Consider the following 57671-nt stretch of genomic DNA (forward strand, 5'->3'; position numbering starts at 1 on the left):
ATCATATCGATGTGATCCGCGGCCCGGCGGCGGCGCGCTATGGTAATGGCGCGATGGGCGGGGTCGTCAACATCGTGACCAAACCGACCACGCCTGAATGGCATGGGTCGTGGAATACCTATATGAATGCTCCGCAGCATCGTAAAGAAGGGTCGACGAAACGTACCAACTTTAGCCTCAATGGTCCGCTGTCAGACAGTGTCAGCTTCAATCTCTGGGGTAATTTGAGTAAAACCCAGGCCGATGCTCAGGACATTAACGCCGGTCATGAAGCCGAGCGTACAGGCTCCTACGCGGGCTCTTATCCCGCCGGACGTGAAGGGGTGGTGAACAAAGATATTCACAGTAAGCTGCGCTGGGAGTTCGCCCCGATGCAGGCCCTGGAGTTTGAGGCCGGCTACAGCCGACAGGGCAACCTCTATGCCGGCGACACACAAAACACCAATACCAGTACGCTGGTGAAGAGTATGTACGGGAAAGAGACTAACCGTCTCTACCGGCAAACTTATGGCGTGACATGGACCGGCGGCTGGGATAATGGCGTGACCAGCAACAGCTATGCCCAGTACGAACACACCCGCAACTCGCGAATGAATGAAGGGCTGGCGGGGGGGACGGAAGGGATCTTCTCCAGTAGCGAGTTTTCAGATATCGATCTGGCCGATGTTCTGCTACATAGCGAAGTGAATATTCCGTTTACGCTGGGGGTCGATCAGAATCTGACGCTGGGGACAGAATGGAATCAGCAGCGGATGAAAGATGGCGTATCGACAACCCAGGCGCTCTCTTACGGAACTATCGATGGCGTATCGGCTACCGGTCGTAGCCCGTACTCCAGCGCCGAGATCTTCTCGCTGTTTACCGAAGATAATATGGCGCTAACGGACAGCACCATGCTGACACCCGCTCTGCGCTTCGACCACCACAGCATCGTCGGCAATAACTGGAGCCCCTCACTGAACCTGTCCCAGGAGCTGACGGACGACTGGACGCTGAAGCTGGGCATTGCCCGCGCTTACAAGGCGCCTAACCTCTACCAGTTGAACCCGAACTATATTCTCTACAGCAACGGTCAAGGCTGTTACGCCAGTAGTTCCGCCTGCTATCTGATGGGGAATAGCGACCTGAAAGCGGAGACCAGCGTTAATAAAGAGATTGGTCTTGAGTATAAGCATGAGGGCTATCAGGCGGGAATCACCTGGTTCCGTAACGACTATCACAACAAGATTGAGTCAGGGTACGCGGCGGTGGGCACTGCCAGCAACGGCACCACCAATATCTATCAGTGGGAAAACGTACCAAAGGCGTTAGTGGAAGGCCTGGAAGGAACGTTGAATCTTCCGATGGGGGAGACGGTTAACTGGAGCAATAACCTGACATGGATGCTGCAGAGCAAGAATAAGACGACAGGCGACCGACTGTCAGTGATCCCGCAGTTTACCCTGAACTCGACTTTGAGCTGGCAGGTCCGTGAAGATCTCTCTCTGCAGAGCACCTTTACCTGGTATGGCCGACAGAAACCAAAACGCTTTAATTATAAGGGCGAGGCGGTCAGCGGCAGCGAATTAAACGAAGTCAGCCCATACAGTATTGTCGGTCTCAGTGCGACCTGGGATGTGAACAAAAACCTGAGCTTCACCAGCGGGATAGATAACCTGTTTGATATCCGCCACTATCGGGCAGGGAATGCGCAAACGACCGGCAACGCGACGACGGGAGCTTATCTGTATGGCGCGGGTGCCGAGACCTATAACGAATCGGGGCGGACCTTCTTTGTGAGCGTAAATACTCACTTCTGATGGTGCTGATGAGAATGAAACCGGGTGCAGCGCGGCCCGGTTTTTTTATTTCAGATGAGAGCGGTGGAAACAATTATAAATGGTGACAAAATCTTCACGCCCTCTACATTATTAGCTCAAAATATCCTTTTATACTGATTTCCGTCGCGCAAGGTCGTTGATCCCGATCGGGCTCGATAATAGCACCCTGCTATTTCCCTTCTGCAATACCCCCTGTCCCCCTTCCATTCCCAACCGCAGCGATGCGGAGGAGGGGGACCTTCCTTATTTTTGCCGGGTGACCTGATGACGATATTGAGTGGGTGTGAGCGCATGATATTTTTTGAAGGTACGATTAAACGCACTGAGATCGTCATAACCAACCATAATACAAATATCGACAATACGGTAACCAGGCGTCGTCAGCAATAAACGGCGACAGAGCGACATGCGCTGCTGGCGGATATATTCCATCGGCGATCGATCAAAATAATGACGGAAGAGCCGAAACAAATGCCAGGAGGAATAACCAGAGATATCGCTCAGATCGTCGACGGTCAGTTTCTTATCCAGATTATTATCGATCCACAAGAGCAGGTCGCTTAATACCGATTGCTGGAGCGTTTTGCTATGCATGATTGAGGCCAATCCCAAAAACGAAGGGCTCCTCAATGAGGAGCCCTTGATTTATTGAACGGTGAGCTCGCCGTGGCGAACCTGATAATTTTTTTGGTTATCAGGGCCAATAAAGTCGCTGGCGGGTTTTGCCACCTGCAGATGACCAAACGCGGTTGATTGCTCTGCATGATAATTTTCGCCGTCATTCACGTTGCCGTGCCCGTTATAACGGGCAATGGCCGGGAAGGGATACACCGGACGCGTTGCGATAACGGCTGGAGCGGCGTCAGCGTAAGGCTGACTGACTTTCTGCACGCCGTGAAACTGCGTTTGGGCATCTGGTTTTTCTGTCATCGGCGGCAGCCTGGCGGCGGCTGGCGCCCGTTTGCCGGCCATAATCTCTTGCGGCGCGATGCCTTCCTCGGTCCAGCGCATCAGCGGGGTAAGGAGATCAATTTGATCGTAACCTTCGCCATTACCGCAATGTGCTACCCCAGGCAGCAGGAATAACCGCAGGAAGGAATCCGTTGCGGCATGGCCCATCTCTGCTTCTACGCCGCGGTAATAGGCGATAGAAAAGGCTGGGCTGACGGAGTCATCGGCCAGACCGTGCCAGAGGATAAGCTTGCCGCCGCGCTGCTGATAGGCATGAAGATTGGTATTTGCCGCATTATAGAGCGGTGCCAGTTGAGCGACGGCGTCAAAATTCTGCTGATTAAGTGGGAAATCCCGCATCGATTGGATCTTCTGTTTTCCTCCCGGCAGGAGCACGGATTGCAGAGCCGGTAGTACCATCATTTCCGACATTGAGTGGCCGGTCGGCGTCTCCGGCACCGGCCAGCGTAGCTCGGAGCCCAGCGGAAGACCGCCAGCGACGAACTGGGCGCCGTGGCTGTCGTAAGCGCCGCGGTAGAGCTTTTTCACTACCTCAATCTCTTCCTGTGTCAGGCAGGCGGAACGGTCCTGAGCGTTGGCAGGACAGCGGGGGAGCCAAGTCTCAGAGAACTGACAGGCATAGGGGTTTTGCAGGATGCCGTCCTGCACGCCGGAAAGCGTCGGACAGTGAGCCAGTATGGCCTGGTGAATCAAAGGTAAGCGATCTTTCAACAAGATAGCGGTACCGTCCGGACGCTGATTGGCGGCCACATTCCAGCCGTGGAAGAAGGAGTTCTGAAACTGGAAAAAGGCCGCTGGCGCGCCAGCGCTGATACCGTCAAAATCCTGCGGAAAGCGCTGCGCTTCCATCAATGCTTCGCGACCGCCGTCTGAGCAGCCCATAAAGTACGCGTACTTTGGCGGCTGGCGGTAAAGCGTCTGCATCACCGCTTTGGCCAGCACTGCGGTCAGGTGGTTGGCGCGCCAGGCAAAATCGATGCGCTTTTGCGGATCTTCTGCCCATGACGCATCCATCATACTGCCATGGTGCCCCATATCGGTTGCTGCCACCACAAACTCGCCGTTCATTGCCGGCAGGCAGCCGCTGGCATTCGACAGACTCAGGTTAATACTCCCGCACAGTCCGCCGCAGCCGACCTGCAAGAAACGTTGACTCCAGCGCTGGGTCGGCAGGGCAATCTGCACGCCAATCTGGGGGGCGATAGTGGCGCTCACCTTGCACCAGCTTCCCTGCGCGGAGGTCTGCATTTCAGTGTGGTTGATCGTGACCTTTGCGCCAACGGCGGCGCTGAAGTCGGTAGCGCTTAGCGCATCGCATGTTAGCGCGGGGAGAACAATCGGCAGACTGGAGGCCGCCTGCGTGGGTGAAGCGAACGATAACCCAACGAGGGTGCAGAGAATGATAGGTAACATCGTTTTAAGTAAGCGTGTCATACGCGATTCCCTGTGATTGATGATGGGAGGCGGCAGGATGGTGAAGCCTATGCCTCACCTTCCCTGGCGAGGCGCCACTGCTTGGCTATTGTAGATAACGATAGACTTTCCTTGATGCCTTGATAAGGCGTCCCTACTGTATTCTGCTATTTTGAGGAAAATATGGAGATGTTCGCCATCGGCGTCTGGTGGTGAATACAAGATAAAATGTTGTGATGTCGATTGCATAATTTATTCAATTTCTCTTCATTATATCTGCTGGCTTTAAGAATATGATTGTGCCTGTTCCTGGTGATTCCAGTGAACAACATTCCTAACGAGATCCTTCCCCCTTTCCATTAGCAAGAAAGGGGGCTTTTTCAATAAAGACCGTTCAGGTAAATCTAAATATAGCTCTGGTGTTGGCCATTAGAACCACGGCGTTCAGGAAAAGTTCCATCATTAAATATATTTTTAAACATGATTTAACATCCTTTTTTTCTCCATTTTGTCGCCATAATTGCATGTAATTCTGCGCCTCGCTCAGGTTATTTCTGTCGCATATCTTAGATACGCATCCTGAACAAATAAGCTCAACGCCAGCAGATAACTGCTATTGCTCATTATCTCGTAGACGACACATTCATGTTAAAAAAGACTCATATCATCAGCGGATTATTGATTACCCCTTTAACGCTGTACGCCGCAACCTCATATCAAGTTGATGATATCCGTTTTGAAGGGCTGCAGCGCGTGACCGTCGGGGCGGCGCTATTAAGTATGCCGTTGCACGCGGGAGAAGCGGTGACGGCAGAGGAAGTCAGCGAGGCAGTGCGCGCGCTGTATGCGAGCGGCAATTTCGAGAATGTGCAGATCCTGCGCGATGGGAAAACGCTGGTGGTGCAGGTTAAGGAGAGGCCCACTATTGCCAGCATCAGTTTTTCCGGGAATAAGTCGGTGAAGGATGATGCGTTAAAGGAAAATCTCACCGCGACAGGTATTTCAGCAGGTAGCGCACTGGATCGAAATTCGCTTAGCGAAATAGAAAAGGGGTTGCAGGATTTCTATTACAGCGCGGGGAAATACAGCGCGCAGGTTCACGCTGTGGTGACACCGTTACCGCGTAATCGCGTTGACTTAACGTTCGTCTTTCAGGAAGGCGTATCGGCGAAAATCGCACAAATAAACATTATCGGTAATCAGGCGTTTCGGGAAGAGACGCTCCTGGACCAGCTTCAGCTACGCGATAATGTGCCGTGGTGGAATGTGGTAGCGGATAAAAAATATCAGAAACAGAAGCTGGAAGCCGATCTGGAAACGCTGCGCAGTTTTTATCTCGATCGCGGCTATGCGCGCTTTGCGATCCAGTCCACGCAGGTCAGTATGACGCCAGATAAAAAATCCCTGTATATCACCATCACCCTCAATGAAGGCGAACGTTATCAGGTCGACCGAACTCAGGTGACAGGCGACCTGGCGCAGCATGGACCGGAGATCGAGGCCCTTGCCCAGCCGCTGGCGGGGGCATGGTATAGCGGGGCGCAAGTCACCACGGTTGAAAATGAGATCAAAAAGCGTTTTGGTAAGTATGGTTATGCCTGGCCGCAGGTGACGACCACGCCGGAAATCGATGACGCGCATCATCGTGTGACGCTGCATATTCAGGTCAACGCCGGCCGCCGTTACTCGGTACGCCAGATCCGCTTTTCCGGTAACGACACCTCCCGGGACGCGGTGTTACGTCGTGAAATGCGCCAAATGGAAGGGGCGTGGCTCAACAACGAAAAAGTCGAGCAAGGGAAAGTACGTCTTGATCGAACGGGTTTTTTTGAGAACGTTGAACAGCAGATCGTTCCGGTCAATGGAACGGCGGATCAGGTCGATGTGGTCTACAAGGTGAAGGAGCGCAACACCGGCTCATTCAACGTGGGCCTGGGATTTGGTACGGATAGCGGCGTGAGCTATCAGCTTGGCGTGACGCAGGATAACTGGCTGGGTACGGGCAATAGCGTGAGCTTCAATGGGACGCGCAACAGCTATCAGTCTTATCTTGAACTGGGGGCGACGAACCCGTGGTTTACCGTCGATGGCATCAGCCTGGGCGGAAAGATTTTTTATAACAGCTATGATGCTTCCGATGCGGATGCCGGGAGCTATAACCAGCAGAGCTATGGCTTAGGCAGTACGCTAGGGTTTCCCATTAGCGAAAATAACTCCCTGAACCTGGGGCTGGATTATGTCCATAATCGCCTGACCAATATGGATCCGGAGCTGACGACCTGGCGCTACCTCAGCTCTCGGGGAATCGAGCCCAGCGTGGTGACGAAAGATGGCGACAGTGGCGCAAAATATAGCGCCAACGATTATTTTGTGAGTCTTGGATGGGGCTACAACGATCTCGATCGCGGCTTCTTCCCGCGTGCGGGAAACAAGAGCAGCCTGAGCGGTAAAGTGACGCTCCCTGGTTCGGATAATAGCTACTACAAACTCTCTTTTGACACCGCCCAGTATCTGCCGCTGAGCGAAAACAAGCGCTGGGTCTGGATGGAACGCCTGCGCGCAGGCTATGCTGGCGGGTTAGACGGCAAAAGTGTGCCGTTCTACGATAACTTTTACGCTGGCGGTTCGTCGTCGGTGCGCGGCTTCTCTTCTAACACCATTGGGCCTAAAGCGGCTTATTACCGCTGCAATGGTAGCGAAAGCAGCTATAGCGCCTGCCCGCTGGACGCCTCGTCTGATGCGGTCGGCGGGAATGCCATGGCGGTGCTGAACAGCGAATTTATCATTCCAACCCCCTTTGTGAATGACAAATACGCCGATAGTCTGCGAACCTCGCTGTTTGTTGACGCGGGGACGGTCTGGAGCACCTCCTGGCACAACACCGCGCAGACGCTGGCGGCAGGTATCCCTGACTACGGCGATCCGAGTCATATTCGTCTCTCCGCGGGGATTGCCGTGCAGTGGATGTCTCCCCTTGGTCCACTGGTCTTCTCCTGGGCAGAGCCGTTTAAAAAGTACGATGGTGATAAAGCAGAACAGTTTCAGTTTAATATCGGCAAAACCTGGTAGGGCCTCAGCGGGGCTTGTTAGACCGGCGTGGCAATATTCTGTGGACTGTCTTCCGACATAGCGATTGAGCAGAATATGCTCAATCGCTATGTCGATATTATCGCTAAGGAATGCGATCTGGCGGGACACCCGCGACATTTACCCGAGCGCGGTCTGAGGGCCTCGCGGAGCTGGTGACGTACGACGAGGTAACCGCGCAATAAATAGCTGCCTGCTACGCTCCTCTTTTCTTGCCAACCGCGGGTAATGCTCAGTGCTGCATCATCTAATACCAATGACTGAGGCCTCATCCAGAGGGACTAAGACGTATTGTCAATTAAGTTTATATTATCTTATTTTTTATTATATTTTCTTTTTTAAGGTTAATTTGGCTGTTTTTTATCGGGCCTAATCATAAATTTCGAGAGGAAAATGAAACGTTACTAATAATGGGTTGTGTTGTTAGGAATTGTCTTAAGTCACATAATTGTCAGGGACGCTTGCGGTTTATAATAATGAATGCTATCACTATATACGGTAACAATTTGTAGCATCTGTATAAGGAAGGAATATGAAATGGACTATTCTTAATACTCTGATCTGCCCGCAATCCGGCATCGCCTTTTCGGCAATATCCAGTCTGCGTTTCTTAAAATTTATCATGTGGTACGAGGCCGATGTGATCCTGCTGCCCGGCGAGTCGATGAAGCTCTATTCCTCGAGAGTTTTAATTAATGACCAGTATCATTCATTAAAAATCTACAATATTACGGTGTACGATGAGGCGCAATGGGAAAAATTACGTGAGCGGCCATCTTGCCCATACCATGCCGGCGGCGAGCGGTCTGACTCCTGTTTTTACCAGTCCTTTTGCGCAATTAAGCGCTGTCCGAATAATATTCCCCGCAGCGAACCCTGGCGGTAGTCAGTCCACGCCGCCGGCCAGCCGCCGGCGGCGTGGCGTTATTTCGCCAGCAGGGCCGCCAGCCGCGGCTGGACGCTTGCGCAGCCCGCCAGCACGAGGTTGCCTCGCCGCAGACCCTCATTGGCGAGAAACGCATTGCACTTTCCACCCGCCTCCTCAATCAACAGCATGCCTGCCAGCGCGTCCCAGCTGTTCATATGCGCTTCATAATAGGCATGGAGCTGGCCGGCGGCGACATGCGCCAGCATCAGGGCCCCCGCGCCGAAGCGGCGATATTCCAGGCCGGCGTCGAGCAGGGTCGCGATGGCCTGGGCGTAGTCGCTGGCCGGGGCGCGGCTGGAACGGCCCATACCCACCACCACCGCATCCGGATCCGGTTCGCGTAGCGTCAGACGCTGGCCGTTGAGATACGCGCCTTCGCCGCGGCCGGCGAAGAAAAACTCATCGCGATCGGGAGCGTAGATAATGCCAAGCGTCAGCTCGCCCTGGCATACTCGCGCCAGCGAGATACACCAGTAATCCATACCGAGGATAAAGTTGGTGGTGCCATCGACAGGGTCGAGCACCCAGACGGTCTGTTCATCGCCAGCAAAACCGCTCTCCTCGCCGAGGAAACCCTCCTGGGGAAAATGGGCCTGCAGCCAGCCTTTAATCTGTTGTTCTACCGCGAGATCCGCCTGCGACACAAAGTCCTGGCGCGATTTTTTATCGACCTGTAATCCCGCATCGCGCAGCGCCTGGGCGTGGGCGCCAGCCTGGCGAATCAAGGCGCATAATGACTCTCGTTGTGCTTCCGTCATAGTCCTGCTCTCAGATAACAAAGGGCGACGTGCGCCGGTGAATTAATGTCACCTCCACCCAGGTGGTGCGTGAAGGTTGTAAAGGGTCGGCGGCGCGCTCCTGCAGCCGGGTAAGCGCCTGGCGGGAAATCGCCGCCACATCCTGATGTAGGGTGGTGAGCTGGTAGCTATATTGCGCGGTCGGCGGCGTGTTATCAAAACCAATCAGCTGGTAATCCTCAGGCGCCTGTTTGCCGCGCTGGCGCATTCCATCGAGAAAGCCACAGGCAAGCTGGGCATTGGCGCAAAAGATCCCCTCAGGCACCTCGCCAGCGAGCGCCGCGGCCTGCTCACCGCCGACGTAGCCCTCTTCCGGACAGGCGAGGTGCGCCAGGTCGCGTTCGATGTTCACTCCGCGCGTCTGTAGCGCCCGGCTGAACGCTTCCCCGCGCATGCGTCCGGCCCAGGTGGAAGGGTGAGTATTGAGCCAGCCGAAGCGCCGACAGCCGCTGCGCAACAGCTGGTCGGCGGCCAGCTCGGCGCCAGCGGCGTTATCAGAGCAGACATAATCCACCCCGGGGATCGTCGGTTGACGGTTAATGCCCACCACCGGAATATGCTGGTGAACGCACTCGTTCACCAGCGCTTCCGGCGGCTGGCCGGAGGTAACGATAACTCCGGAGACGCGAAACTGAGCGAAACGGCGCAGGGTGTGCGCCAGATCCTGCTCGCTATGGATCTCGCTCACCAGCGCCTGAAAGCCCTGGCGTTGGATCTCGTTGAGCAGGGCATCAAGCAGGGCGCTGCGAAAAGGATCGCTGATGCGCGAGACGATCACGCCGATTAAGTGGCTGCGCTGGCGGTTCAGCCCCTGGGCGAGGAAATTAACCTGATACCCCAGCTCTTCGGCGGCGCGCAACACCCGCGCCCGGGCATCGGGAGAGATGCTGCCGTTGCTGCTCAACGCCCGGGACACCACCGCCCGGGAGACGCCCGCTCGCCGGGCAACGTCCTGGGCAGTGACGCTGGGTTTACGGGGTGCAGGGCTCATAGGATATGCGCCTCGTCGTTAAACGTGGGACGCGGCAACGTTAAGGCGAGCCCATCCCGGGAAACGAATAAACCCGGCCACGGCTGGCAGGCCTGCTTCAGCGCCGGCAGGGAAGCATCCTCGCAGTGATAGAGCCCCAGCGCTGGGAGCTGCAGCGTTCTGAACAGCATCAGGCAAGAGGGGAAATCGCCATGAGAGGCGTCATCGTCCAGAGCCGCCACCGAGGCACACTCCTGAAACGCCAGCCCGGCGCCGGCCATCAGGGCCATCGAGTCGGCGGTCGGCCGGCCATCGCCGCTGTAAAACAGCGTCTGCCCGGCAATGGTGATACGGATGGCGCGATTACTCAGCTCATGCTGGGTGGGGGCAGTGCGGATCTGCCAGTCCTGCCACGTCCAGGCGTCGCGACACGCTTGCCAGTCGAGGGTGAAGCCAAGCTCCGCCTGCGGCCAGTTCGCCAGCGCGGCCAGCTGCTTGAGCACCGGCTGCTGCGCCGGCTGGCAGTAGATAATCAACGGCTTCTGGCGGGAGCCGCTTTTCCAGTAATTCAGCAGCGCCGTCAGACCGGTGCAGTGGTCCGGATGAACGTGGGTGAAGTAGATCGCGTCGATATCGTTGACCCCGCCGCCGCGCTGCCAGAGCGCGCGGGGAACGGTGGGGCCACAGTCGATTAACCACTGTTTGTTGTCCGCGTCGATTACCCGCAACGCGGAAGTATTTTGCGTGCAGGAAAAGGCGCTCCCGCAGCCAAGCACATCTATTTTCATTTACCCTCGCAAAAAATTTTTGTCGCTTAATTAAATTGTCATAAATACCCGACAAAGTAGGCTCACATCATGTCGAGTCAACGTTGCATTTTTTTTACAGCTAAATGAACACGTGTTCATACCAATAAAAAATGCCCGCAACAGCGCTTTCAGGTAGCGAATATGAGTTATTTAAAGATCTCTGGCCTTAAAATTAGTTATGGCGATAAAGTGGTTTTACATAATATCGATCTGGCGGTCGAGCAGGGGGAGATGATCGCCCTGCTCGGCCCTTCCGGATGTGGAAAAACCACCCTGCTGAATGCCCTCTGCGGTTTTATTCCGGTGGAAAGCGGGGAGATCGCCATCGCCAGCCGATCGATCACCCATCAGGTGCCGGAGCAGCGCAATATCACCATGGTGTTTCAAAGCTACGCCCTGTGGCCGCACCTGACGGTGGCGCGCAATATTGGCTATGGCCTGAAGCTGCGCAAATGGCGCGGGGCGGATATCACACGGCGAGTGGCGGAGCTGCTACGGATCGTCAATCTCGACGGGCTGGCTGACGTGAAGGTGACCGAACTCTCGGGCGGCCAGCGGCAGCGGGTGGCGCTGGCGAGGGCGCTGGCGATAGAGCCTCAGGTGCTGGTGCTGGATGAGCCGTTATCTAATCTGGATGCCAAAGTGCGGCTCAATGTGCGCCATGAAATTAAATCTCTGCAAAAGAAACTCGGCTTTACGTCATTAATTGTCACCCACGATCAGCAGGAGGCATTAGTGATGGCGGACCGAATTGCGGTATTAAACCAGGGGCGAATTGAGCAAACCGGCACGCCGGAACAAATATATCAGCGACCCGCGACACCCTTCGTCGCTGATTTTATGGGCGCCGATAATAAAATAACCTCTGATGAAATATCCGCTGCCGCAATATCCGGTTTATCCGCTGCTCAGCAGGGTGAAAAAGTCATTTATTTTCGCAGCGCCGATGCCACGCTCGCTGAATTAACGCAGCCCGCGCCGCAGGAAGGGCTCGCCCTGGAGGGGATGGTGGAGCAGAGCGCGTTTCTGGGCAATCTGTATCGCCACAGCGTGCGCTGTCATGACCGCCTGCTGCAGGCCGACTCCGCTCAGTGCTGGCCGACGAAAAGCCGCGTCAGGCTCCATGTGCCGATGCCGGCCCTCCATATTTTTCCTTTACCACTATCACAGTGATATCAGCGTGTTCATTCTGGGGACAATCCATGTTTACTAAGACGAAAGCAGCGATCTTAACGACCCTCTGCCTGAGCGTTAGCGCCCAGGCCGACACCTTTCTTAACGTCGCCACCGCGGGCGATCAGAATATGGTGGATTACGTGAAAACCTGGCTGGGGCCAAAATTTGAAGCCGCTCATCCCGGCGTCAAGGTGCGGGTGATCGGTACCGGCCCAGGCGACGCCGGGTCGAATAAAATTAGCGAGAAGCTGAGCGCCCAGCAGGAGAGCGGCGCGCAGCAATGGGATATCGACGTCGCCGTGGTGCATCAGAAGGCGGGCGGGGAGCAGGTGGAAAAGGGATTGCTGCAAAAATATCGCCAGGATATTCAGACCGGCGGCATGGTGAGCTCGCCGAGCGCCACCCAGGCGCTGGGCGTTAACGTCGACGGATACGTCATGCCGATGTTCTTAAGCCAGACCGCTATCGCCTGGAACAGCGATCTCGTCAATACGCCACCGGCGTCGTATGACGAGCTGGTGGCCTGGACGCAGAAACATCCTCAGGCTTTTGGCTATAACGGCATCAAGAACGGCATGTCCGGCGTTAGCTTTGTGGTGGGCTGGATCTACGCCTACGGGACCGACGCCGAGCGCCTCTCCTCCGCGCCTTATGATAAAAGCGTCGAAAAGGGCTGGCAGCAAGCCTATGAGAAACTGAAGGCGTTCAATAAAAATGTCACTTTCACTCCGGGCAACGCTGGTACGCTCGACATGCTAAGTCGGGGAGAGATTGCCATGGGCCCGGTATGGGTCGACATGTTCTATAGCTGGAAAGATCAGGGCAAGCTGCCGCCATCGATTAAGCTCGCTTTACTGGCCCCGGGCATGCCGGGTCAGCCGATGTATTACGTCATTCCGGCGAAAGCGGCGAATCCGCAGCTGGCGCGCGACTTTATCGCGCTGGCCACCAGCCCGGAAGTGCAGGCGCAGGGGATCGTTAAGCAGTTCAACTGGTATCCGGGCATCGACGCCGGGCAGGTGAAGCCGAAGCTGGATGCAGCGACCTGGCAAAAACTGTTTGCCGAAATCTCGCCAGAAGCGTTGGCGAAGTATGGCAAAAGCTTCCCGATCGCTCCCTACTTTGACGATATCAAAGAGGGTTACGAAAGCCAGGTGGCCAATTAACCCTTTTTCCAGCCCGGGTCGCCGACCCGGGCGCTTGCTTGTGCCAACGCCAGGTTCTTTATGTCCAGTTCATTAAAATATTTGCTGCTGGTTGCCCCGGCCGCGCTGATGGTCGCGATCTTGTTTTTGTATCCGCTGGGGTTTTCGCTGGTCTCGGCGTTTACCGCGCCGGGACAGCCGTTCACCCTCGATCATTTTCGCAAGGTCTACGCGCTTTACGCCAACGATGTGCTCTTTTCGCTGCTTATCGTGCTGATCTCGGTGGCGTTGTTAGCGCTGATCGCCATTACCCTGTCGGCAGTGATTGCGCTGTCGCCTTGCCGGCCCGTTGTTCGCCTGCTGGGTTTTTTGTATCGCCTGCCGCTGTTTATTCCTTTTATCGTCGTCGCTCAGATGATGCGCACTTTTCTCGCCAAAAATGGCCTGATGAACAATGCGCTGGTGGCGGCCGATCTGGTCAGGCCGCTGGAGACCCTCTCCTGGCTGGGATGGAAGGGAATTGTCATTACCTTTGTCTGGAAGCAGCTGGCCTTTGCTACGCTGTTGATCTGCGGAGCGATGGCGGCGCTGGAGCCGTCGCAGATCCTCGCCGCACGTAACCTTGGCGCCTCCCGGCCGCGGCTGCTGTTCGATATTATGCTGCCGCAGGTCCTGCCGACCATCGGCGTGGCGCTGGTGCTGTCGACGGTAACCATGATGTCGGTGCTGTCGGTACCGCTGATGATCGGCGTGGGGACGCCGACGATGCTGACCGTGGATATGGCGTTTCGCGTCAATTCCTATGGTGATTACGCGGTGGCGAATGCGCTTGGCGTGGTGTCGCTGGCGATCTGCGGCGCGCTGTCGTGGTTTTACCTGCGCCATAGCCTGCAGCAAAAAGGCGGTGAATGATGAAAGCGCTGAACCTTGCTTCCTCTCCGTCATGGTGGGTAAGAGGACGCCGTAAAGTGAACGCCAGCCCGGTGCTGCAGACCCTGCTGCTGCTGTTTATGCTGCTGGCGATGTTTGGCCCGCTTCTGAACCTGTTGATCTGGACCGTAGCGGAAAGCTGGTATTTTCCCCATTCGCTGCCCAGCCAGTGGGGCCTGAAGTACTGGTATCAGGTTTTCAATCCGTACAGCGATGTCTCCAGCTCGCTGTTAACCAGCATACTGATCGCCCTGCTGTCGGTGGGGGTCTGTTTGCTGATTTCCGTTCCCGCCGGCTATGCGCTTTCCCGGCGGAAAATGCCGCTGCGGGTGCTGTTTATGCTGCTGTTTCTCCTCCCGCAGGCCTTTCCCAACCTGACGGTATACATGAATATTGCTCGTCTGTTTTACCAGTGGGGCTTGAACGGAACTATCGCGGGGGTGGTGCTGGTGCATAGCGTCCATGGTCTGATGTACTCGGTGTGGATCTGTGTGGCCGCGTTTTCAGCCATCGACCCGCTGCTGGCGCGGGCATCGCGTAACCTGGGCGCCGGACCGGTGTATACCTTCTGGCACATCGTGCTGCCGCAGGCGGCGCCAGGGATCGTTGCCGCCTGCATCTTTGTTTTTCTGGAGTCGTTGGATGAGTTTACCGGCACCTTCTTCGTCGGGGCGCCGGATATCACTACGCTGCCGCTGCTGCTCTATAACGCCAGCATGTCGGGTAACTATCAGGTCTCGTCGATTACCGCGCTGATTTTGCTGGTGCCATCGCTGCTCTTTATGGTGGTGATCCATAAATTTATGCGTCCGGAGATGATGGCGAAATTGGGGAAATAAGAGCTGCAGAAAACGAAAAAGCTTCCCGTCGGGAAGCTTTTTAACCTCAGGTCATCATCATTGGCCATTCTGGCGGCGTCTGACTCATGACTTCAATCATCACATCTTTGATATTGCCCCAGATTTTGGCAATATCGAGCAGGGTGATGCCGAGCAAACCGGTGGCGAACCAGCAGGCGGCGGCAAGGCCGAGGCAGCTGCAGATCACCGCCAGACCGGCGTAATCGCTTTTGCGAAGCTGAATATTCAGTGAGCTGGCGAGAAACATGAGTACTGCGCTCACCAGGGGCCAGCGCAACAACACGACACTGGTAGTAATGGAAGCCATTAACCTATCCTCAAAGAAAGTCGGGGAGCCATGGACGACCTGGCGCGACTGACGATGGCATAGCGCTCTGGTCTCAACTGGCGTACTAGAGAGTGATGAAACGCTATTTCTGTTTCATCAACTTGTGTGAACTATATCACACTTGGCGCTTTCTTCACCAGTCAAAAAATGAGCTTTCGCTGCGTTTAATAGCAATGTTATTTGTGTGGATATTAGTGAGCAACCCCCGCTGATCTTATTTTCATTGCCTTGCTAATGATTATTATTCTGCGGGTTTTATTACCTGTTCTTGTTTATTACACGGAGAAACCGAGTCAGATACGCGTCTATTCTTAATCTTGGCGGAATATCTTCCGAATACCTGATAAATAAGTATTATTCTTCACCATCAGGGGTAAAGCTGACGCCCGTGAGGGCTGGCAGAAAATCTGCTGATATCTATCGCAGTCGCGATTGCTAACGTGTTTGGTCTACCTTAATTAAGGCATATCGCATGGATGTAAGCGTAAATGGGTGACAGTGCGCCGCATAAGGCGCTAAGGCTCATCGGAACGGGTTTGGTTATTTTATTGCCAGTGGTACTGGCATTGTGGTTTGCCCAGCTGCGGGCGAAAGCCGAAACCATTGATCAATTACACTCATTTTCGCAGCTGGCGCTGCAAAAAACGGAAATGGTCATCCGCGAAGCGGATCAGGCCCGGGCGAAAGCCAGCCAGTATCGCGGGGAGCTGTGCTCAGCGGACCATCAGCGTTATTTATTGCATATCGTTCGCGGCCTGCTGTATGTGGAAGATCTGATCTACGCTAACGGTCAGCGCTTTATCTGTTCAACGTCCGTTCATCAGCAAACCGGCTGGCGGATGCCGGCGGCCAATTACACCAAAAAGCCGGATGTCGCGATTTACTATTACCGGGACACGCCGTTTTATCCCGGCTTTGCTATGAATTATATGCAGAAGGGACCCTATGTGGTGGTGGTCAATCCCTTCTCGTTCAGCTCAGTGATCGCCAGCGATCGCGATTTAGCCTATGGCGTGTTCGATACCAAAACCAACCTCTTTTTCTCGGTGAGTAACAATGTCGAGCCCGCGGAGCTCCATGCGTTAATTCGCGAAGGCGATACCTTTTTTAATCAGAATGGCCGGGTGTATACGATAGCCCGCTCCGCTATCCGGCCGATCGCCGTCATTATGTCCACCTCGCGGGCCAGCTATTATCACAACTTTTGTGACCAGGCCAGCCTGACGCTGCCGCTGGGGATCATCTGCAGTATTTTACTGGTGCTGGTGTGGTCGCGCACCCGCCGTCAGTATCACTCGCCGCGCAATATGCTGCAGCGGGCTCTGAGCTGCCGCCAGCTGCGCCTGCACTACCAGCCGATTATCGATATTAAAAATAACCGCTGCGTCGGGGCGGAAGCGCTGCTGCGCTGGCCAGGGTTTGACGGCCCGGTGATGAACCCGGCGGAGTTTATACCGCTGGCGGAAAATGAAGGCATGATTGCCCAGGTGACGGACTACGTGGTGGATGAGCTGTTTTACGAAATGGGAGAGTTTCTTGCCAGCCATCCGCAGCTGTACGTGGCGATCAATCTCTCTGCGTCGGACTTCCACTCGGCGCGGCTGATTTCACAGATCAGTGAGAAAGCGCGCAGCTATGCGGTCTGTATCGGGCAGATCAAAATCGAAGTAACCGAGCGGGGGTTTATCGACGTACCGAAGACCACGCCGGTGATTCAGGCGTTCCGCGAAGCGGGCTATGAAATTGCCATCGATGATTTCGGTACCGGCTATTCGAATCTGCATAATCTGCACGCCCTGAACGTCGATATCCTTAAAATCGATAAAACCTTCGTTGATACGCTGACCACCAACAACACCAGCCACCTGATTGCCGAACACATCATCGAGATGGCGCGCGGGTTACGTCTAAAGACTATCGCGGAAGGCGTGGAGACGCCTGAGCAGGTAAGCTGGCTCTACAAGCGCGGCGTGCAGTATTGCCAGGGCTGGCTGTTTGCGAAAGCGATGCCGGCGCGGGAGTTTATGCAGTGGTTAGCCAATGCGCCCGCGCCCGTGAACGTGCCTCAGCCGTCGCGTCACGCGGAGATCTGATGGCGGTAGTCGCTGGGGGTGCGGTCGAACTCCCGGCGGAAGACCCGCGAGAAGGTTTGCTGCGAGACGTAGCCCAGATCCATGGCGATATCAAAGATCGGCCGCTGGGTGGTTCGCAACGCCTCCGCCGCCAGCAGCAGACGGCGCTGACGAATATAATCCCCCAGCGTCTGATGCATCACGGTGCGGAACATCCGCTGCAGGTACCACTTCGAGTATCCTGACTTTTTGGCGACTACATCAATGTTAAGTGGTTGATCGATATGTTCATCAATCCATTCAATCAGTGTTTGAATAATATCCTGATGGGACATAAAGCGGCCTCTCTCAATTCTCGATTCGTCGTTTTGTCTGCGGGCGAGTATAATTCCTCAAGTTAACTTGAGGTAAAGCGCTTTATGGAAAAGAAATCACCCCGCATCAAAATGCTGCTGACGCCCGGGGAAGTGGCAAAACGAACCGGCGTGGCGGTCTCGGCCCTCCATTTTTATGAGAGTAAAGGGCTGATCCACAGCCAGCGGAATGCCGGCAATCAGCGGCGCTACCGGCGCGATGTCCTGCGCGCGGTGGCGATTATCAAAATTGCGCAACGTATCGGCATCCCGCTGGCCACCATCGGCGACGCGTTTGGCGTGCTGCCGGAAGGGCACAATCTCAGCGCAAAAGAGTGGAAAATGCTGTCATCCCAGTGGCGCGAGGAGCTGGACCGGCGTATCCACACCCTGACGGCGCTGCGCGACCAGCTCGACGGCTGCATCGGCTGCGGCTGTTTATCGCGGCGCGACTGCCCGCTACGCAACCCGGGCGATAAACTGGGGGAAGAGGGGACCGGCGCCCGGCTGCTGGAGGAGGAGTGATAAAACTAAAGCGCCACAACTGGGCGCTTTAGTTGTTTTCCGGTCTTGGTCTTTCGCATTATCTCGTTGGTTCACGAGAGGGTTTCCCCCGACGTCGACGTCCCTCAGTATTGCGCAATCTGTTGATGGAGGTTCCGGTTTGCGTCGACACTTTAACTATGGCATCCGCCGCCGTTTTTTCCTCACTATTTTGCCGAAATTTTCCCGGCAATCAGCGCCTGTTCCTATAGTTAATTTGAACAAACCACGGGAGAGGCCCATGCTGACGGTACATCATCTTAATCAGTCACGATCGCAACGCGTACTGTGGGCGCTGGAGGAGCTACAGCTGCCTTATCAGATAGTCCGCTATCAGCGGGAAAAGTCGATGCTGGCGCCAGCGGCATTGAAGAAAATCCACCCGCTGGGTAAATCGCCCGTGCTGGAAGACAACGGCTATGTGCTGGCGGAGTCCGGCGCGATCCTTGAGTATTTGCAGGAGAGTTGGGACAGCGATGGGCTGCTGAAGCCGCAGGGCACAGATGACAAACTGCAGTACCGCTTCTGGCTGCACTATGCCGAAGGTTCGCTGATGCCGCTGCTGTTAATGAAGCTGGTGTTCGCCAGCCTCGGCAGACCTCCGGTGCCCTTTGGCGTCCGCTCGCTGGGCTCGCTGCTGGGCAAAGGTATCCAGAAAGCGTGGCTCGATCCCCAACTGGCCACCCATGCGCGGTTCATTGACAACCATCTGGCCACGCGGCCATGGTTTGCCGGCGAGCAGCTGAGCATGGCCGATATCCAGATGAGCTTCCCGGTGATGGCGCTGTTGTCCCGCGGCGGCATGGATGATCTTCGCCATATCGAGGCCTGGCGACAGCGGGTGGAGCAGCGCCCGGCCTGGCAGCGGGCCATCGAGCGCGGCGGCCCCTTCACCTTACCCGGCGCCTGAGGTATCAGCGGATCCGATGACGCGGCTAAATGAAAGCAACTGACTAAAAAATTGTTAGCGGATTGCGCATGGACGATAACGTTTGCGCATCAGCTGGTTATTTTCTGTTCGTCATAAGCGAAATTTAGCGAAATACGATAAACATCGGTTGAAAAGGGTTATCTAAAGGCCGGATAATCGTTTGCCTTTCTGTTTTGCTCCCTCTTTTATCTGCTATCCAGGGGGAGGAGACAAGGTTGACACACCGTAGTGTATGCGTGGAGTTAAACGTTTGCTTTTTTGCAGCCCCCCTGGCGCTGCGATTCGGTACAAGGAGATCGCGTTTAACTGGCAGTGGAGGGTCCACCACGCATACCAACGAACAATAAAAATTTTCAGGGGAAGTTTTCTATGTCTACGCCTTCAGCGCGTACCGGCGGTTCATTAGACGCCTGGTTTAAAATTTCGGCGCGCGGCAGCACCGTGCGTCAGGAGATTGTTGCAGGTCTCACTACCTTTCTGGCGATGGTGTACTCCGTCATCGTAGTGCCGGTAATGCTCGGTAAAGCGGGCTTCCCGCCGGCCGCGGTATTTGTTTCCACCTGTCTGGTGGCGGGCGTTGGCTCGCTGGCGATGGGGCTATGGGCGAATCTGCCAATGGCCATTGGCTGCGCTATCTCGCTGACTGCCTTCACCGCCTTCAGCCTGGTGCTGGGGCAGCACATTAGTATTCCGGTGGCCCTCGGCGCAGTATTCCTGATGGGTGTCCTGTTTACGGTGATTTCGGCAACCGGCATCCGCAGCTGGATCTTGCGCAACCTGCCGCAGGGTGTGGCACACGGTACCGGGATCGGGATTGGCCTGTTTCTGCTGCTGATCGCTGCCAACGGCGTTGGTCTGGTGATCAAAAACCCGCTGGATGGTCTGCCGGTGGCGCTGGGCAAATTTGCCAGCTTCCCGGTGGTGATGTCGCTGATTGGCCTCGCGGTGATCATCGGTCTGGAAAAAATGAAAGTACCAGGCGGTATTCTGCTGACCATTATCGGCGTGTCGATTGTCGGCCTGATTTTCGATCCGAACGTCCATTTCTCCGGTATTTTCGCCATGCCATCCCTGAGCGATGATAAAGGCAACTCGCTGATCGGCAGCCTCGACATCATCGGCGCGCTGAACCCGGTCGTGCTGCCCAGCGTGCTGGCGCTGGTGATGACGGCGGTCTTTGACGCCACCGGTACTATCCGCGCGGTGGCCGGCCAGGCAAACCTGCTGGACAAAGATGGGCAGATCATTAACGGCGGTAAAGCGCTGACCACCGACTCCCTGAGCAGCGTCTTCTCCGGTTTAGTCGGGGCGGCGCCAGCGGCGGTGTATATCGAATCGGCGGCGGGTACCGCGGCCGGCGGTAAAACCGGCCTGACCGCGGTGACGGTAGGGGTCCTGTTCCTGCTGATCCTGTTCCTCTCTCCGCTCTCTTATCTGGTGCCGGCCTACGCGACCGCGCCGGCGCTGATGTACGTCGGCCTGCTGATGCTGAGCAACGTGGCGAAAATCGATTTCAACGACTTCGTCGACGCGATGGCCGGCCTGATCACCGCGGTGTTTATCGTGCTGACCTGTAACATCGTGACCGGCATTATGATCGGTTTCGCGACCCTGGTGATCGGCCGCCTGGTCTCCGGCGAGTGGCGTAAGCTGAACCTCGGCACGGTGATTATCGCGGTGGCGCTGGTGGTCTTCTACGCCGGCGGGTGGGCGATTTAAACCCTTTGTGCTCCTCTCGGGCGGCTCAGGCCGCCCGTTTTATTTTTAAGCCACATCCTGTTTCCATTTGCGTTAATCTGGGTAGCGTATGATTCACAGGCAAGACGCCTCACAGGTATAAAAGAAAACGCAGCAAACAGGGAACACATGGAAATATTCTTTACCATCCTCATCATGACCCTTGTGGTCTCACTCTCCGGGGTAGTGACGCGCGTACTGCCCTTTCAGGTTCCACTCCCACTGATGCAAATCGCCATTGGCGCGCTTCTGGCGTGGCCGACCTTTGGTTTGCACGTTGAATTTGATCCAGAGCTGTTTCTGGTCCTGTTTATCCCGCCGCTGCTGTTCGCCGACGGCTGGAAAACGCCGACCCGCGAATTCATTGAGCACGGGCGCGAGATCCTTGGCCTGGCGCTGGCGCTGGTGGTCGTGACGGTGGTCGGCATCGGCTTTCTGATCTACTGGATTGTGCCGGGCATTCCGCTTATCCCGGCGTTCGCGCTGGCGGCCGTACTGTCGCCGACTGATGCCGTGGCGCTCTCGGGTATCGTCGGGGAAGGGCGGATACCGAAAAAAATCATGGGTATTCTGCAGGGTGAGGCGCTAATGAACGACGCCTCCGGCCTGGTCTCGCTCAAGTTTGCCGTCGCGGTGGCGATGGGCACCATGGTCTTTACCGTCGGCGGCGCCACCGTTGAGTTTCTGAAGGTGGCGATTGGCGGCGTGCTGGCCGGGTTTGTGGTGAGCTGGTCGTATGGCCGCTCGATGCGCTTCCTCAGCCGCTGGGGCGGTGACGAGCCCGCCACGCAGATCGTCCTGCTGTTCCTGCTGCCGTTTGCCTCCTATCTGATTGCCGAACATATCGGCGTCTCCGGCATTCTGGCGGCGGTGGCGGCAGGGATGACCATCACCCGTTCCGGCGTGATGCGTACCGCGCCGCTGGCGATGCGCCTGCGCGCCAACAGCACCTGGGCGATGCTGGAGTTTGTCTTTAACGGCATGGTGTTTCTGCTGTTGGGCCTGCAGCTGCCGGATATCCTCTCCAGCTCGCTGGTGGCGGCGGAAGCCGACCCCAACGTCGAGACCTGGATGCTGTTTACCGACATCATCCTGATCTATGCCGCGCTGATGCTGGTGCGTTTTGGCTGGCTGTGGTCGATGCGTAAGCTTAGCCAGCGCTTCCTGAAGAAGAAACCGATGGAGTTTGGCTCCTGGACCACGCGCGAGCTGCTGATCTCCTCCGTTGCCGGGGTGCGCGGGGCGATTACCCTCGCCGGTGTGCTCTCTATTCCGCTGTTGCTGCCGGACGGGAATGTCTTTCCGGCGCGCTATGAGCTGATTTTCCTCGCCGCCGGGGTGATCCTGTTCTCGTTGTTCGTTGGGGTGATTGCGCTGCCGATCCTGCTGCGTCACATTGAATCGAGCGATAATGTGCAGCAGCGGAAAGAGGAGCGTCTGGCGCGGGCGGCGACGGCGGACGTGGCGATTGTGGCGATCCAGAAGATGGAAGAGCGGCTGGCGGCGGATACCAAAGAGAATATCGATAACCAGCTGCTGACCGAAGTCAGTTCGCGGGTGATCGGTAACCTGCGCCGCCGCGCCGATGGTCGTAACGATGTGGAAACCTCGATGCTCGAAGAGAGCCTGGAGCGGCGCTTCCGCCTGGCGGCGCTGCGCTCTGAGCGCGGTGAGCTGTACCATCTGCGCGCCACCCGGCAGATCAGTAACGAGACGCTGCAGAAGCTGCTGCACGACCTCGACCTGCTGGAAGCGCTGTTGATCGAAGATCAGTGATCGTCAGACCCGGTGGCGTAGCGCCGCCGGGTGATCTCTCGTAACGCACGTGTGCCCCCGGGCAGCTGACGCCTTACCGGGCCGACAACCTCCGCGGTATCCACCCGATGCGCACCAGCCTGGCGCCGCCAGGCGTTATTCCAGCCAGAACGCTTTACTGCACGCCAGCCAGGCTTCAGCGCTGCGCGACATATACACCCCTTCCCGCCAAATCATCCCCAGCTCCCAGCGCAGCTCGCTTTGCAATGGGATCCAGCAAAAATTCTGCGGGTCGAGACGCTGGCAAATCGGCTCCGGCAGGATCGCCACGCCAATGCCGGCCTGCACCATGGCGGCGAGAAAATCCCACTGACCGCTGCGCACGGCGATCCGCGGCTTCACATCATGCTCGGCAAAGAGGCGCATCAACTGCTGGCTGAGGGCGAAATCTTCGTTGTAAATAACCAGCGGATGCGCCGCCAGCTCCGCCGGCGAGAGCGAGGTCTTGCCTTCCCACGTCGCGGTCCTGGGCGCCAGGACGCACAGCGGGTGGTTGAACAACGGTAAGGTGGTGAGGCTGCTTCCTTCTTCGATCGGCAGGGCGGTCATCGCCATATCAAGCTCGCCGTTGCTGACCGCCTGCTGAACCGTCAGGCCGCCAAACTCGGCGATTTTCAACTCGACGCCCGGGTAGCGTTCGCGAAAACGGCTGATCGGCTCGGCCATCAGCATCCCGACCATCGGCGGAATGCCCAGCCGCAGCACCCCCTTATGCAGGTGGTTGATATCGCTCAGCTCTGACTCCAGCTGGCTGAACTCGCCGAGGATCGCCTGGCCGCGTTCAAAAACCACGCGTCCGGTATCGGTGAGCAGCAGTTTGCGGCCGTCGCGGATCAACAGCGTGCAGTTCAGTTCATCTTCGAGATTTTTGAGCATCTTGCTGATGGTGGGCTGCGTGACGAACAGCTTTTCCGCCGCGCGAGTAAAACTCTGCTGACGAACCACTTCAACGAAATAGCGCAGCGTTCGGATATCCATAATTATTCCCTGAGACTATACCTGCGATGATTTTAATTCATTTCTGTCCGCGTCGGCGGCTCTCTATACTGCACCCCTGACTTCTTTTTTCCAGGAATATCGCTCATGGCCTTCGCGCCAGCTCGCGTTGTCCCCGTCGTGGCGCAACGTCTTCAGATCCCGGTGCAGGTACTTCTCTACGTCGGGTTATTTATCTTCGCGCAATATCTGGTGAACACCTGGCAGGTGCCGCTGCCGGCCAACCTGGTCGGCATGGTGATGCTCCTGCTGCTGATCGTCTGCCGGGTGATCCCCCTGAACTGGGTTCGCGCCGGCGCCCGCTGGTTGCTGGCGGAAATGCTGCTGTTTTTTGTCCCGGCGGTGGTGGCGGTGGTCAATTATGCTCAACTGCTGATGGTCGACGGCTGGCGGATTTTTCTGGTGATTGCGTTAAGCACGCTGATGGTGCTGGGCGCCACCGCCTGGGTCGTTGACAAGGTCTATCGTTACGAAGTGAGCAGGATAAATAAATGAGCGATGCCACGCTAAGCATCCTGTGTCTGGCGGCGACGCTGGGCCTCTATTACGCTAATAAAAAACTGTATCGCCGTTTTCATAAACTGCCGTTGATGCCGCTGGTATTTACGCCGATCCTGCTGGTGCTGATCCTGGTGGCAGGCCATATCTCTTATCAGAGCTATATGGGAGAGACCCACTGGCTGCTCTGGCTGCTGGGCCCGGCGACCATCGCCTTTGCCGTCCCGGTCTATGAAAATGTCGCGGTGATTAAACGCCACTGGATGTCTCTCAGCGCAGGGGTGGTGACGGCGGTGGTGGTAGCGGTGACCAGTTCCGTGTGGCTGGCGCGCGGATTGATGTTGTCTGACGAAATACAGCGTAGCCTGGCGGTGCGTTCGGTGACCACGCCTTTTGCCCTGGCGGCGGCGAAACCGCTCGGCGGTCAACCCGATCTGGTGGCGTTGTTTGTGGTGATCACCGGCGTCTTTGGTATGGCGGTGGGGGACATGCTGTTTTTACGGCTTGCTATCCGGGAAGGGATGGCGAAAGGGGCCGGGTTCGGGGCGGCTTCCCACGGTGCCGGAACCGCGCGCTCCTATGAGCTGGGCCAGCAGGAGGGCGTAGTGGCCAGCCTGGTGATGATGCTCTCAGGGGTGGTCGTCGTGCTGGCTGCGCCGGTCGTGCGCTGGCTGCTGTTTTAACATGGTCCCGTAACCGGATATTATGAAATATTGAGGGGGAGAATAGTTGTGGACTATTTTCCCCTGTTTTTGTTTATACCCGTTATTACTCATCATAAAAGATTAAGTCGATTCTTATGTTTCTCCTGAATTTGTAAGAAAATATTTCAATGGCGTCGGTTATTTAATTGCAATCTAAATATAATTCAGTGTTTTTATTATTTTCACGAATTATATAACTGCTTATCCAAGTGATTTTTAAGGTTTTTTATGTCGCGCCGATAATCTTTTAATACGCGTTGTATAAAAAATAGCATATCTGTTGATAATTGAATTTTTACCATGTGTTAGTTATTCTTTTTACGCGAGCTTGTATTATTGAATGGATTCATAGTGGGTCGTTTATTTCTGCATAATAGTGCCTGTCATCAAGCCGATAGCATGTAAATGCCGGCATGACGCCGCGCTGATTGAATTTCATTCTCTAATATCGCTGCATAAAGCAATTGACGGACTGATTGTCGTTTATAATGGATATGGGAATAAATATGAAGATGAGTAAAAAATTTCTGGCAGGTGCCCTGATTTTCTCTGCCTGCAGCGCGCTGTCTACCGTTGCCCAGGCTGATAACACCATTACCTTTAATGGCATTGTTTCAGATACTACCTGTACGGCGACCATCGATGGCGGTGTGACTGCCATTGATATGGGTACCACCTCGGTGGCGGACCTGAAAGCGTATACCTTCGGCGCAGCCAAAAATTTCTCCTTTAGCTTAGCGGATTGCCCGACGGTGGAAGAGGGGGGAAATAACTCCGCCCGCGTGACTTTCGGCGGGGTTTCCGATACCGCGAATAGCGATTACTTTAAAAACCAGGCTACGGAAGACGCAGCAACGGGCGTCGCTGTGGCGCTGTATGACGAAGCCGGTAGCCTGATGAAAAATAACGAAGAAGGTTCCGATGTCGATATCTCTTCCGGTGCCGCAACGATTCCGTTCACCGTTAAGATGGTGAAATCGGGCTCTGGTGAACCGACAAAGGGTGCCGTTCAGACAACGGTAACTTATAACGTGACCTATCATTAATTCTGCATTTTATTGAAGGGAGAAAGGGGGATCGTCTGTTATTCCCCTTATTTAAGCGTATGAGATATCCTTTTTTTGTGGTTGGTTTAGTGCTGTCGTCTTCTATCGCGCAAGCCAGCGTGGTGGTTGGCGGTACGCGCCTTGTCTTTGATGGTACGAAGAATAACGCCGTTATTAGCGTTGAGAATAAAGATCAGAACAGCAATATCGTGCAGTCCTGGCTCTCTGTGGTTGATGCTGCTTCACCAGCAAAAGATGCATTTATTATTACACCACCGCTATTTCGTCTTAAAGCCAGAGAAAAAGGATTTGTGCGTATTGTCCGTTCAGGAAAGATGTTACCAGACGACCGCGAATCCATGTTTTGGCTAAATATTAAAGGGATCCCGGCGACGGAATATATTCCTGATAAAAATGTCGTGCAGTTTGCTATCAACTCGAAAATAAAATTAATTTACCGGCCTGCCGCGTTAAAAGGTAATACACCAGAAAGCTATGCCGACAAATTACAATGGGGTAAAGAAGGAGCGACCCTAACGGTAAAAAATAGTTCACCAGTGTATATGAATTTCTCGCAGGTTAGTCTTAACGGTAAAAATATTTCTGGTGCATGGTTTGCAGCCCCGTTTTCGACTTTAAAAATACCCGTCAGGAGTAACCTGTCCTCGGCAGGAAAAAAAGAAATCACATGGAGCGTGATTAATGATTATGGTATGTCAGGGAAGAAATATACCGCTCTTATTCAGTAGCATTGAGCCGCTATTTCCAACTAAAAGTCTCTGCGTCGCTATTTTTCTGTGCCTGAGTACCCTACCTACTTGCGCTGAGGCCGGCGAATATTTCAACCCAAACCTACTCGAAGTCACCGCTAATAGTGCGACTTCAGTTGATCTGTCTTATTTTTCGCAAGATGGCGTACCGCCGGGTACTTATTACCTGGATGTTTTCATCAATGATAAGTATGTCGGTTCTGAATCGCTCCTGTTTCAGGTAAATAACCCTGACGCTGGTGCAAACGCAACGGTGACTCCCTGTCTTTCTACGGAGCTTCTTCATTCATGGCTCATCAATACCGCCGCCTATCCGAAGCTGTTCGAGGCAGGAAAAACCTGTGCTCAGCTGTCGGCGATCCCGGGCGTGACGTTTACGGTTTCACTTGCCCAACAGCGGATAGATTTTACCGTCCCACAAGCCGCCATGCTGAACCGCCCCAGGGACTATGTGCCGGAGAGCCAGTGGCAGCAGGGGATTAACGCCGGTATTCTCAACTACAGCATTTCCGGGCAGCGCAATACCCCGCGACATAACGGCGCGACTATCGACAGCCAGTTTATCAGCCTGCAGCCTGGCGTGAACCTGGGGCCGTGGCGCCTGCGCAACTACAGCACCTATAGCCACAGCGACAATAGCAGTCGCTGGGAGTCGGTATACTCCTATATCACCCGCGATATCCAAACCCTGCGCAGTCAACTGGTGGTGGGCAACACCTATACGTCGTCCGGCATCTTCGACAGCATGAGCTTTACCGGCCTACAGCTCAGCTCAGATAAAGAGATGCTGCCGGATAGCCTTCACGGGTTTGCGCCGACGATCAAGGGTATTGCGCGTACCACCGCTGAGGTCTCGGTCTATCAGAATGGCTATAGCATTTATAAAACCACCGTTGCACCCGGCGCCTTTGAAATAAAAGATCTTTACGCCACCGGCAGCGCCGGCGATCTGTACGTCAGCATTAAAGAGTCTGACGGCAGCGAGCAAAACTTTGTGGTGCCATTCGCCTCGCTGGCGATCCTGCAGCGCGAGGGCCAGCTGGACTATGCGCTGAGCAGTGGCAGAACGCGCTCAGGTAGCTCCGACGATAAAGAATATAACTTTATTCAGTCCTCTCTGGTTTATGGCGTGACCAGCAACGTTACTCTTTATAGCGGCTTTCAGCAGGCGGAAGATAAATACACCAACTTGCTGTTAGGCGCCGGTTTTAATCTTGGGACTATCGGCGCCCTCTCATTTGATGGTTCTCAGTCATGGGCTGATGTCAACGCCAACGCCGCGGCCACATCGACCAGTAAAGAACAGGGGCAATCTTATCGCGTCCGCTTTAGCAAAAGTTTTCTCCAGACCGGGACCAACTTTTCCGTGGCCGGTTATCGCTATTCCACCGCGGGATACTATTCGTTTCAGGATTTTGTCGATAACGCTTCCACTCAGTATGACTGCTGTACCAGCAACGGCAGAACGAAAGGCCGTTTTGACGCCTCGGTGTCACAGACGCTGTTTGGCTATGGCTCACTTTCGCTGTCGCTGATCAATGAAACCTACTGGGACAACTCGCGCATGGCGTCGGTCGGGGTGGGCTATAGCGGAGCAATCGGCAAAGCCTCCTACTTTATTAACTATTCCTATAACCGCAACGTGCAGAACACCGATGACAGCGGTCATAACCGGCCGGCCAGCGATACGGTCGTCTCCCTGACGTTAAGCATTCCGCTGGGAGACTCACTCTCCGCGAATTACACCATGAACCATGGCCGCCATAACGACACCACGCACAGCGTGGGACTTAACGGTTCAGCGTTCGAGGATCGCTCCCTGAACTGGAGCGTGCTGGAAGGGTACAACACCCAGGATAAGAGCACTTCCGGCAACCTCAGCGTCAACTACCAGGGGGCAAAAGGCGACGTGGCGGGCGGCTATGGCTACGACCGCTACAGCAATCACTACAACTATTCGCTGCGCGGCGGCATGGTCGCCCATTCAGGTGGGCTCACGCTGTCACGCTTTCTGGGGGAGAGTTCGGCGCTGGTCGAGACCCCCGGCGTCAGCGATGTGACGGTGCGCGGCCAGACAAACGTGACGACGGATGCCACCGGATATGCCGTGGTGCCCTACGTCCGTCCATACCATCGTAATAGCCTGGCGCTGGATGAACAGGAAATCCCCGGCGCTGAAGTGGATAACGTTGCCAGAACGGTGGTACCGACGCGCAACGCGATCGTCAAAGTGCAGTATGACACGCGAATTGGCTATAAGGCGATGCTCACACTGCGCACCCGCAGCGGGGTGGTGCCCTTCGGCGCGCTGGTGACCCTCGATAACGCCCGGCCTAACACCAGCGTCTCGCGCAGCAATATCGTTGGCGATGAGGGGCAGGTTTACCTGACGGGGTTGCAGAAAAAAGGCCAGCTGCTAGCACGCTGGGGGGACAAAAGCAGTGAGCAGTGCACCGCTCATTATGATTTCTCCAGCACCACGCTGAGCGACAATATTCAGTTTTATCAGGCCATCTGCCGATAATGGCCGTACGTTCGCAACAGGAAAAAAGGGCTGATATGAGCATTAAAGACTGCGGAGCAGGGGGCTGTGTACTGGCTAGCCTTTTACTGCTCTCCGCTCCCGGGTTGGCTTACGAGAGCAACAGCACGGTCAATTTTAAGGTTACGGGCACGATCGAAGCGCCCTCCTGTGAGGTGGCCGTGGAGCCGTCGAATCGTATTGATTTAGGCACCGTTCCCTATCAGACGTTCTCCGGAAAAGCGGGATCGAGCAGCGCCAGCGTGCCGGTTAAGCTGCTCTTTTCCAACTGTTCCGCCTATGCGTCGGCAGTGACGATCACATTCAGTGGGGCTGGTTTCGATGAAACCCATACTTCGATCTATAAAAACTATATGACAGGCAATAGCGGGGCCACCGGCGTTGGTTTGCAACTGCTCAGCATGGCCGACCAGCAGCCGCTGGGCCCCGATAACCAGTATCTCTTCACCTTTGATAGCGAAGCGGACATCCACACGTTCACCATGGCGGCACGGATGTACTCACCTTATGGCCAGGTGAGTCCCGGCATTGTCGGTTTTACCGCCACGTTTGATGTGGCTTATAAATAATGATTTCGACAGGGAAGTTTATGAAAAAGCTTATTTTATTTTTCATTGTGGTGCTGATCCCCTCCTACAGCTGGGCGTTATGTGAGGGGAAAAATTATGGCGATATCTCGATGACTAACCTGCCGGAAAAAATACTGATCAACGCCGGAAATTATACCGCGGGTACGGTGCTGTACGATTCCGGGAAAATGAATCACGCGCAAACGTTTATGCTCAATTGCCAGGGGCAAATTTACGCGGTGTTTGCCTGGTCTTCGAGCAATGCCGGGGCGTTGGTCGGCGATAACATCTATACCACCTCGGTGCAGGGGATCGGGATACGCGTTAAAGTGTGGCTTAATATCAGTGGTGAATATGAGAACGATACAAATGATTTCACTCCCGACTCGCAGGTGCATTATATCGGCGATGCCAACTTTAAACTCGGTGAGCCTAATGGCTTTTTAGATTACTTCGCTTCCACACATTACACCCCGGCGTATCAGCTGCAGCTGGTAGCGACTGGCGGCGCGATTGCCAGCAATAGTACATTATCCTTTAACGACCCGGTGGCGACGGTATCGGCAAAGGATAAGTCAGGCTCGGTAGCGATTTCCCAACTGCATATCAGCGGAACCACCAGCATCCAGATGATCCCGATGGGGTGCGATGTCAGTAGCAATAATCTTAGTTTTGCCATGGGCAGCATCAATACCGGCGAGTTTAATAGCGCGACGAAGGTAGGATCAGCGCGGCAGTCCATGAATCTCTTTTGCGAGCCGGGAACCAATGTTTCGATGCGGGTGGTGGCGGCGGAAGCGAGTGGGAATAATCCTGATAACACCGTAATGGCCTTAACGGCAGAAGAGAATGTTGCCACCGGGGTGGGGGTCCAGTTGAATCTGGATGGCGAAGCGCTGCCGCTGAATACCGACATCAGCCTCTATACCTCGAGCCGTACGACGGTAACGAACGACGGCGCAGATGCCAGCTATAGCTATTTCACCCATCCCGACAGTCCTGGCGGGGCAGCCGCTCAGCAGTCGCTCGCTTTTTCCACAAACTATTATAAGACGGGAAATATAGTGACAGCAGGTTCAGCAAACGCAGCAGGGGTGATCACCTTCACCTACAACTGACGGGGGCAGAATAAGCCCCTTCCCCGGACGATGCCGGGGAAGGGGGAGAAAATTAATGCGCCTGGCCGCGTTCGATACCAATCCCGGTTTGTGAACGGATAAACTGGGCGCGGAACTGCTCGCGCTCGCGCATCCCTTCCGGTGAGTTATCGGTCGCGGAGAAGAGCCAGATGCCGATAAAGGCGATCGCGATGGAGAACAGCGCTGGGTATTCATACGGGAACAGCGCTTTCTCATGACCGAGGATCTGCACCCAAATGGTCGGGCCGAGGATCATCAGAATCACCGCCGTCAGCAGACCCAGCCAGCCGCCGATCATCGCCCCGCGGGTGGTCAGCTTCGACCAGTACATCGACAGCAGGATAATCGGGAAGTTACAGCTGGCGGCAATAGAGAACGCCAGGCCGACCATGAAAGCGATATTCTGATTTTCGAACAGGATGCCCAGCAGAATGGCCACCACGCCGAGGATCAGCACCGTAATTTTGGAGACCTTCAGCTCCTGACGCTCGGTCGCCCCTTTACGGAAGACGTTGGCGTACAGGTCGTGCGACACCGCCGAGGCGCCCGCCAGCGTCAAGCCAGCGACCACCGCCAGAATAGTGGCGAAGGCGACCGCAGAGATAAAGCCGAGGAACAGGTTGCCGCCCACCGCATCCGCCAGATGCACCGCCGCCATATTATTGCCGCCGATAAGCTGCCCGGCCGCGTCTTTGAACACTGGGTTCGCGCCGACCAGCATGATGGCACCGAAGCCGATGATAAAGGTCAGAATATAGAAGTAGCCCATAAAACCGGTGGCGTAGAACACGCTTTTACGCGCTTCTTTAGCGTCGCTTACGGTGAAGAAACGCATCAGGATATGCGGCAGGCCGGCGGTACCAAACATCAGTCCTAGGCCAAGGGAGAGCGCGGATATCGGATCTTTCACCAGCCCACCCGGGCTCATAATCGCCGCGCCTTTCGGGTGGACGGCCATCGCTTCGGTAAACAGATTATTGAAGCTGAAGCCGACGTGCTTCATCACCATAAAGGCCATAAAGCTGGCGCCGAACAGCAGCAGAACCGCTTTGATAATCTGCACCCAGGTGGTCGCCAGCATGCCGCCGAACAGAACATAGAGCACCATCAGAACGCCCACCAGCACCACCGCAACGTGATAGTTAAGACCGAACAGCAGCTGGATCAGCTTGCCGGCGCCGACCATCTGGGCGATCAGATAGAGGGCCACCACCACCAGCGAGCCGCAGGCGGAGAGGGTGCGGATCGGTCCCTGTTTGAGACGATAGGACGCCACGTCGGCAAAGGTATAGCGGCCGAGGTTGCGCAGACGTTCGGCAATCAGAAACAGGATAATCGGCCAGCCGACAAGGAAGCCCAGCGAGTAGATCAGACCGTCGTAACCGGAGGTATACACCAGCGCGGAGATACCAAGGAACGACGCTGCCGACATAAAGTCGCCGGCAATCGCCAGCCCGTTCTGGAAACCGGTGATATTGCCGCCGGCGGTGTAGTAATCGCTGCGCGAACGCACCCGTTTTGACGCCCAGTAAGTGATGTACAGGGTCAGGGCGACGAAAATCAGGAACATGACAATCGCCTGCCAGTTGGTCGGCTGGCGCTGTACCGCGCCGGTAATGGCGTCTGCGGCCTGAACGCCGAGGGGCAGCAGCGTGGCGGCGAGCGCCGTCAGGACTCTCTTGATCATGCTTTTACCTCGTTGAGAACGCTCTTGGTCAAACGGTCAAATTCACCGTTGGCCCGCCAGACATAAATACCGGTGAGAACAAACGAAATGACGATCACCCCGATGCCCAGCGGGATCCCGCGGGTTACGCTGGTCCCGGCGTGCAGCGGCGTGCCGAGCCAGCCTGGCGCGAAGGCGATAAGCAGAATAAAGCCCACATAGATCACTAACATAATCACTGACAGAATGGCGGCAAACCGTTGCCGTGATGCTACCAGCTCCCTGAAATGCGCACTATTTTCTATCCGCTGACAAAGTTGTTCATTCATCTTAGCGTCTCCAGAGGTCTCCCTTTCGTCATCCACGCAGCGGACGCTGGCGACAGCAACCCCTCCGGCGTTAAAGGCCGGGATACGGTTCGCTGACGGCGTTCCTGCGAGTGAAATCCTGGGGGAGGGACTTATTTTTATCCTCTCCCCGGTGGGGGAGAGGGTGTAGGGAATCGGTCCTTACTTAAGAAGGCATGGTAATGGCCTGCTTCTCTTCGAGCAGTTTTTCCACTACGCCAGGATCGGCGAGAGTCGAGGTATCGCCGAGGTTGCTGGTGTCGCCCGCGGCGATCTTGCGCAGAATGCGGCGCATGATTTTGCCCGAGCGGGTTTTTGGCAACGAATCGGTCCAGTGCAGAACATCCGGCGTCGCCAGCGGGCCAATCTCTTTACGCACCCAGTTACGTACTTCCGCATACAGCTCCGGCGTCGGTTCTTCACCGTGATTGAGCGTCACGTAGGCGTAGATAGCCTGGCCCTTGATGTTGTGCGGAATACCGACCACTGCCGCTTCGGCGATTTTCGGGTGCGACACCAGCGCCGATTCGATCTCGGCAGTACCCAGACGGTGGCCGGAGACGTTCAGTACGTCATCCACGCGGCCGGTGATCCAGTAATAGCCATCTTCATCTCGGCGCGCGCCGTCGCCGCTAAAGTACATATTTTTGAAGGTGGAGAAGTAGGTTTGCTCAAAGCGCTCATGATCCCCGAACAGGGTACGCGCCTGGCCGGGCCAGGAGTCGGCGATGGCAAGATTGCCCTCGGTGGCGCCATCCAGCGGCAGCCCTTCGTTATCCACCAGCACCGGCTGAACGCCGAAGAACGGGCGGGTAGCGGAGCCAGCCTTCAGCTCAATCGCCCCCGGCAGCGGGGTGATCATAAAGCCGCCGGTTTCGGTCTGCCACCAGGTGTCCATCACCGGGCACTTCTCGTTACCGATCTTCTTCCAGTACCACTCCCAGGCTTCCGGGTTAATGGGTTCGCCGACCGAGCCGAGAATGCGCAGCGAGGAGCGGTCTGTGCCTTCGATAGCCTTGTCGCCTTCCGCCATCAGGGCACGGATCGCCGTCGGAGCGGTATACAGAATGCTGACCTTATGCTTATCGACGACCTGGCACATACGCGCCGGGGTTGGCCAGTTCGGCACCCCTTCGAACATCAGAGTGGTGGCGCCGCAGGCCAGCGGGCCGTACAGCAGATAGCTGTGGCCGGTGACCCAGCCGACATCGGCGGTGCACCAGTAAATATCGCCCGGGTGGTAATCGAAAACGTATTTAAAGGTGGTGGCCGCGTAGACCAGATAGCCGCCGGTGGTGTGCAACACCCCTTTCGGTTTACCGGTGGAGCCAGAGGTATAGAGGATGAACAGCGGATCTTCGGCGTTCATCTCGACGGGGCGGTGTTCGGCGCTGGCGTTCGCCATCAGATCGCTCCACCACAGATCGCGGCCTTCCTGCCAGTCGATTTTACCGCCGGTACGTTTCAGGACCACGACGTGTTCAATGCTGTTTACGTTCGGGTTTTTCAGCGCGTCATCGACGTTTTTCTTCAGCGGGATGGCGCGACCGGCGCGCAGCCCTTCATCCGCGGTGATCACCAGGCGCGAGCTGGAGTCGATAATGCGTCCGGCCACTGCCTCCGGCGAGAAGCCACCGAAAATCACCGAGTGGATGGCGCCGATGCGGGCGCAGGCCAGCATCGCCACCGCGGCTTCCGGCACCATCGGCATATAGATGGCGACCACGTCGCCTTTTTTAATCCCGAGGCCGAGCAGCACATTGGCGAAGCGGCACACGTCCGCATGCAGTTCACGGTAGGTGATGTGCTTGCTCTGGCTGGCGTCGTCGCCTTCCCAGATGATGGCGGTTTGATCGCCGCGCTCGGCGAGGTGGCGGTCGAGGCAGTTGGCGGCGAGGTTCAGGGTGCCGTCTTCATACCATTTGATGGAAATGTTACCTGGCGCGAAGGAGGTATTCTTCACGCGGGTGTAGGGGCGCATCCAGTCAAGGATTTTCCCCTGCTCGCCCCAGAATGTATCAGGGTCGGTTATGGATTGTTGATACTGCGCCTTGTACTGATCCGGGTTAATCAGGCAACGTTCCGCAATGTTAGCGGGAATAGGGTGTTTGTGTATTTGGCTCATGGCTTTTTTTCTCCTTTGAACTTGTTAAATATATGTCAAACAAACGTTAAGAGTAGGGGTTTTGACAGCTTTGTTTGTTAATTGGGGGGCAGATCACGCAATGATTCAACTGAGTGAAATTTCGTCAAATGAAACTTTGAAGTGAAATAATTACGCAAATGAATTTATAGAAATGGATGATGTGAAATATTTTTTATTACAAATACTTATGCAAGGTAACTGGGGGAAATTCGCTGCTTTATGCAGAAAAGCAGAGGAAAGCCCTGTTCTTAAAGGCTTGCGCAGCATGCCGTGCAAATGATACTGATATTGCGCGTTAAATAACCCCACAAAGCAACGCAACACAATTCATACCCCCTGCAGTGGGTACCATGACGAAAAGGAATGGTGCCTTTCATTGAGGAAGTCAGTAGTGAAGAAAACAAAAAAAGTCAGTCTGGCCTGGCAAATTTTGCTAGCCCTGGTGCTGGGTATCCTTCTGGGCAGTTATCTGCATTACCACGCCGAAAGTCGCGATTGGTTGATTAGCAATTTGCTGACACCGGCGGGCGATATCTTTATCCATCTGATTAAAATGATCGTGGTCCCGATTGTTATTTCGACCCTGGTGGTCGGGATTGCCGGCGTGGGCGATGCCAAACAGTTAGGCCGGATCGGCGCCAAAACGATTATCTATTTCGAAGTGATCACCACGGTGGCGATCGTGCTGGGTATCACCCTGGCCAACGTCTTTCAGCCGGGAACGGGCATTGATATGTCGCAGCTGGCGGCGGTTGATATTTCGAAATACCAGAATACCACCGCTGAGGTGCAGAGCCATGCGCATGGCCTGATGGGCACCATCCTGTCGCTGGTGCCAACCAACATCGTGGCGTCGATGGCGAAAGGCGATATGCTGCCGATTATTTTCTTCTCGGTGCTGTTTGGTCTGGGGCTCTCCTCGCTGCCGGCGACGCACCGTGAACCGCTGGTGACGGTCTTCCGCTCCATCTCCGAAACCATGTTCAAAGTCACCCATATGGTGATGCGCTATGCGCCGATCGGGGTGTTCGCCCTGATTTCAGTGACCGTCGCCACCTTCGGGTTCGCCTCGCTGTGGCCGTTGGCCAAGCTGGTGCTGCTGGTTTACTTCGCGATCCTGTTTTTCGCGCTGGTGGTGCTGGGGATTGTCGCCCGCCTGTGCGGCCTGAGCATCTGGATCCTGATCCGCATCCTAAAAGATGAGCTGATTCTGGCTTACTCCACCGCCAGCTCCGAGAGTGTGCTGCCGCGAATTATCGAGAAAATGGAAGCCTATGGCGCGCCGGCGTCGATCACCAGCTTCGTGGTGCCGACCGGCTACTCCTTTAACCTCGATGGCTCAACGCTGTATCAGAGCATTGCGGCGATCTTTATCGCCCAGCTCTACGGCATCGACCTCTCCATCTGGCAGGAGATCACCCTGGTGCTGACCCTGATGGTGACCTCGAAGGGGATCGCTGGCGTGCCGGGCGTCTCCTTTGTCGTGCTGCTGGCCACCCTGGGCAGCGTCGGGATCCCGCTGGAAGGTCTCGCCTTTATCGCCGGCGTTGACCGTATCCTCGACATGGCGCGTACCGCGCTGAACGTGGTGGGCAATGCGCTGGCGGTGCTGGTTATCGCCAAGTGGGAGCATAAGTTCGACCGTAAAAAAGCGCTGGCGTATGAACGCGAAGTGCTGGGCAAGTTTGATAAAACCGCCCAATAAAACACAAAGCCCGGCGCGAGTGCCGGGCTTTTTCTTATCCTTTACTGATCCTGTCAAACTCTTCGCAGCCGGTATCAAATCCCTCAAGACAGCTAACGTTCAGCCAGTGCAGCGCCTTCTGCTTATTCGGTTCGATAAAGCCTTTCTCCCCCTGCTGGAACATCATCCCAGCCCAGTATTCGGCATAGCCGGTCCGCGAGAGCGCTGAGCTGCCTTTGAAGTATTCGCTCGCTTTCACATCATCTTCCGGGCCGTGCACACCGCTGGCGTAGATCAGCCCGAGCAGCATCTGGGCGTCTACCGCCGCATCGCTTTCGCTGTCCTGGGCGGCATCCTGCAGGAGCGTGATGGCGTGCGCCACGTCGGTGGGACCGGCCTGACGGTTCACCAGCACCCGCGCGAGGACGATTTCCCCGGATTTACTGCCGGCCTTAACGGCTTTTTCCGCCAGCTGGCGGGCCTGCGGATAGTCCGCCTGCTGCGGATTGCGAATTTTGAGCTGCGCCAGCAGGGCCAGCGCGTCACCATCGCCTTGCGCCGCTGCTTTCTGGGCCCAGAATTCGGCTTTCTGATAATCGCCGGAGCTGACCCAGGTATCCGCAAGGTAATATTGCGCGCGACGATCGCCGGCTTCCGCCTGCTGTTGATACTGACTGCCGGGTTCGGTGGCCACCGCTGCGCCGCTGGTGAAAACCAGTAAAAATAAAAAGAGGTATTTCATTTGTATTTATTATCAGCAAGGAACATAGCGCGCAGTATAAAGGGAGGCGAAAAAGAAGAAAATGGCGGGAATTAGCGGGGTGAATACCCGGATAGCGGCGCGTAGCGCCTTATCCGGGCTACGGTTCGGTATTCGGTTGGTAGCCCCGGTAAGCGTAAGCGCCACCGGGGAGGGTTCCCGGATATCGGGTATGGCCGTCGAACCTTAACCCATCGCGCTTTCGCGCAGGCGGGATTTCAGCTTGTTGTACTCGTCGATCACGTACTGTTCCGCCGCGCGCTGATCGGCAATCCGCTCAACGTTGACCGCGCAGTACTTGTACTCCGGCGTTTTGGTTATTGGGCTCAGGTTCTCCGACACCAGCTCGTTACAGGCGCCAATCCACCACTGGTAGGTCATATACACCGCGCCTTTATTCGGCCGGTCGCTGACCTGCGCGCGGGTGATGATCCGACCCTTGCGCGAATTCACCCACACCAGCGCTTCATCCTCAATGCCTAACCGTTCGGCGTCGGCGGTGTTGATTTGCGCATAGCCAGGCTCATCCGCCAGCGCCGCCAGCGCCGCGCAGTTACCGGTCATTGAACGGCACGAGTAGTGGCCGACTTCGCGCACCGTCGACAGCACCATCGGGTACTCGTCGGTGAGCTTATCGATCGGCGCGACCCAGTCGCAGGTGAAGAACTGCGCCAGCCCGTTCGGGGTATCGAACTTCTCTTTAAACAGATACGACGTCCCCTGATCGGCGTCGGACTCATCGCGGCACGGCCACATCACATAGCCGAGCTCACCCATTTTCTCGTAGGTGGCGCCGTAGAAGTCCGGGCACAAATGCCGCAACTCGTCCCAGATCTCCTGGGTGTTGTTGTAGTGCATCGGATAACCCATCCGGGTAGCGATTTCGCTGATGATCTGCCAGTCGGTTTTCAGATCCCACTTCGGCTCCACGGCTTTAAAGAAGCGCTGGAAGCCGCGGTCCGCTGCGGTGTACACGCCTTCGTGCTCGCCCCACGACGTGGACGGCAGGATGACGTCGGCCGCGGAGGCGGTTTTGGTCATGAAAATGTCCTGGACGATCACCAGTTCCAGATCGTCGAACGCTTTGCGCACCGCTGACAGTTCAGCATCGGTCTGCAGCGGATCTTCACCCATAATGTACGCCGCCCGCACTTCACCGTGCGCCGCGCGGTGCGGCAGCTCGCTGATGCGATAGCCGGTATGCGCCGGCAGGCTGTCGACGCCCCAGGCTTTGGCGAACTTCTCGCGGTTTTCCGGGAACTTAACGTACTGGTAGCCTGGATAGGTATCCGGCAGCGCACCCATATCGCAGGCGCCCTGGACGTTGTTCTGGCCACGCACCGGGTTGACGCCGACGCTCGGTTTGCCGAGGTTGCCGGTGAGGATCGCCAGGCTGGTCAGGGAACGCACGGTCTCCACGCCCTGGTAGAACTGGGTAACGCCCATGCCCCACAGAATGGCGGCGGATTTGGCGCTGGCGTACATCCGGGCGCAGGCGCGGATCTCCTGGGCGCTGACCCCGGTGATCTCCTCCACCGACTCCGGCGTGTAGCCTTCAACGATTTTGCGATACTCCTCGAAGCCTTCGGAACGGCTGGCGACGAAGGATTTATCGTACAGATCCTCTTCAATAATCACGTGGCCAATCGCGTTGAGCAGCGCGATATTCGAGCCGTTCTTCAGCGCAATGTGCATATCGGCGATGCGCGCGGTTTCAATTTTGCGCGGGTCGCAGACGATAATTTTCGCCCCGTTGCGTTTAGCGTTAATGACGTGATTCGCCACGATAGGGTGGGAATCCGCTGGGTTGTAGCCGAAGATAAACACCAGATCGGTGTTATCAATCTCTGTGATGGCATTACTCATGGCGCCGTTACCGACCGACTGGTGCAGACCTGCAACCGAAGGGCCGTGTCAGACGCGAGCGCAGCAGTCGACGTTATTGGTACCAATAACGGCGCGCGCGAATTTTTGCATCACATAGTTGGTTTCATTACCGGTGCCGCGGGAGGAGCCGGTGGTTTGGATCGCATCCGGGCCATATTTGGCTTTAATGGCGCTGAGGCGAGTGGCGACGTAATCCAGCGCCTCATCCCAGGAGACAGCTTCCAGCTTGCCGCCGCGTTGACGACGGATCATGGGGGTTTTCAGGCGCGGCGTCAGGATCTGGGTATCGTTAATAAAGTCCCAGCCATAATAGCCTTTCAGGCACAGGGTTCCCTGGTTGGTTTTCCCCTGCGCCGCTTCAGCCCGAACGATTTTGCCGTTATCGACCACCAGATTGATTTTGCAACCTGATGCGCAATACGGGCAAACCGTGACGACTTTTTTCATCGGTCTTGCTCCAGTTATTCAATGGGCGCGTTTGCGCTATCGCGCCGTCACTATGCATCTTCTATGCCATATTTTCATTGTGGGTATTCCTTGATGATACGCGGCTTTTTTGGGCGAAATGCTGACGAAAAACAGCCTGTCGACAGATTTGACGTGTCGATACCCTGGAGATGTGACGGCGCTTGAAAAAATGTCACCGGGAGAGGAATTTGTCGGCGCAGCCTTGCAGAATCGATCAGACTGACACTAACTCCCCGCGGGCAGAGGCAAAGATGAAACCGGTCATTTTAGTGGTCGATGACGACATAGCGATGGGCGAGCTGCTCAGAGATGTGCTCGGCGCGCACGCGTTTGAGGTGCTGGTCTGCCAGACCGGCGGCGACGCGCTGGCGACGGTGGCGCAGCGGGCGGACATCGCGCTGGTTTTGCTGGATATGATCCTGCCGGATACCAATGGCCTGCAGGTGCTTCAGCAGCTGCAGCGCACCCGGCCGGAGCTGCCGGTGGTGATGCTCTCCGGCCTGGGCAGTGAGTCCGATGTGGTGGTGGGCCTGGAGATGGGCGCCGATGATTACATCGCCAAACCGTTCAGTTCGCGGGTGGTGGTCGCCCGGGTGAAGGCGGTGCTGCGGCGCAGCGGGGCGCTGGCCAGCGAGGCGCCGGGCGTCGCCGCCGGCCTGACGTTCAACGGCTGGCGGCTGGATACCACCCGCTGTGAGCTGTATAACCCGCAGCAGCAGGCGATCCCGCTGACCCAGGGAGAATACGGTTTGCTGCTGGCGCTGGCGCAGAACGCCCGCCGGGTACTGAACCGCGAACAGTTGCTGGCGCTGACCCATACCGAAAGCACCGAGGTGTTCGACCGCACCATCGATGTGCTGATCATGCGCCTGCGGCGCAAAATCGAGCTGAACCCGCATCAGCCGACGCTGATTAAAACGCTGCGCGGCCTGGGCTATGTCTTTTCCGCCGACGTGACCCACAGCGAGAAGGCGGCATAGGGCGGGAAGCTGTCTAACCGGCCTGGCCATTGCTGGGGGAGTCAACCCTTCTAATTATTTTGCAACTGAATAAACGTCTGTAGCTCAGTGAGCGTTTTGGCGCCGTCGATCGCATTGGCAGCCTGCAGGCTGGCGCGGGCGCAGGCGTGGGCCAGCTGCAGACTGTCGGTTAACGGCCAGCGTTCGTGGCTGCCGTACAGCAGGCCGGCGCAGAAGGCATCCCCGGCGCCGACGCTGCCGACAATCTCCTCCGGCGGCAGCCGCCATGACGGCACCCAGCGCCCGGCTTCGGTACGTGAGACGCCCCATGCCCCCTCCGGGCAGTGGATCACCACCCGTTGGCGCACGCCGGCGTCAAGCAATGCGCTGGCGGCGCTGGCGATATTGGCGACGTGCGGCTCGCCGTTGGGTAGCCGAATCTCCAGCCCGCTAAACTCGCTGGCTTCCAGTTCATTGATGGTCAGGTAGTCAAGATGCGCCAGCGCCGGCAGGACCAGCGGGCGGTAGCGCGGGTCGCCCTTGCGCGACACCAGATCGAGGGAAACCTCATAGCCTCGCTCGCGCATCTGCGCCAGCAGTCGCGCGCTGCGGGTGCCGTACACTTCGTCGGGGCGATCGAGACTCTCAAGCAGCAGCAGATAGCCGAGATGGAAAATTTTCAGCGGCGCATCCAGCGGCTCAAAGGCCGGAAGGTCAAGCAGGCGGTTGGCGCCGGGGGAGTGAAAAAAGGTACGCTGACCGTCAGCGTCGGTCATCACCTGAGTCATCGAGGTGGGGGCAGAGCTGGTGCGCTGCACGAGCTGGCGATTGATATGGTACTGATCGAGCATGGCGGTAATGTAGTCGCCATCGTTATCCTCGCCAATCAGGCCGACCGCCTGCAGCGGCAGGCCGGCGTGCATTTTGGCCAGGGTCAGCAGGACGTTCAGCGGCGCGCCGCCGGTGGCGCGTTCGCTATGCATAATCTCCACCAGCCAGCCGCGCTCCGGCCACTGTCTGATCTGGTGGACATGATCGACCAGCATGTTGCCTGCGGCAATAATGCCTTTACGTTCCATGATCGCTACTCCGCGCCGTCATACTTGTTAAGCGTAGCGCACAATCGGCGGAACGATCGTGCGCCCGGTTGCGCTTATTTCACGGTCCAGCCTTTGTAAGAGCTGACGTTGTTTTTGTCGATCATGGTCACCGGGATCAGCACCGGCGCGGTTGGGGCCGGTTTGCCCTGCAGGATGTTGTAGCCAATTTCCACCGCCTTCGCCGCCATCACCTGGGGATCCTGCGCCGGCGTTGCGACAAACAAGGAGTTCTTACGCTTCAGTGCCTCTTCGCCGTCCGGGCTGCCGTCGACGCCGACGATGAAGAACTCGCTGCGCTGCGCCTGTTTCGCTGCCAGATCGGCGCCAATCGCTGTCGGATCGTTGATCGCGAACACGCCGTCAATCTTCGGATTGGCCGCCAGCAGGGAGGTCATCACCTCCAGTCCGCCTTCCCGGCTGCCTTTGGCGTTCTGGTTGGAGGACAGAATTTTTATATCCGGGTGTTTTTTGAACTCCGTTTCGCAGCCTTCGACGCGGTTTTGTACGGCGGAGACCGGCGGCCCGTTGATGATCACCACGTTGCCTTTGTTGTTCAGACGATCGCTAATGTATTTACAGGCCAGCTCGCCCGCCTGGGTGTTATCGGAGGTGATGGTGGCGTCGGCCCCTTCGGCGGCAACGTCAACCGCCACCACCACGATCCCGGCCTCTTTGGCCCGTTTCACCGCCGGGCCAATGCCTTTCGAATCGGCGGCGTTGAGGATAATCATATCGACTTTGGCGGCGATAAAGTTATCGATCTGCGCCACCTGCTGGCCCAGATCGTAGCCGCTGGAGACCAGCGTCACTTTGACGTTATCCCCCGCCAGCTTGCGGGCCTCCAGCTCCGCGCCCTTGGTGATCTGCACAAAGAACGGGTTGGCAAGGTCGCCCACCGTCACGCCAATCGCTTTCAGCTCTTTGGCCGACGCAAAAGGGGAGGCGGCCAGCAGCGCGCCAGCACACAGCGCGGTGACTATCGGTTTTAAACGCATTCGCTTTTCCTCGCAGGTAAGATGGTGTTGTTATGCACTTTGATGATGTCGGGTACGGTATTTGTCGATCAGCACCGCAATGATGATCACCGCCCCTTTGATCACCAGTTGCCAGAAGTAGGAGACCCCCATCAGGGTCATACCGTTATTGAGGGTGGCGATAATCAGCGCCCCCACCAGCGTACCGGTGATGGTGCCGATCCCGCCGACGAAGCTGGTGCCGCCAAGAATGACCGCGGCGATGGCGTCCAGCTCGTAGCCGACCCCGAGGTTACCGTTGGCGCTGTACAGCCGGGAGGCGCTCATCACTCCGCCAAGGCCGGAGAGCAGGCCGCTCATGCCATAGACAAACAACAGCACCAGCCAGACTTTAATGCCGGTCAGCCGCGCCGCCTGCATGTTGCCGCCCACCGCGTAGATATGCACCCCAAGGGTGGTTCGGCGCAGGATAAACCAGCACACCGCGATAACCGCCAGGGCGATGACCACCAGCCACGGCACCGGGCCGAGGTAGTCATTGCCGATCCACTCGAAGCTGATATCGGAGTTGATCACCGTGGTGCCGTCGGCCAGCAGATAGGCGGCGCCGCGCAGCGCCGTATAGGTGCCGAGAGTGACAATAAACGGCGGTAGCCCGGCGAAGGCCACCAGCGCGCCGTTGAACAGGCCGAGCAGCAGGCCGAGCATCAGCGCCGCCGGAATCGACAGCAACGCCAGCTCCGGGATCAGCGAGACCACCATTGCCGCCACCGCGGTGGTGCCGAGAATGGAGCCGACGGAAAGGTCAATGCCGCCGGTGAGGATGATGAAGGTCATTCCCGCCGCCAGCACAATGTTGATCGAGGCCTGGCGGGTGATATTCAGCAGATTGCTTTCCGTGAAGAAGTTGGGGGCGATAAAGCCGAAGACGGCGACGATCAGGATGAGGATCGGCAGAATGCCGACGGTCTGCATCAGGTCGCCCATCAGCATTTTTTTCGCCGAAGCGGATTTCGCGACCGGCGCGGAGGTCTCTTTCGGTATGCTCATCGTTGCCCTGCCTTAAGGTGAGAATCGTTCACGCCGGTGGCCAGCGTCATGATCTGTTCCTGGCTGATATCGCCGGACTGCAGCTCGCCGGCGATAGTCCCTTCGCGCATCACATAGACCCGGTCGCTCATGCCCACCACTTCGGGCAGTTCGCTGGAGATCATCAGAATGGCGACGCCCTGGCGCGCCATGTCGTTCATGATGCGGTAAATCTCGCTTTTCGCGCCGACGTCGACGCCGCGGGTGGGTTCATCAAGGATCAGAATGCGCGGGCCAATCGCCACCCAGCGTGAAATCAATAATTTCTGCTGGTTGCCGCCGGACAGCCCGCCGGCGCGCACCTGGGCGTGCGGTACGCGGATGTTCAGCAGCTGGATGGCATCATCGGAGATGGTTTGCGCCTTCCGGCGGTTGAGCATTCCCCAGGTCGCGTCGCGCTCCAGCGTCGCCATGGTGATGTTTTCCTGGGCCGCCAGTTCGAGAAACAGGCCCTGCTCTTTGCGGTTTTCGGTCAGAAAGCCGATGCCATGGTCGATGGCTTCGCGCGGCGAGTGGATCACCACCGGCTCGCCGTCGATCTCGATCACCCCGCCGGTGGCTTTGCGCACGCCAAAGATCAGCTGCGCCAGTTCGGAGCGTCCGGCGCCGACCAGCCCGGCGAGGCCGACGATTTCGCCGGCATGCACCACCAGGCTGCTGGGCTTAACCTTACCGCCATCGGTCAGATCCTCGACCCGCAGGCGCGGCTGGCCGCGGGGAATATCGCGCTCTTTATTGAACAGATCGCTGAGCGGACGGCCGACCATCATGCGCACCAGCTCCGGTGCGTTGAGCTTGTCGCGCACCAGGCTGCCGACATACTGCCCGTCGCGCAGGACGCTGACCCGGTCGGAGAGCTCATACACTTCCGCCATGCGGTGGCTGATATAGATAATCGCCATCCCCTCATCGCGCAGGCGCAGGATGAGGTCGAACAGGCGCTGGGTTTCCCGCGAGGAGAGGGCGGCGGTGGGTTCATCCATCACCAGAATGCGGCTTTGACGGTGCAGAGCGCGGGCGATCTCCACTTGCTGCTGCTCGGCGATGGTCAGGGTCATCACCCGGTCGCTGGCCCTGAACTGGGCGCCGAGACGGTCGATCACCGCCTGCGCCTGGCTGAGCATGGCTTTGCGCTGCACCAGGCCACCACGTGCCAGCTCGCTGCCGAGGAAAATGTTTTCCGCGACGGTCAGGTTCGGCGCCAGCTGCATCTCCTGGTAGATCAACGTGATCCCGGCGGCCAGCGCGTCCTTGGGGCCGCGGATCGTTTGCGGTTTTCCGTCGATCAGGATCTCGCCGCTGGTGGCGGTATAGGCGCCGGCGAGGATCTTCATCAGCGTGCTTTTTCCGGCGCCGTTCTCCCCCATCAGGGCGTGGATCTCGCCGGGCCAGACCGTCAGGTCGACGCCCTTTAGCGCGTAGAATTTGCCAAAAGCTTTGGCGATATGGCGCATTTCCAGTACCGGGGTGGCGGTCATCACGGCGCTCCTGTCTGCGAGAACAATAGCAGCAGTCCACCACCGGAAAATAAATGCAGGATGTCAGAATCCATTCATATTTGTCATAGTGATAAATAGTTAACCGCGATCACAGTTACGCGGCGTAATTTTCTGCACCGTCACGCCTATATGCCGACCGTTCCTTCACCGGAGTTGCTATGACCGCTCGCCGACACCCGTTTTTCACCAGCGCCCGTGGCCGCCTGCTCTCCTTTAATCTGCTGATGGTGGTCGTCACCCTGCTGGTGAGCGGCGTGGCGGTGTTCGGCTTTCACCACGCCAGCCAGCTGCAGGAGCAGGTGCAGCGCCAGACCCTCAACGATATGCGCGGCAGTATGGATCTGGCGCGGGACACGGCGAATGTCGCCACGGCCGCGGTGCGCCTGTCGCAGGTGGTGGGCGCGCTGGAGTACAAAAGCGAAGCGGAACGGCTGCTGGCGACGCAGCAGGCGCTGAAGCACTCGCTGGCTCAGCTGGCAGCGGCTCCGCTGGCGCAGCAGGAGGAGGCGCTGGTGGCCAGTATTATTCGCCGCAGCAACGCGCTGCAGCGGAGCGTGGCGGAGATGCTGGAGCGCGGCCAGCGTCGTCATCTGCAGCGCAATGCGCTGCTGAGTTCGCTTTACCAGAATCAGAGCAACCTGCGCCATCTCGCCGATCTTAACGATCGCGGCGGGGACCGGGCGATCGATCCTCGTCGGCTAGCCGAGATGGACCGGCTGATCGCCGCCGCGATCCATACCGTCACGCCGCGGTCGATCGTTCTGCAGCTCGACCAGCTGCGCGGCGACCTGCCGGCTCAAAGCGCCGATCCCGCGCTGGCGTTTGTTCTCCCCGACGTCACCCGGGAGCTGGCGAAGCTGGCCCCGCTGTCGGCCCAGCTGGAGGAGAGCGACCTGACGATCAGCTGGTACATGTACCACATCAAAGCGCTGGTCGCGCTGCTTAACGACGACATCAATCAGTACGTGACCCGGGTGGCGGAAGCCTCCGAACAGCGGGCGGCGCAGAGCCATCGGGAGCTGCGCTCCATCAGCATGTTTATTCTGCTTTCCGCGCTGCTGGCGCTGGCGATCACCGGCTGCGCCGGGTGGTACATCTACCGTAACCTGGGCTCTAACCTGACCGCTATCTCGCGGGCGATGTCGCGGCTGGCTCAGGAAGAGCCGAACGTCTCGGTGCCGGCCCTGCAGCGGCGCGACGAGCTGGGCGAACTGGCGCGCGCCTTTAACGTTTTCGCGCGCAATACGGCGTCGCTGGAGCACACCACCCGGCTGCTGAAAGAGAAGACCACCCAGATGGAGATCGATAGGATTAAGCGTCAGGAGCTGGAGGAGGCGCTGTTGCACAGCCAGAAGATGAAGGCCGTCGGCCAACTGACCGGAGGCCTGGCGCATGATTTTAACAACCTGCTCGCGGTGATCATCGGCAGCCTTGAGCTGGTGGAGCCGAATGCGCAGGATGCGCCACGCCTCACCAGGGCGCTGAAGGCGGCGGAACGCGGGGCGCTTCTGACCCAGCGGCTGCTGGCCTTTTCGCGTAAGCAGGCTCTGCATCCCCAGGCGGTGGCGATGGCGCCGTTGCTGGAGAACCTCAGCGAGCTAATGCGTCACTCCCTGCCGGCGACCTTGAGCCTGGAGATTGAGGCGCAGTCGCCGGCGTGGCCGGCATGGATAGACGTCGGCCAGCTGGAAAACGCCCTGATTAACCTGGTGATGAACGCCCGCGACGCCATGGCCGGGCGCGCGGGCGTCATTAAAATTCGTACCTGGAATCAGCGGGTCACCCGCAGCAGCGGCCAGCGGCAGGATATGGTGGCTCTGGAGGTGATCGATCACGGCTGCGGCATGTCGCAGGCGGTGAAAGCCCGGGTGTTTGAACCCTTCTTTACCACTAAAGCCACCGGCAGCGGCAGCGGCCTGGGGCTGTCGATGGTGTATGGCTTTGTGCGCCAGTCGGGCGGCCGGGTGGCGCTGGAGAGCGCGCCGGGGCAGGGGACGACGGTGCGGCTGCAGCTGCCGCGGGCGATGACCGAGGTAGAGAAGGCGGCGGTGCCGGTGGAAGACGAACCAATCCCGGCGGGAGAACGGCTGGCGCTGGTGCTGGAAGATGAAGAGGATGTTCGCCAGACGCTGTGCGAACAGCTGCATCAGCTGGGCTGGCTGACGCTGGAAACCGCCAGCGGGGAAGAGGCGCTGCAGCTGCTGGAGGCCTCGCCGGATATTGCCCTGTTGATTAGCGATCTGATGCTGCCCGGCGGGCTGAGCGGCGCCGATGTGATCCATACCGCGCGCCGCCGCTTTCCGGCGCTGCCGGTGCTGCTGATCAGCGGTCAGGATTTGCGCCCGGCGCAGAACCCGGCCCTGCCGGAGGTGGAGTGGCTGCGTAAGCCCTTTACCCGCGCTCAACTGGCGCAGGCGCTGAGTGCAGCGTACGCGAGGATTTGAGATTCCTCCGCTACCCGGGCGGCATGCCGATGATTAAGGTAGCGGCAGGACTCTGATGAGATTGGCCCCGATGAAACGTTACGCAATCGCACTGCTCTTTTGCACTCTGTCGCTGACCAGCCTGGCCGCCCGCGCCGATATTATCGATGACGCGATCGGCAATATTCAGCAAGCCATTAACGACGCCTATAACCCGGGTAGCAGTCGCTCTGATGACGACGACAGATACGATGACGATGGCCGGTATGATGACGGGCGCTATCAGGGAAGTCGCCAGCAGAGCCGTGACAGCCAGCGTCAGCATGACGATCGGCAACGCCAGCTGGACGATCGCCGCCGTCAGCTGGATGAACGCCAGCGCCAGCTCGATCGCGATCGCCGCCAGTTAGAAAGCGATCAGCGTCGTCTGGACGATGACTATTGATCGCCCCGCAGCAGACCGACGCCTAATCCAGCACGATTTCCATCCCGTCATAACCCGCTTCGAAACCTTCCGGTAGCGGGTTATCCATCATCCAGACGTCAAACTGATGGCTGATATGGGTGAGGATCACCCGCGGACAGCCTATCGCCTGGTTAAGGGCGCGAACGGTATTGAAATCGTTATGGTTACGCGGGGTCTGCGCCCGCGGCTCATGGCTGCAGTCGATGATCATCGCCTGCGGGCGGTTGCTGAGTAAAAACTTCAGCGTCTTGTCCGGCAGCCCGGCGGTATCCGAGAGCCAGGCTACCCGACTGTGGGCCGACTCCAGCAGATAACCGAAGGTGAGCTTCGAATGGTTGAGCGGCAGGGGCGTTACCCGCAGGCCCTGCAGCTCAAACACCACAAACGGCGTGACGGTATGGCTGAAGTCGAGCAGGCCGGGGTGCTTGAGCAGATCGTCGCAGCCGGCGTCGTCCGGCGGGCCGTAGACCGGGATCGGCGCGCCCACGCCCCAGCGCAGCGGAAACAGCCCCTGCACATGATCCAGGTGATAGTGGGTTAGCAGCACCTGCTGAAAGCTGCCGGCGGGATGATGTTCCATCAGATCCGGTCTGCCGGCGTCCAGCAGCGTCACTGCGCTGTTGAACGTCACCACCCCGCTACAGGGGCGTCGGCGATGGCTTTCCTCGCGGCGGGCGCGGCGGCAGGCCGCGCAATCGCAGCCAAAGGCCGGCACCAGCTGAGCGCCGCCGGTGCCGGTTAAGCGGAGGGTCAGGCTCATCGTGTCACCTTTGGTTTATACCAGCGGATCCGCTTCGCGCACCGCGTGGCTGCGCAGCAGGCGGAAAAATTCATCGACCGATTGTCGGAGACTGCCGTCGTTATTCAGCGTCAGGCAATCGTCCGGCTTATAGCGCGCGGCGCGGTCCAGACGCTGGGCGATATCCACCGCATTTTCCCGGCCGCGCTGCTCCAGCCGCTGGCGCAGCACCGGCGGCGAGACGGCGAGACAGATCGGCACCAGCACCTCGCCGTAGCGTTCCCGCGCCAGCGCCAGATGGGCGCGGGAGCCATTGGCCACCACGTCGAAGCCGGCGTGCAGCCACAGGTCGATCTCCACGCCAATGCCATAGTAAGTATGGTTGGCGTGCCAGCTGAGGGCAAAGAGATGCTGCTCGGCGCGGGTAAAAAATTCATGTTCGCTGAGGGCGATATGGTTTTCGTTACCGGCGTTAAAGGGCCGGGTAATGTAACGATGCGCCACCAGCAGCTGCGGGTGCTCGCGCTGGCGCAGCGCCGCCAGCAGGCTGTCTTTCCCGGAGCCGGAGGGGCCCACCAGCCAGATCAGTTTTCCCGGCATTAAAAGACCCTCCTTCCCTGGCGCCAGACATGGTCGATGTGGACATGCTCGCCGCGACGGTGCGCCAGCACCAGGTCGGCGCGTTTCCCCTCGGCGATGACGCCGCGATCGTCAAGGCCCAGCGCCTGCGCCGGATGTTTGCTGACCAGACGGATCGCCTGCGCCAGGGTGAAGGCGTTATCCTCGGCGTCGGCGATGCGGAATGCGGCATCCAGCAGGCTGGCGGGATAGTAGTCGGAAGAGAGAATGTCGAGCAAACCGTGGTTCGCCAGCAGGTGGGCGGCGACGTTGCCGGAGTGGGAACCGCCGCGCACGATATTCGGCGCCCCCATCAGGACGTGCATCCCGTGCTGACGTGAAGCCTGCGCCGCGGCCAGGGTGGTGGGAAACTCGGCGATGACGCTACCCAGCTGGTGGGATTCAGCCACATGCGCCTCGGTGGCGTCGTCGTGGCTGGCGAGGGCGATACGGCGGGCGCGGCACATGGCGGCGATGGTCTGGCGATTGGGCTGCGACCAGGTGGCGGCCAGAGCCATCTGCTCGGCTTCAAAACGGTCCATTTCGTCATGCGTCAGATGATATTTTCCCTGATAGTAATCGCGGTACTTGCTGCGATCGGCGTACTGACGCTGGCCGGGCGAGTGGTCCATCAGAGAGACCATGCTCACCGACTCGCGGTCGATCAGCTTTTCAAACAGCGGCAGCGTGGTGTGATGCGGCAGCTCGCAGCGCAGGTGCAGACGGTGCTCTGCGCGGTTAAGACCGCGCTTTTGCGTCTCTTCCACCGCATTGACCATCTTCTCCAGATTCTCAAGACGATCGCCGCCATCGCGCACGTCGCCAATCGCCACGGCGTCCAGCACGGTGGTGATGCCGCTGGCGACCATCATTGCGTCGTGGCTGCTCATCGCCGAGTGGGCCGGCCAGTCTACCTTCGGCCGCGGGGTAAAGAACTTGTCGAGGTTATCGGTATGCAGCTCGATAAGGCCCGGCAGCAGCCAGCCGCCTTCCCCATCCAGCGCCTGCGGCAGCCGGCTCTGGCTTTCAGCGAAGGCGAGAATGCGACCGTCCTGGACTTCCAGCGAACCGTGGACCACGTCATCGTCGAGAACCAGTTTTACGTTATTGATAATCATGCTGTTATTCCCATGGGGTGCAGCCGGTCGGCGACCTGACGGCGTACCCCTTCGTCATGGAAAATCCCGACGATGGCCGCGCCGCGCGCTTTGGCATCGTGGATCAGGTCGACCACGGCAGCACTGTTTTTGCCATCCAGTGAGGCGGTGGGTTCATCGAGGAGCAGGATCGGATAGTCGACCGCAAAACCGCGGGCGATATTGACCCGTTGCTGTTCGCCGCCGGAAAAGGTCGACGGCGCAAGGTGCCACAGACGTTGCGGAACGTTGAGGCGGGTCAGCAGCTGGGCGGCTTTGGCGGCGCTCGCTTCACGCGGCGTCCCGAGATCGAGCAGCGGCTGCATCACCACCTCCAGCGCCGAAATACGCGGGATCACCCGTAGAAACTGGCTGACCCAGCCGATGGTGGTTTTGCGCACTTCCAGCACCTTGCGCGGCGTGGCGGTGACCAGGTCCACCCATTCGTCGCCGTGGCGGATATGAATATGGCCGCTGTCCGGCAGATAGTTGGCGTACAGCGAACGCAGCAGGGTCGATTTGCCGCTGCCGGAGTGACCGTGGAGCACCACGCACTCCCCGGCGTTAACGGTCAGCGAGGCGTCGGCCAGCACCGGCAGACGCACGCCGTGCTGCTGGTGCAGAACAAAGGTTTTATGGACGTTTTCAACGCGGATCATGTTAGCTCTCACGAGGTTGGGTTGCCGGGTGGCGCTTCGCTTACCCGGCCTACGAATAACGCACCTGTGGGCCGGGTAAGGCGCAGCCGCCACCCGGCAAAACAGCATTAATTCTGCAACACCGACGACACCAGCAGCTGGGTATAAGGATGGTGCGGATCGTCGAGCACCCGGTCGGTTAAGCCACTTTCCACCACCTGGCCCTGCTTCATTACCAGCAGTCGGTTCGCCAGCAGGCGGGCGACGCCGAGATCGTGGGTAACAATCACTACCGCCAGATTCAGCTCCACCGCCAGGCCACGCAGCAGATCAAGCAGCCGCGCCTGCACGGACACATCCAGCCCGCCGGTGGGTTCATCCATAAACACCAGCTTCGGCTGGGTGACCAGATTGCGGGCAATCTGCAGACGCTGCTGCATGCCGCCGGAGAAGGTGGTGGGCAGGTCGTCGATGCGCGAGGGCGGGATCTCCACCTCCTGCAGCCACTTTTCAGCGGTGGCGCGAATGTTGCCGTAGTGGCGGGCGCCGGTGGCCATCAGCCGTTCGCCGATGTTGCCCCCGGCGGAGACCTGGCGACGCAGACCGTCCATTGGGTGCTGATGCACCACCCCCCATTCGGTGCGCAGCAGGCGGCGGCGTTCGGCTTCGCTCATGGCGTACAGCGAGCGCTGCTGGTACAGCACCTCGCCCCGCTGCGGCGTCAGGCGGGCGGAGATTGCCTTCAGCAGGGTGGTTTTACCGGAGCCGGACTCGCCGACGATGCCGAGCACTTCTCCCGGCCACAGCTCGAAGGAGACATCGCGAAAACCTTTATCCGGGGCGTAGAGATGGGTCAGGTTATTCACAGCAAGTAATGGCTGGTTCATTTTTTCTGCCCCTCGCTCTGCTGGCGGCAATAGTCGGTATCGGAGCAGACAAACATCCGCTGGCCGCTGTCATCCAGCACCACTTCGTCGAGGTAGCTGTGGCGCGAGCCGCAGATGGCGCAGGGTTCATCCCACTCCTGGACGGTAAATGGGTGGTCGTCGAAATCGAGACTCTCCACCGGGGTATAGGGCGGCACGGCGTAGATCCGCTTTTCGCGCCCGGCGCCGAACAGCTGCAGCGCCGGCATCATATGCATTTTCGGGTTATCGAATTTCGGGATCGGCGAGGGATCCATCACGTAGCGGCCATTGACCTTCACCGGGTAGGCGTAGGTGGTGGCGATATGGCCGAAGCGGGCAATATCTTCATACAGTTTCACCTGCATCACGCCGTACTCTTCCAGGGCGTGCATGGTGCGGGTTTCGGTTTCACGCGGCTCGATAAAGCGCAGCGGCTCCGGGATCGGCACCTGGTAGATCAGGATCTGATCCTCCACCAGCGGCGTCTCCGGGATGCGATGGCGGGTCTGGATCAGGGTGGCGTCTTCGGTACGCTCGGTGGTGGCGACGCCGGTAACACGCTTAAAGAACTGACGAATCGACACCGCGTTGGTGGTGTCATCGGCGCCCTGGTCAATCACCTTCAGCACGTCGTTCTCGCCGATGACGCTGGCGGTCAACTGGATGCCGCCAGTGCCCCAGCCGTAGGGCATCGGCATTTCGCGACCGCCGAACGGCACCTGGTAGCCGGGAATGGCTACCGCTTTGAGAATAGCCCGGCGGATCATGCGCTTGGTTTGCTCGTCGAGATAAGCAAAGTTATAGCCAGTCAGTGGGTTAGCCACGTTCGTTCTCCCGTTGCAGGCGTTTCAGCAGCGCCAGTTCGGCCTGGAAATCGACATAGTGCGGCAGCTTCAGATGCGAGACGAAGCCGGCGGCTTCAACGTTATCGGCGTGGGCCAGCACAAACTCTTCATCCTGGGCGGGACCGGCAATCTCTTCGTCATAGTCCGCCGCCTGCAGGGCGCGGTCGACGAGGGCCATGGCCATCGCTTTGCGCTCGCTCATGCCGAAGGTCAGACCGTAGCCGCGGGTGAAGTGCGGCGGCTCATCCTGCGGGGCGACGAAGCCGTTGACCATTTCGCATTCGGTGAGCAGCAGCTCGCCAATATTGACGCTAAAGCCCAGCTCTTCCGGGACAATCTCCACCTGCACGTAGCCGCTGCGGATCTCGCCGGCAAACGGATGGTTGCGGCCATAGCCGCGCTGAGTCGAATAGGCCAGCGCCAGCAGGTAGCCTTCATCGCCGCGCATTAGCTGCTGCAGGCGCGAAGAACGTGAGCAGGGGTAGACCGGCGGGGTGCGGGTGATATCGTCGGGCGGTGTGCCGCGATCTTCCTCGGCCTTCGCCAGACCCTGCTGCGTGAGCAGGCTAAAGACGTGCGGCGTCGGCTGCGTGTCGCACTCGGCTTGCTGCACAGAAGGCGCTTCGCCGTTTGCCAGCAGGGTAAAATCGAGCAGGCGGTGGGTGTAGTCGTAAGTGGGGCCCAGCAGCTGGCCGCCGGGGATATCTTTGTACACTGCCGAGATGCGGCGTTCGAGACGCATTTTGGCGGTGTCGATCGGTTCGCTAACCGCCAGCCGCGGCAGGGTGGTGCGGTAGGCGCGCAGCAGGAAGATCGCTTCGACGTTATCGCCGCTGGCCTGTTTGAGCGCCAGCGCCGCCAGTTCGCGGTCGGCGATGCCGCCCTCGGTCATCACCCGGTCCACCGCCAGATTGAGCTGTTCGCCTATCTGGTCAACGCTCAGTTCGGGAAGCCGTCCATCGCCCCGTCGTTTCTGTTCCTGTAAGGCGTGAGCGGCGCGGATCGCCTTCTCGCCGCCCTTGACGGCAACGTACATTTAGCAAACCTCCACGTGAGTGGTGCGCGGGATCGCCAGCAGGCGCTCGCCGCAGGTGAGGATCAGATCAATGCCCAGCGGGAACGGGTGTGGGCGCTCCGTCAGTTCGTCAATGATGCAGTCCGGCAGCTGAGGGGCGATCATTCGCTCTTCGGCAATGCCCGCCCCGGTCAGGCGCAGCATGCGTCCGCCGCTAAGGCTGGCGAGCTGAACGATCAGCGTGACGCCGGTCTCCGGGGCGGTGACGGTGCCAGCGGAGAGGACGTTGAGCTGCTCGGCGCTGATGCCGTCATTGGCGACGGCAAAGACCGCCTGCTGCGGCTGGTCCACCAGCGGCGCGCCGGTATGAAAGCGCAGATTCTGTCCCACCAGATCGTTATGCAGAGCGCTGGCGAGCCAGACCGGCGTTTCGCGATCGGCAAGGGTCAATAGCAGGCTGGTGGAAGCGACGTTCAGCGGCTGCCAGCCGTGCTGTAACTGCTGCAGGGAGACAATCACCCCCGGCTCGCTCATCGCTTTCAGCAGGCGACGAAAACTGTGTTGGGCATCCTGCACAGCCAGGGAAAAAGCGGGTTGTAAGGTCATGCGTTATCTCCGCGAACCAGGGTAAAGAAGTCGACCCGGCTGGCGTTGACTTCGGCGCGTCGGGCTTCAATGCGCGCGCTGCGTAGCGCTTCCAGCGGGGTTATCAGGGTTTCCATTAAATTGTGAAAATGGCGGGGTGACTGCAGCAGGGCGTCGATGGCCGCGCAGCGTTCGGCGTGCGGGCGGTCGCGGCCTAAGATCCAGCTGTAGCCGAGCGTTCCGTCGGCCAGACGTACCGCGGCGCGGGTGAGCGTGGCGTCGCCGGCGAAGAAACGGTCGCCGATACCGCCCATCCGGGCCTGAAGCTGCACCAGGCCAGTCTCGGGAGTGCGGATCAGTTCATACTCCGGCGCCAGCTGCAGGGAGTGCATGCGCGCCAGAAGATCTTGCGGTTCACTGTGGGCCAGCACGGACATCCAGCGCTGGCGGGTGGCGGTATCGAAGTGCATTCAGTGCTCCATGGTGAATTCAATCATGTCGGCGCGGGTGAGGCTGACGGAGTATTCGGTGGCGGCCTGCTCGCCCTGGCGGCTGTTGAGGGTGCGGACGCAGAGCAGCGGCGCCATATTGGGGATCTCCAGCAGTTTGCTCTCTTTCGCCTGTGCGCGACGGGCGCTGATTTTGGTGCGCACCCGGGTCAGTTCGACGTCAAGCCGATCGCGCAGCAGGTCGTGCAGCGAGCCGTGGCTGAAGGTCTGTAACACCGGCCAGAAGCGCAGGTCGGCGAAGTAGTGGTCAATCAGGCACAGGGCGACGCCATTGACCCGGCGCAGGGTGCGCAGATGAATGACGTTCTCGCCCTCGCTAATACCAAAGGCTTCGGCAACGTGCGCGCTGGCGGGGCGCAGTACCGACAGCAGTTTTTCGCTGGTGGGATCGCTGCCTTGTTCCAGCAGGTTTTGGCTGAAACGCGCCTGGGCGTTGAGCGGGTAATCGATCGGCCGCATCAGCACCAGCACGCCCACGCCCTGACGGCGTTGTACCCAGCCGCGCTCAACCAGCTGGTCGATCGCCCGGCGCAGGGTGTGGCGGTTAACGTCGAAGCGCGTCGCCAGCTGCTGCTCGGCGGGCAGATAGTCACCGCAGCGATAGTGGTGGCGCAACTCCTGCTCAAGCCGGGCGGCGATTTCCTGATAGCGCGTGGGATAACTGGTCGGATGTCTGGACAGGTGCATGGTCATCAAGCCTCACACAGCATAGGCGAGGAGCTTCCTCGCGTTGTGAGCCGATCCTGACCGGTTTATGTTGCAGTTCGGTTAAGTGATGATGACTAAAGGATGAAGAGTTAATGCCAGACGGATGACAGGGCGGCCAGGCCGCCCTGGCGGGGTCAGCCTTGTTTGACCACGTTGATCATCCAGGGAACGCCAAAGCGATCCACGACTTTGCCGAAGCCGTGGGCCCAGAAGGTTTCCTGCCAGGCCATCTCAATGCGTCCGCCGACCGCCAGCGCTTCGAACCAGCGCTGACCTTCAGCGACATCCCTGGGATCGAGGACGAGGGTGAAGCCGGCGTAGTGTACATCGGGCCCGAAGGCGCTGTCGCTTAGCATCAGCTCGCCGTTGCCGATGCGCAGGCTGGCGTGGGCGATGGCGTCATTCGCCATCTTCTGGCCAGACGGGCAGCCGTCAGAGGCTTCCTGCGCCGAAGGCGGCATTTCGCCAAAGGTCATTTTAAACATCAGCTCCGCGCCCAGCGTCTGCTGATAGAAAGCGATCGCCTCGGCGCAGTTGCCCGCAAAGGCAAGGTAGGGACTTAAGGACATGGTGAATACCTCAGTGACCGTAACCCGTAAAGCGTAGTCGCCCGCAGCGGGATTGAGCCAGACGGCAGCGCGAAAATGGGGTGGGAATACCGCTGCAGGGGGCTGCATAAATAGCGGCGGCTGGCCGGATAAATAACCGGATACGCAGGGAGGCGAGGGACCGTCAGGATATCGGGAGCGGCGACGGCGATAGGGGAAAATAATCGCGTCGCCTGCCCGGAAATAAATCAGTTCTTTTTGACGAATTCAGATTTCAGCTTCATCGGGCCAAAACCGTCAATTTTGCAGTCAATATTGTGATCGCCTTCGACCAGGCGGATATTCTTCACTTTGGTGCCGATTTTCAGCATCGAAGAGCTGCCTTTAACCTTCAGATCCTTCACTACCGTGACGCTGTCGCCATCGGCCAGTAAATTGCCGTTGGCATCTTTAACGATCAGAACGTCGGTTTCTTCCGTGGCTTCGGCAGGGTTCCACTCATGGGCGCATTCCGGGCAGATGTACATGCCGTTGTCTTCATAAGTGTAAGTCGAATCGCATTTTGGGCAGTGTGGCAGTTGCATGACGTTCCTCGTGATGTCGTCGAAAAACAGGACGTTGGTCCTTTAAACAGTGGCTGAGAGCCGAAAGTGGGTGTGATTATAGCGCAATCACCCACTTTTGTCGGGTGTTTTTTTGATAAAAAATAGCCGTGGTGTTATTCCGGGAAGAAGCGAATAAACGCTGAAATTAACCGCCCGAGGTGGAGCAAAATCGACGAAATAATTTCCGGGCGATCGGCAGGAAATGAACTTATTTATTTTTCGACACTCTGTAATTAGGCGGTAAATTTATGTGAAGTTGATCGCAGATATAAACACTGTTAGGGTAAAAAAGGGGAGCAGGTCAATTTCATCAATTATCACGATGAGCCGCTCTATTTATTCACCAGTAGCCAGAGCAGGCGTCAACAGGTTCGGTTGTACATTCTGTCAGCAGACAGT

52 protein-coding genes and 2 pseudogenes (1 of these 54 running past the window's edge) are annotated in these 57671 nt (G+C 57.8%); 24 read left to right on the top strand and 30 right to left on the bottom strand.

From position 1 onward, the window contains the following. Window positions 1-1799, top strand: partial view of a TonB-dependent siderophore receptor gene (locus tag ABLU73_RS14825; RefSeq protein ID WP_043519224.1) — the 3' portion only. It extends 460 nt beyond the left edge of the window; the window shows 1799 of its 2259 coding nt (coding positions 461-2259); the start codon falls outside the window, past its left edge; the stop codon is at window positions 1797-1799. 264 nt (window positions 1800-2063) lie between these two features. On the opposite strand, the gene ABLU73_RS14830 is transcribed toward ABLU73_RS14825, so the two are convergent. Together ABLU73_RS14830 and ABLU73_RS14835 are read right to left on the bottom strand one after the other, a co-directional pair. Then, a complete protein-coding gene (locus ABLU73_RS14830) occupies window positions 2064-2432 on the bottom strand; it encodes a helix-turn-helix transcriptional regulator (protein WP_094311165.1) in 369 nt (122 codons plus the stop codon). Between the two features lie 33 nt (window positions 2433-2465). Next, the gene (locus ABLU73_RS14835; RefSeq protein ID WP_017900111.1) at window positions 2466-4226 is read right to left on the bottom strand and encodes a tannase/feruloyl esterase family alpha/beta hydrolase; all 1761 of its coding nucleotides are present in this window, start codon (window positions 4224-4226) and stop codon (window positions 2466-2468) included. A 624-nt stretch (window positions 4227-4850) separates the two neighbouring features. Between ABLU73_RS14835 and bamA the strand changes: the two genes are divergently transcribed. Then, a complete protein-coding gene (gene bamA, locus ABLU73_RS14840) occupies window positions 4851-7274 on the top strand; it encodes an outer membrane protein assembly factor BamA (protein ID WP_032456847.1) in 2424 nt (807 codons plus the stop codon). A 550-nt stretch (window positions 7275-7824) separates the two neighbouring features. Next, window positions 7825-8178 carry an anti-adapter protein IraM gene (gene iraM, locus ABLU73_RS14845; RefSeq protein WP_004206315.1) on the top strand — a complete coding sequence of 118 codons (354 nt, stop codon included), beginning with the start codon at window positions 7825-7827 and terminating at the stop codon, window positions 8176-8178. Between the two features lie 38 nt (window positions 8179-8216). On the opposite strand, the gene ABLU73_RS14850 is transcribed toward iraM, so the two are convergent. Genes ABLU73_RS14850 through ABLU73_RS14860 form a run of 3 tightly spaced genes read right to left on the bottom strand, consistent with a single transcriptional unit; the run spans window position 8217 to window position 10775 of the window. Then, the gene (locus ABLU73_RS14850; RefSeq protein ID WP_049093109.1) at window positions 8217-8978 is read right to left on the bottom strand and encodes an inositol monophosphatase; all 762 of its coding nucleotides are present in this window, start codon (window positions 8976-8978) and stop codon (window positions 8217-8219) included. A gap of 10 nt (window positions 8979-8988) precedes the next feature. Further along, window positions 8989-10008, bottom strand: a complete 1020-nt coding sequence (locus tag ABLU73_RS14855; protein WP_043519228.1) for a LacI family DNA-binding transcriptional regulator — start codon at window positions 10006-10008, stop codon at window positions 8989-8991. Next, the gene (locus ABLU73_RS14860) at window positions 10005-10775 is read right to left on the bottom strand and encodes a ribonuclease Z (protein WP_004206319.1); all 771 of its coding nucleotides are present in this window, start codon (window positions 10773-10775) and stop codon (window positions 10005-10007) included. The genes ABLU73_RS14855 and ABLU73_RS14860 overlap by 4 nt, the downstream gene beginning before the upstream one ends. A 162-nt stretch (window positions 10776-10937) precedes the next feature. Between ABLU73_RS14860 and ABLU73_RS14865 the strand changes: the two genes are divergently transcribed. The 4 genes from ABLU73_RS14865 to ABLU73_RS14880 are packed head-to-tail and all read left to right on the top strand — an operon-like array spanning window position 10938 to window position 14886. Next, entirely contained in the window at window positions 10938-11969 is a 1032-nt protein-coding gene (locus tag ABLU73_RS14865; RefSeq protein ID WP_264924104.1) for an ABC transporter ATP-binding protein, read from the top strand. 29 nt (window positions 11970-11998) lie between these two features. Further along, complete coding sequence (locus tag ABLU73_RS14870) at window positions 11999-13138, top strand: extracellular solute-binding protein (RefSeq protein ID WP_004206323.1); 1140 nt, start codon at window positions 11999-12001, stop codon at window positions 13136-13138. 60 nt (window positions 13139-13198) lie between these two features. Then, window positions 13199-14029 (top strand): ABC transporter permease subunit, encoded by an 831-nt coding sequence (locus tag ABLU73_RS14875; RefSeq protein WP_004206325.1) that lies wholly within the window; start codon window positions 13199-13201, stop codon window positions 14027-14029. Beyond that, window positions 14029-14886: an ABC transporter permease subunit gene (locus ABLU73_RS14880; protein ID WP_004206327.1), complete on the top strand. Its 858-nt coding sequence runs from the start codon at window positions 14029-14031 to the stop codon at window positions 14884-14886. Before ABLU73_RS14875 ends, ABLU73_RS14880 begins: the two co-directional genes overlap by 1 nt. Before the next feature lie 46 nt (window positions 14887-14932). Here the strand turns inward: ABLU73_RS14880 and ABLU73_RS14885 are convergent, their stop codons facing one another. Continuing rightward, window positions 14933-15214, bottom strand: coding sequence for a YjcB family protein (locus tag ABLU73_RS14885; protein ID WP_002885064.1), 282 nt, complete (start codon window positions 15212-15214; stop codon window positions 14933-14935). 509 nt (window positions 15215-15723) lie between these two features. Here ABLU73_RS14885 and ABLU73_RS14890 point away from each other — a divergent pair. After that, window positions 15724-17328, top strand: a complete 1605-nt coding sequence (locus ABLU73_RS14890; protein WP_085551762.1) for an EAL domain-containing protein — start codon at window positions 15724-15726, stop codon at window positions 17326-17328. Here the strand turns inward: ABLU73_RS14890 and soxS are convergent. Beyond that, a complete protein-coding gene (gene soxS / locus ABLU73_RS14895) occupies window positions 17313-17642 on the bottom strand; it encodes a superoxide response transcriptional regulator SoxS (protein WP_004206330.1) in 330 nt (109 codons plus the stop codon). The two genes, ABLU73_RS14890 and soxS, sit on opposite strands and share 16 nt — an antisense overlap. An 84-nt stretch (window positions 17643-17726) precedes the next feature. Here soxS and soxR point away from each other — a divergent pair, with 84 nt between their 5' ends. The 4 genes from soxR to ABLU73_RS14915 all read left to right on the top strand — a co-directional run bounded on the left by soxR (window position 17727) and on the right by ABLU73_RS14915 (window position 22647). Further along, complete coding sequence (gene soxR / locus ABLU73_RS14900) at window positions 17727-18185, top strand: redox-sensitive transcriptional activator SoxR (RefSeq protein ID WP_004206331.1); 459 nt, start codon at window positions 17727-17729, stop codon at window positions 18183-18185. Between the two features lie 259 nt (window positions 18186-18444). Continuing rightward, a complete protein-coding gene (locus tag ABLU73_RS14905; RefSeq protein WP_017900107.1) occupies window positions 18445-19113 on the top strand; it encodes a glutathione S-transferase in 669 nt (222 codons plus the stop codon). Window positions 19114-19503: 390 nt separating this feature from the next. Then, window positions 19504-20853: an NCS2 family permease gene (locus tag ABLU73_RS14910; protein ID WP_094311161.1), complete on the top strand. Its 1350-nt coding sequence runs from the start codon at window positions 19504-19506 to the stop codon at window positions 20851-20853. Window positions 20854-21000: 147 nt separating this feature from the next. Then, on the top strand, window positions 21001-22647 hold the full coding sequence (locus ABLU73_RS14915; RefSeq protein ID WP_004206334.1) for a Na+/H+ antiporter: 1647 nt from the start codon (window positions 21001-21003) through the stop codon (window positions 22645-22647). 135 nt (window positions 22648-22782) lie between these two features. Here the strand turns inward: ABLU73_RS14915 and ABLU73_RS14920 are convergent, their stop codons facing one another. Beyond that, window positions 22783-23664 (bottom strand): LysR family transcriptional regulator, encoded by an 882-nt coding sequence (locus ABLU73_RS14920; RefSeq protein WP_004206335.1) that lies wholly within the window; start codon window positions 23662-23664, stop codon window positions 22783-22785. 105 nt (window positions 23665-23769) lie between these two features. Between ABLU73_RS14920 and ABLU73_RS14925 the strand changes: the two genes are divergently transcribed. The 7 genes from ABLU73_RS14925 (at window position 23770) to ABLU73_RS14955 (ending at window position 30929) form a co-directional block, all read left to right on the top strand. Then, window positions 23770-24177, top strand: a complete 408-nt coding sequence (locus ABLU73_RS14925; RefSeq protein WP_032456851.1) for a CidA/LrgA family protein — start codon at window positions 23770-23772, stop codon at window positions 24175-24177. Then, a complete protein-coding gene (locus ABLU73_RS14930) occupies window positions 24174-24863 on the top strand; it encodes an LrgB family protein (RefSeq protein WP_264924105.1) in 690 nt (229 codons plus the stop codon). The genes ABLU73_RS14925 and ABLU73_RS14930 overlap by 4 nt, the downstream gene beginning before the upstream one ends. Window positions 24864-25372: 509 nt before the next feature. Continuing rightward, window positions 25373-25930, top strand: coding sequence for a fimbrial protein (locus ABLU73_RS14935; protein ID WP_072096590.1), 558 nt, complete (start codon window positions 25373-25375; stop codon window positions 25928-25930). 59 nt (window positions 25931-25989) lie between these two features. After that, window positions 25990-26679 (top strand): fimbrial assembly chaperone, encoded by a 690-nt coding sequence (locus ABLU73_RS14940; protein ID WP_032426186.1) that lies wholly within the window; start codon window positions 25990-25992, stop codon window positions 26677-26679. Then, a complete protein-coding gene (locus tag ABLU73_RS14945; RefSeq protein WP_348850258.1) occupies window positions 26633-29224 on the top strand; it encodes a fimbria/pilus outer membrane usher protein in 2592 nt (863 codons plus the stop codon). Before ABLU73_RS14940 ends, ABLU73_RS14945 begins: the two co-directional genes overlap by 47 nt. A 35-nt stretch (window positions 29225-29259) precedes the next feature. Then, window positions 29260-29811, top strand: a complete 552-nt coding sequence (locus tag ABLU73_RS14950; protein ID WP_004206345.1) for a fimbrial protein — start codon at window positions 29260-29262, stop codon at window positions 29809-29811. Between the two features lie 20 nt (window positions 29812-29831). Next, entirely contained in the window at window positions 29832-30929 is a 1098-nt protein-coding gene (locus ABLU73_RS14955; RefSeq protein ID WP_004206347.1) for a type 1 fimbrial protein, read from the top strand. A gap of 52 nt (window positions 30930-30981) precedes the next feature. On the opposite strand, the gene actP is transcribed toward ABLU73_RS14955, so the two are convergent. From actP to acs, 3 genes are all read right to left on the bottom strand, one after another. Then, the gene (gene actP / locus ABLU73_RS14960) at window positions 30982-32634 is read right to left on the bottom strand and encodes a cation/acetate symporter ActP (protein WP_032429245.1); all 1653 of its coding nucleotides are present in this window, start codon (window positions 32632-32634) and stop codon (window positions 30982-30984) included. Next, window positions 32634-32945 (bottom strand): DUF485 domain-containing protein, encoded by a 312-nt coding sequence (locus ABLU73_RS14965; RefSeq protein WP_004206350.1) that lies wholly within the window; start codon window positions 32943-32945, stop codon window positions 32634-32636. The genes actP and ABLU73_RS14965 overlap by 1 nt, the downstream gene beginning before the upstream one ends. Window positions 32946-33129: 184 nt before the next feature. Continuing rightward, a complete protein-coding gene (gene acs, locus ABLU73_RS14970) occupies window positions 33130-35088 on the bottom strand; it encodes an acetate--CoA ligase (RefSeq protein ID WP_004206352.1) in 1959 nt (652 codons plus the stop codon). 100 nt (window positions 35089-35188) lie between these two features. On the opposite strand from acs, the pseudogene ABLU73_RS14975 reads away from it, so the two are divergent. Then, window positions 35189-35389: pseudogene (locus tag ABLU73_RS14975) on the top strand (hypothetical protein). A gap of 111 nt (window positions 35390-35500) precedes the next feature. After that, window positions 35501-36814 (top strand): glutamate/aspartate:proton symporter GltP, encoded by a 1314-nt coding sequence (gene gltP / locus ABLU73_RS14980; RefSeq protein ID WP_004206354.1) that lies wholly within the window; start codon window positions 35501-35503, stop codon window positions 36812-36814. Window positions 36815-36848: 34 nt separating this feature from the next. Here the strand turns inward: gltP and ABLU73_RS14985 are convergent, their stop codons facing one another. Together ABLU73_RS14985 and fdhF are read right to left on the bottom strand one after the other, a co-directional pair. Beyond that, the gene (locus tag ABLU73_RS14985; RefSeq protein ID WP_004206356.1) at window positions 36849-37535 is read right to left on the bottom strand and encodes a tetratricopeptide repeat protein; all 687 of its coding nucleotides are present in this window, start codon (window positions 37533-37535) and stop codon (window positions 36849-36851) included. Between the two features lie 204 nt (window positions 37536-37739). Further along, a complete protein-coding gene (gene fdhF, locus ABLU73_RS14990) occupies window positions 37740-39887 on the bottom strand; it encodes a formate dehydrogenase subunit alpha (RefSeq protein ID WP_077598907.1) in 2148 nt (715 codons plus the stop codon). Between the two features lie 272 nt (window positions 39888-40159). Here fdhF and ABLU73_RS14995 point away from each other — a divergent pair, with 272 nt between their 5' ends. After that, entirely contained in the window at window positions 40160-40888 is a 729-nt protein-coding gene (locus ABLU73_RS14995) for a response regulator transcription factor (RefSeq protein ID WP_004206359.1), read from the top strand. Between the two features lie 50 nt (window positions 40889-40938). Here ABLU73_RS14995 and ABLU73_RS15000 read toward each other — a convergent pair whose 3' ends face one another. The 4 genes from ABLU73_RS15000 to ABLU73_RS15015 all read right to left on the bottom strand — a co-directional run bounded on the left by ABLU73_RS15000 (window position 40939) and on the right by ABLU73_RS15015 (window position 45508). Continuing rightward, complete coding sequence (locus ABLU73_RS15000) at window positions 40939-41946, bottom strand: carbohydrate kinase family protein (RefSeq protein ID WP_017900095.1); 1008 nt, start codon at window positions 41944-41946, stop codon at window positions 40939-40941. A gap of 74 nt (window positions 41947-42020) precedes the next feature. After that, window positions 42021-42962, bottom strand: coding sequence for an ABC transporter substrate-binding protein (locus ABLU73_RS15005; RefSeq protein ID WP_004206362.1), 942 nt, complete (start codon window positions 42960-42962; stop codon window positions 42021-42023). 30 nt (window positions 42963-42992) lie between these two features. Further along, the gene (locus ABLU73_RS15010; protein ID WP_004206363.1) at window positions 42993-43991 is read right to left on the bottom strand and encodes a ribose ABC transporter permease; all 999 of its coding nucleotides are present in this window, start codon (window positions 43989-43991) and stop codon (window positions 42993-42995) included. Beyond that, on the bottom strand, window positions 43988-45508 hold the full coding sequence (locus tag ABLU73_RS15015; RefSeq protein WP_264924109.1) for a sugar ABC transporter ATP-binding protein: 1521 nt from the start codon (window positions 45506-45508) through the stop codon (window positions 43988-43990). The genes ABLU73_RS15010 and ABLU73_RS15015 overlap by 4 nt, the downstream gene beginning before the upstream one ends. A 179-nt stretch (window positions 45509-45687) precedes the next feature. Here ABLU73_RS15015 and ABLU73_RS15020 point away from each other — a divergent pair, with 179 nt between their 5' ends. Next, complete coding sequence (locus ABLU73_RS15020) at window positions 45688-47973, top strand: ATP-binding protein (protein ID WP_264924111.1); 2286 nt, start codon at window positions 45688-45690, stop codon at window positions 47971-47973. A gap of 70 nt (window positions 47974-48043) precedes the next feature. Further along, on the top strand, window positions 48044-48397 hold the full coding sequence (yjdP, locus tag ABLU73_RS15025; protein WP_004206366.1) for a DDRRRQL repeat protein YjdP: 354 nt from the start codon (window positions 48044-48046) through the stop codon (window positions 48395-48397). A gap of 22 nt (window positions 48398-48419) precedes the next feature. Here yjdP and phnP read toward each other — a convergent pair whose 3' ends face one another. The 13 genes and pseudogenes from phnP to ABLU73_RS15090 form a co-directional block, all read right to left on the bottom strand. Continuing rightward, complete coding sequence (gene phnP / locus ABLU73_RS15030) at window positions 48420-49178, bottom strand: phosphonate metabolism protein PhnP (protein WP_004206367.1); 759 nt, start codon at window positions 49176-49178, stop codon at window positions 48420-48422. 15 nt (window positions 49179-49193) lie between these two features. Further along, window positions 49194-49757 (bottom strand): ribose 1,5-bisphosphokinase, encoded by a 564-nt coding sequence (gene phnN / locus ABLU73_RS15035; protein ID WP_004206368.1) that lies wholly within the window; start codon window positions 49755-49757, stop codon window positions 49194-49196. Continuing rightward, window positions 49757-50893: an alpha-D-ribose 1-methylphosphonate 5-triphosphate diphosphatase gene (phnM, locus tag ABLU73_RS15040; protein WP_004206370.1), complete on the bottom strand. Its 1137-nt coding sequence runs from the start codon at window positions 50891-50893 to the stop codon at window positions 49757-49759. Before phnM ends, phnN begins: the two co-directional genes overlap by 1 nt. After that, window positions 50890-51570 (bottom strand): phosphonate C-P lyase system protein PhnL, encoded by a 681-nt coding sequence (gene phnL / locus ABLU73_RS15045; RefSeq protein ID WP_004206372.1) that lies wholly within the window; start codon window positions 51568-51570, stop codon window positions 50890-50892. The genes phnM and phnL overlap by 4 nt, the downstream gene beginning before the upstream one ends. A 107-nt stretch (window positions 51571-51677) precedes the next feature. Then, on the bottom strand, window positions 51678-52436 hold the full coding sequence (phnK, locus tag ABLU73_RS15050; protein ID WP_004206373.1) for a phosphonate C-P lyase system protein PhnK: 759 nt from the start codon (window positions 52434-52436) through the stop codon (window positions 51678-51680). Further along, on the bottom strand, window positions 52433-53281 hold the full coding sequence (locus ABLU73_RS15055) for an alpha-D-ribose 1-methylphosphonate 5-phosphate C-P-lyase PhnJ (protein ID WP_002885202.1): 849 nt from the start codon (window positions 53279-53281) through the stop codon (window positions 52433-52435). Before ABLU73_RS15055 ends, phnK begins: the two co-directional genes overlap by 4 nt. Further along, on the bottom strand, window positions 53274-54338 hold the full coding sequence (locus ABLU73_RS15060; protein WP_017900090.1) for a carbon-phosphorus lyase complex subunit PhnI: 1065 nt from the start codon (window positions 54336-54338) through the stop codon (window positions 53274-53276). The genes ABLU73_RS15055 and ABLU73_RS15060 overlap by 8 nt, the downstream gene beginning before the upstream one ends. After that, on the bottom strand, window positions 54339-54923 hold the full coding sequence (gene phnH / locus ABLU73_RS15065) for a phosphonate C-P lyase system protein PhnH (protein ID WP_053810865.1): 585 nt from the start codon (window positions 54921-54923) through the stop codon (window positions 54339-54341). Beyond that, on the bottom strand, window positions 54920-55372 hold the full coding sequence (gene phnG, locus ABLU73_RS15070) for a phosphonate C-P lyase system protein PhnG (protein ID WP_004206376.1): 453 nt from the start codon (window positions 55370-55372) through the stop codon (window positions 54920-54922). The genes phnH and phnG overlap by 4 nt, the downstream gene beginning before the upstream one ends. After that, complete coding sequence (gene phnF / locus ABLU73_RS15075; protein ID WP_004206378.1) at window positions 55373-56098, bottom strand: phosphonate metabolism transcriptional regulator PhnF; 726 nt, start codon at window positions 56096-56098, stop codon at window positions 55373-55375. It abuts the gene before it with no gap. Window positions 56099-56253: 155 nt separating this feature from the next. Continuing rightward, a complete protein-coding gene (yjdN, locus tag ABLU73_RS15080) occupies window positions 56254-56688 on the bottom strand; it encodes a VOC family metalloprotein YjdN (RefSeq protein ID WP_004206380.1) in 435 nt (144 codons plus the stop codon). A 227-nt stretch (window positions 56689-56915) separates the two neighbouring features. After that, window positions 56916-57251 (bottom strand): zinc ribbon domain-containing protein YjdM, encoded by a 336-nt coding sequence (locus tag ABLU73_RS15085; RefSeq protein WP_004206382.1) that lies wholly within the window; start codon window positions 57249-57251, stop codon window positions 56916-56918. Window positions 57252-57338: 87 nt separating this feature from the next. Next, window positions 57339-57608 (bottom strand): annotated as a pseudogene (locus tag ABLU73_RS15090) (hypothetical protein). Window positions 57609-57671 lie beyond the last annotated feature (63 nt).

It is taken from the genome of Klebsiella sp. GG_Kp175 (assembly GCF_040062325.1).
GTDB lineage: Bacteria > Pseudomonadota > Gammaproteobacteria > Enterobacterales > Enterobacteriaceae > Klebsiella > Klebsiella quasipneumoniae.

Bases quoted from the DNA above. Each gene is read 5' to 3' on its own strand.
- ABLU73_RS14835 (WP_017900111.1), bottom strand. From the start codon at position 4,226: ATGACACGCTTACTTAAAACGATGTTACCTATCATTCTCTGCACCCTC.
- bamA (WP_032456847.1), top strand. From the start codon at position 4,851: ATGTTAAAAAAGACTCATATCATCAGCGGATTATTGATTACCCCTTTA.
- iraM (WP_004206315.1), top strand. From the start codon at position 7,825: ATGAAATGGACTATTCTTAATACTCTGATCTGCCCGCAATCCGGCATC.
- ABLU73_RS14850 (WP_049093109.1), bottom strand. From the start codon at position 8,978: ATGACGGAAGCACAACGAGAGTCATTATGCGCCTTGATTCGCCAGGCT.
- ABLU73_RS14855 (WP_043519228.1), bottom strand. From the start codon at position 10,008: ATGAGCCCTGCACCCCGTAAACCCAGCGTCACTGCCCAGGACGTTGCC.
- ABLU73_RS14860 (WP_004206319.1), bottom strand. From the start codon at position 10,775: ATGAAAATAGATGTGCTTGGCTGCGGGAGCGCCTTTTCCTGCACGCAA.
- ABLU73_RS14865 (WP_264924104.1), top strand. From the start codon at position 10,938: ATGAGTTATTTAAAGATCTCTGGCCTTAAAATTAGTTATGGCGATAAA.
- ABLU73_RS14870 (WP_004206323.1), top strand. From the start codon at position 11,999: ATGTTTACTAAGACGAAAGCAGCGATCTTAACGACCCTCTGCCTGAGC.
- ABLU73_RS14875 (WP_004206325.1), top strand. From the start codon at position 13,199: ATGTCCAGTTCATTAAAATATTTGCTGCTGGTTGCCCCGGCCGCGCTG.
- ABLU73_RS14880 (WP_004206327.1), top strand. From the start codon at position 14,029: ATGAAAGCGCTGAACCTTGCTTCCTCTCCGTCATGGTGGGTAAGAGGA.
- ABLU73_RS14885 (WP_002885064.1), bottom strand. From the start codon at position 15,214: ATGGCTTCCATTACTACCAGTGTCGTGTTGTTGCGCTGGCCCCTGGTG.
- ABLU73_RS14890 (WP_085551762.1), top strand. From the start codon at position 15,724: ATGGGTGACAGTGCGCCGCATAAGGCGCTAAGGCTCATCGGAACGGGT.
- soxS (WP_004206330.1), bottom strand. From the start codon at position 17,642: ATGTCCCATCAGGATATTATTCAAACACTGATTGAATGGATTGATGAA.
- soxR (WP_004206331.1), top strand. From the start codon at position 17,727: ATGGAAAAGAAATCACCCCGCATCAAAATGCTGCTGACGCCCGGGGAA.
- ABLU73_RS14905 (WP_017900107.1), top strand. From the start codon at position 18,445: ATGCTGACGGTACATCATCTTAATCAGTCACGATCGCAACGCGTACTG.
- ABLU73_RS14910 (WP_094311161.1), top strand. From the start codon at position 19,504: ATGTCTACGCCTTCAGCGCGTACCGGCGGTTCATTAGACGCCTGGTTT.
- ABLU73_RS14915 (WP_004206334.1), top strand. From the start codon at position 21,001: ATGGAAATATTCTTTACCATCCTCATCATGACCCTTGTGGTCTCACTC.
- ABLU73_RS14920 (WP_004206335.1), bottom strand. From the start codon at position 23,664: ATGGATATCCGAACGCTGCGCTATTTCGTTGAAGTGGTTCGTCAGCAG.
- ABLU73_RS14925 (WP_032456851.1), top strand. From the start codon at position 23,770: ATGGCCTTCGCGCCAGCTCGCGTTGTCCCCGTCGTGGCGCAACGTCTT.
- ABLU73_RS14930 (WP_264924105.1), top strand. From the start codon at position 24,174: ATGAGCGATGCCACGCTAAGCATCCTGTGTCTGGCGGCGACGCTGGGC.
- ABLU73_RS14935 (WP_072096590.1), top strand. From the start codon at position 25,373: ATGGATATGGGAATAAATATGAAGATGAGTAAAAAATTTCTGGCAGGT.
- ABLU73_RS14940 (WP_032426186.1), top strand. From the start codon at position 25,990: ATGAGATATCCTTTTTTTGTGGTTGGTTTAGTGCTGTCGTCTTCTATC.
- ABLU73_RS14945 (WP_348850258.1), top strand. From the start codon at position 26,633: ATGATTATGGTATGTCAGGGAAGAAATATACCGCTCTTATTCAGTAGC.
- ABLU73_RS14950 (WP_004206345.1), top strand. From the start codon at position 29,260: ATGAGCATTAAAGACTGCGGAGCAGGGGGCTGTGTACTGGCTAGCCTT.
- ABLU73_RS14955 (WP_004206347.1), top strand. From the start codon at position 29,832: ATGAAAAAGCTTATTTTATTTTTCATTGTGGTGCTGATCCCCTCCTAC.
- ABLU73_RS14965 (WP_004206350.1), bottom strand. From the start codon at position 32,945: ATGAATGAACAACTTTGTCAGCGGATAGAAAATAGTGCGCATTTCAGG.
- acs (WP_004206352.1), bottom strand. From the start codon at position 35,088: ATGAGCCAAATACACAAACACCCTATTCCCGCTAACATTGCGGAACGT.
- ABLU73_RS14985 (WP_004206356.1), bottom strand. From the start codon at position 37,535: ATGAAATACCTCTTTTTATTTTTACTGGTTTTCACCAGCGGCGCAGCG.
- ABLU73_RS14995 (WP_004206359.1), top strand. From the start codon at position 40,160: ATGAAACCGGTCATTTTAGTGGTCGATGACGACATAGCGATGGGCGAG.
- ABLU73_RS15000 (WP_017900095.1), bottom strand. From the start codon at position 41,946: ATGGAACGTAAAGGCATTATTGCCGCAGGCAACATGCTGGTCGATCAT.
- ABLU73_RS15005 (WP_004206362.1), bottom strand. From the start codon at position 42,962: ATGCGTTTAAAACCGATAGTCACCGCGCTGTGTGCTGGCGCGCTGCTG.
- ABLU73_RS15010 (WP_004206363.1), bottom strand. From the start codon at position 43,991: ATGAGCATACCGAAAGAGACCTCCGCGCCGGTCGCGAAATCCGCTTCG.
- ABLU73_RS15015 (WP_264924109.1), bottom strand. From the start codon at position 45,508: ATGACCGCCACCCCGGTACTGGAAATGCGCCATATCGCCAAAGCTTTT.
- ABLU73_RS15020 (WP_264924111.1), top strand. From the start codon at position 45,688: ATGACCGCTCGCCGACACCCGTTTTTCACCAGCGCCCGTGGCCGCCTG.
- yjdP (WP_004206366.1), top strand. From the start codon at position 48,044: ATGAAACGTTACGCAATCGCACTGCTCTTTTGCACTCTGTCGCTGACC.
- phnP (WP_004206367.1), bottom strand. From the start codon at position 49,178: ATGAGCCTGACCCTCCGCTTAACCGGCACCGGCGGCGCTCAGCTGGTG.
- phnN (WP_004206368.1), bottom strand. From the start codon at position 49,757: ATGCCGGGAAAACTGATCTGGCTGGTGGGCCCCTCCGGCTCCGGGAAA.
- phnM (WP_004206370.1), bottom strand. From the start codon at position 50,893: ATGATTATCAATAACGTAAAACTGGTTCTCGACGATGACGTGGTCCAC.
- phnL (WP_004206372.1), bottom strand. From the start codon at position 51,570: ATGATCCGCGTTGAAAACGTCCATAAAACCTTTGTTCTGCACCAGCAG.
- phnK (WP_004206373.1), bottom strand. From the start codon at position 52,436: ATGAACCAGCCATTACTTGCTGTGAATAACCTGACCCATCTCTACGCC.
- ABLU73_RS15060 (WP_017900090.1), bottom strand. From the start codon at position 54,338: ATGTACGTTGCCGTCAAGGGCGGCGAGAAGGCGATCCGCGCCGCTCAC.
- phnH (WP_053810865.1), bottom strand. From the start codon at position 54,923: ATGACCTTACAACCCGCTTTTTCCCTGGCTGTGCAGGATGCCCAACAC.
- phnG (WP_004206376.1), bottom strand. From the start codon at position 55,372: ATGCACTTCGATACCGCCACCCGCCAGCGCTGGATGTCCGTGCTGGCC.
- phnF (WP_004206378.1), bottom strand. From the start codon at position 56,098: ATGCACCTGTCCAGACATCCGACCAGTTATCCCACGCGCTATCAGGAA.
- yjdN (WP_004206380.1), bottom strand. From the start codon at position 56,688: ATGTCCTTAAGTCCCTACCTTGCCTTTGCGGGCAACTGCGCCGAGGCG.
- ABLU73_RS15085 (WP_004206382.1), bottom strand. From the start codon at position 57,251: ATGCAACTGCCACACTGCCCAAAATGCGATTCGACTTACACTTATGAA.